The organism is Nocardia veterana NBRC 100344 (assembly GCF_000308855.1).
In the GTDB taxonomy this organism is placed as follows: Bacteria; Actinomycetota; Actinomycetes; order Mycobacteriales; family Mycobacteriaceae; genus Nocardia; species Nocardia veterana.
The window spans coordinates 1-43147 of sequence record NZ_BAGM01000023.1; the positions used below are offsets into that span (position 1 = coordinate 1).

Genomic DNA, 43147 nt, shown 5'->3' on the forward strand with positions numbered 1-43147 from the left:
AACGGCGGCACCGGCACCTGAATGCGGGCAAGCTTCTTTTTGTTGAGTGTCTTACCCATGACGGCATCGTCGGTCTCTCGTTGAAGATCGACCGTCCGAAGTGTCCAATACAGATATTCAGGAAGGAGCCGAGTGTGATCCCGTATCGGCAGCGCAGCGATAGCCTCATTGCTATACATGGGGGCCGCGACGATCCCCACTTTTCCAATGCTGAGCTTGAAGCTGAGAACGACAGTTCCGGGGGCGATCGGGTCGCCCATAAGTTTGTGCGCGGCACTGGCCGTTATCTGCTCTTTTGTCCTTGTGAGCAGCTTCCCTTGGTTCATGTCGCTGATTGATAGCCAAGGTGAGCCCGGGCCCCAGTAACCTGGCTCATTCCGGGAAGGAGTGCGACCGATGTTGATCTCACACAGTTCGTCCAACGAACACGTTGGCCACCTCATCCCAACATCCCCTTCAACTCCGACATCCCCTGCTGGATTTCCCCTTCGATCCGCTCCAACTCCTCGATGATCTCCAACGGCGGCCGGTGTTCGACCTCTTCGTGCACGATCTCCTTGTACCGATTGATCGACAGGTCGTAGTCGTGGGCGGCGATATCGGCCTTGGGGACGCAGAAGCTTTGTTCGGTGCGGGCGCGGTCGCGTTCGCTGCCGTGGCGGCGGGACCAGCGGGCGAGGACATCGGGGAGGTTGTTCTTCGCGTGTTCCTCGGAAGTGATTGCGGTGGTGGGGAATACGCCGAGTTTGTCGTCGGGGAGTAGGGGATTGCGTTTGTCGTCGAGGCTGTAGCCGTCGGCGGTGACGTCGTAGAACCAGACCTGGTCGGTTTCATCACCCTTGGTGAAGAACAGGATGGCGGTGGAGACACCGGCGTAGGGCTTGAACACGCCGGAGGGCAGCTTCACGACGGCGTCGAGCTTGTTCTCCTCGACGAGCAGGCGGCGAAGTTCCTTGTGCGCCTTGGTGGAACCGAACAGCACGCCGTCGGGGACGATGACCGCGGCCCGGCCACCGGTCTTGAGCAGGCGCAGGAACAGGGCCAGGAACAGCAGTTCGGTCTTCTTGGTCTTCACCACTTGGAGCAGGTCTTTGGCGGTGGTCTCGTAATCGAGGCTGCCCGCGAACGGAGGGTTGGCGAGGATCATCGAGAACTTCGATTCCTCGGTAGCGACATTCTGGGCGAGCGAATCGCGGTAGCGAATATCCGGCGCTTCGATGCCGTGCATCAGTATATTCATGCTGGCGATGCGCAGCATGGTGGAGTCGAAGTCGAAACCGTGAAACATGCTGTGGTGGAAGTGTTTCGACTGCTCGAGGTTGGTGAGCATCTGCGGATGGGTCTGCTTGATGTACTCGGCGGCGCCGACCAGGAAGCCGGCGGTGCCGCAGGCCGGATCGCAGATGTCGTCGTGCGGGCCGGGAGCCATCATGTGGACCATCAGGCCGATGATGTGGCGCGGGGTGCGGAACTGCCCGTTCTGTCCGGCCGTGGCGATCTTGGCGAGCATGTACTCGTACAGATCGCCCTTGGTGTCGCCGTCGCCGAGGTCGATATCGGTCAGCATGTCCACGGCTTTGGTGAGCAGATTCGGCGTGGGGATGGTGAACCGGGCGTCCTTCATGTGCTCGGCATAGGTCGAGCCCTCGCCGCCCGCAGCGCGCAGCCAGGGGAAGACCTCGTCGCGGACCGTGGCGAACATCGCGTCGGGCCCGAGCTGCGCGAACTCCTTCCACCGCAGCCCCTGCGTCTCCTCGGTGTAGATGGGGTTGGCGATCGGCTCCCCGGTGAAGTGCGCCTCCCCGCTCATCGGCGGTCTGCAGATCGTCGAGCCGACGCAGGAACATCAGGTAGGTGATCTGCTCGATCACCTCCAGCGGATTGGAGATACCGCCCGACCAGAAGGCGTCCCACAATCGATCGATTCTGCTGCGCAGCTCACCGGTGATCATGCGGGAAGGTTATCCGACCGCACCGACGTCATCGGCAGGGTTCGCCACCTCGCGTGGGCTGGAGCAGTCTGCCTACGACGTTCACCCTGACCATCGTCTGATGGAGGGGTCGCCGTCAGGGAAGACCGCCGTCAGAGTGTGTCCGTGCTTTCCGCCGTCTCGAGCGCATGCAGGGAGACATATCGCTGTCGTTGGGTAAATGCAGTTCCGCGTCCGGTTGCATTGTGTGGGAGGGGTTTGGCCAGCGATCTGTGCGAAGGGTGGCCCGGTCCGGTAAGCAGGAATACCTGGTAAGCGCCCTCAGCCCAACCCATTTGACGCGCGGCGTCGATTACGGCGCCGATTTTGCGGTCCGTTCTGTCTTCGGAAGCTCGCAGTCTGGCGGCAGATTCGGCGGTCCACTCGACGTTGTCACGCCGATGTAAGACGAGCGGCACTTCGGGTTGAATCGCCGATTCCGTGTAGAAAGCGATGCGCTCGACTGGACGAAAGAAGCGTCCGGCCTGGCAGACGTAGGCCTGACACGACTGGTAGAGAGGCCATGCGACCCGCGCTGCGACCACAGCTGTGTCGACGGCGGCAACCGGTCGTTCGGAGTAAACCGCCATCCCTCGGCTCAGGTCGCGGATCCAGGATGCGGCATCTGGATCGATGTACGCGGCGACTTCGATAACCCGTCGCAGCTCGAACGGAATGTCGATGTTCAAGATCGAGTCGTGATGAGCGAGCCGATTCCGGAACTTGCGCACACCGTCGAGTGCGGCCGACACCTCTTTGCGCCGGCCTGATGAGTGTGGGAACGCGCGATGCAGGCAGTCACGCCAAAGCTGCTCGTACTTGGTGCCCAGCAGACCCGACCAGAAGCCGAAGCTCAAACCCGCGACGATCTGGTCGCGGTGTTCCCGGTCTTGTTGTCTCAGGCGCTCACGCACGGCATGCACCGCCGTTGACACGTTGTCGTTCAACGGAATCAGGAACCATGGAATGCCTCTGACAGATTCCTGGAAGTGTTCCCGCAGCGCGGAGTCCAGCGAGTTACGCAGCAGCACTTCCGTGTGTGCGAGTACCTCGAACGAGGCCGCGACTGTTCGAGCGCTCCATTCATACAGCGACAGGGCCAGCGCTCGGTCACCGCCGGCCGCCGTCAGGTACGGCGCCATCCGTGGGGCTGAAAGGAGGTCCCACACCTGAGTTTGGCTGTAGTCGACATCCCCCGTCATGGCCGGTATGCTAGCCGACGAACGCCCCAGTGTCGCCTCTGAGTTTTCTCACGCGCCTGGGGCTCCTTATTGCGCTATCGGCCTCTCTCGGCGGGCGTGTCACAACGCGTCAGCCTGCGTCGATTCTCCGATCGACGCATGGGTACGACAGCTTGATTGTCTCCTTCCGGCTACCAACGCCCGCGACCCCCGCGCTCGCGTTCCCGCAACCGTTCGCGTTCCGATCTGCCGCCGCGAGTCGACCCTGGGGAGGGGTGTTCCCGATGAAGGCGTTCCAGGCCGGGGGTCGGGCGGCTCTTGAACAGAAGATCCGTCACGTCCGGAGGCGGCCTCGTCCGCAGGAATTCATCGGCCAACTCTCGTTGCTTCCGCTCCCGCTCGATCGCCTCTCGCTCCAGCCGCGCACGCTCTTCAGCCTTAGCGGCTTCCTGGAGCCGAGCCTGGTCAGCCGCAACGGCGGACGCACGGGTCTGTCGCACCTGTTCGGCGTACGCGTTGAGCCCGCTCAACTCCGCGAGGGCGCGGGTTTCCCGTGCTTCGCGAGCCTCCTTGGCTTCGCGATCTTGGCGCTTGATGTTCTGCATGATGCCGCCGAACTCGCGCGCGACCCGCTCCGCCGCTTCGCGCGCGATGCGTTCTCGCTCCTCTCGCATGCGTTTCTGCTCGGCCGCAAGGAGCCGGGCAGCAACCTCACGTACCTTCGGCAGTCGCTCGGCAGCCCGGTGTTGCCGGTCTTCGCGCTCGCGTTGCTTCCGTTCGCGCTCGCGTCGCTCAGCGGCGTCGCGCATCCTCTGTAGCCGTTCGGCTGCGCGCTGTCGACGATGCAGGGCCTGCTCACTCATGAGCGCCAGCTGCCGGGCATCCTTCTCACGTTGCAATCCGAGTGCCCAGATCTCGCGGGCCTGCTCACGGGTGATGACCTGGTGAGTGAAGCGGTCCGGAAAATCCCGCTTCATACCGTCGATCAATTCGCGGACCTCTTTGGACATCTTCTCGCCCTGCACAGTCCGAATGGTGTGATGGCCGACGATGTTGCGCTCCATCAGCTCGCGGTCTTTCGCCAATTCCCTGGCATCATGCTTACTGTCGACTCTGCCGGATTTATCTTCGACGCTGAGGAGACGGCCGTCTTTCCCGGGTTTGGATTTGTCGATTCGGCGAGGACCCAGTGAGGTCATAATCTCTCGGCCGCGCTCGTATCCGTTGCGCTCACTCTGTGGGAAATAGCGGTCGGTTCCGTTCTCGAAAACTCTTCCCCGCGTATTACTGTCAAAACCGTGACGGTCATCGTCGTATCCGTCGCGAGGCATGGCTGTACCCACCCCCGAAACCCGACAAAGTCAGGTGGAGTTGTCGAGATACGCGTGATTACGTATCGAAATTTGTTTTACGGCGCACGCAGTCGTCCAACGTTCCCCAGACGAACCCGAATCGTTCACCGGCTTCACCGCTCGCGGCGGACTGCGCCATTCGCACCATCGACACGGCACTGACCGGATCGCCGGCGAAGCGCACACACGGGCCGATATCGGAGTACAGCGGCGCTCCCCACTCGGGAATGTTTGTCCACTCCATTCCGGTGCGGCGGATGAACATGTCGCCGAGGAAACACACGAATTGGTCGGCGATGTCGCGGTTTTCGGGCGCGGTCAGCGCGTCCGGATCAGGGAAGACGGCGCGCGCAGCCTCTTCGATCCGGCTTCGCAGCGGTGCCGCCCACCAATCGAGAGGCTCGGCCGGAAGGTCGGGCAAGGACAGCGTCTCTTCGAGGAATGTCCGGACCTGCGCCTGAATACGGGCCGGCGCGGTCCAGTCCAGCCAGGTCTGCGTCTTCTCGTCGAAGTCGATGTCGAAACCGATCTGCTCGGCGTCGCTCACGTTCCGCTCCCCTCGTCGATTGTTTGTTCGTCAGACTAGCTCGGCTCACTGTCAAAGTTCGTCGTCCTCTTCGTCCTCGATGTGCTGGCTTATTTCCTGTACAGAGCGGCCTTTCGGGGTGCGGCTCGGCCAGCACCACGTCGGCGAAAACGACGAGCAGCACGCCGAGAGCCACCGCGCAGAAGACCCGGACGCCGGTCACGGAAGTGTCCATAGTCGTTCACAGGGCAACCGGCGGTGCTGGCGGCGTGGCAGCTCGAACGAGACAGTCGCCGCCGGGTACTCGGCCGCCCAGTGCACGGCGAACCGCAGCGCGGCCGACATGCACGCCACAAACCTCAGCTCATGCTCGTTCGGGACAGTGATGCGGATGAGGAGAACGATGTCCGGGTCGTGCGGCAGGGGCGATTTCCGTTGAGCTTCAGGCGTATCCGTGAAGCTCATCGCGACCCGCTACTGCTTCCCGATCGGCGAATACTCGGCCAGGCCGGCCAAAACGTCCAGCAGTGTCTCCAGGTTCACGCCCTCGGGGAGAGGCCCGTCGTGGTCGTGCCGCGGCTGGAACGCGATACCGCGTGCTGCTGCTCGCTCGCGCGGGGTATCGACTGGCGGCACGATCTTGCCCGCCCGGACGAGGAAGCTGTAAGCGCTGGACTTGCGCGGGCACTCCAGCGCTCGACAACCCAAGTGCTGCTGCATGATTCGCTGCGCCGAGCCGACTGTAAGCGGCTGCTCCGGGTGCGCGTGGGCCACGTCGGAGGCTCCTGGCGCAGCGGCGGCCCACGTTGCTGGAGGGCAGACCGTCTCCAGGTCGAACATTTCGCAGACCCGGCTCGGGGTGTTGCCGACGGTCTCCAGGTCGTAGACGATCACCGCGTCGACGCTCAGGCCGGCGGCCAGACCGAGCGCGTAGCCAACGGGGTCGGGATCATCGAACGGTGGCCGCACGGTGTAGAGGTGGAGATACCCGAGCCGCGCGGCATGGCGCTGCACCTCGATCGCGTGCCGCGACGCTTCGCGGCCTGAGACTTCGGCACGTACCAGACATATCGCGGTGAGCTTGTGGTTCGGTTCGCCGGAATCCATTGCCTTTCCTCTCGTCTCGTTTCTGGACCGGCACCCACCGTCGGAAAGCAGTTGCCGCTGATCAGGCGTCGCTGTGGGTTGATCGACAGCAGGGGGACTGCGCAGACGGCGGGGCCGGTTCACGCCACCAGCTCGACGAAAATCGTGATCTGGGGCGCACATTCGAGCGTGATCGGCGAGAGTGGATACAGGTAGGGCAACTTCGCCCCGCAAGTTCATGCACCAAGTTGCGGGGTGCCGTTGAGCGCTACTGTCTGGATAGATGTGGGGAAGGGCATCGGATGACATCGGCAGGGCGGAGGAACCACCAGCTCGAAGAGCTGATCGCGCGTCGAGACTGGAAGCGGCGCGAAGTTGCCGAACGGATCAATGCCGCTTACGAGCAGATCACTGGCAAACCGGGCGCATACGACGAAGAGGCGGTTCGGCGGCTGGTGCGAGGCGTGACTCGCTGGCCCACGGAGGGATACCGGCGGGCCTTGGCGGAGACGTTCGGCGTCACCGCGGCGGAGCTGGGTCTTTACAACCTCGCGCGGTGCGAGCGAAACGCGCGCAAACTGGTACGGGGGTTGATGCTGCCCTACGCTGGAATGAGGGCGGCCAGGAGGTTGACGAAGTGCAGCGTCGAGAGCTTATGAGAGCCATCGCCGTCATCACGGCAGCAGCGCCCGCGATCACTGCGGCGCTGAACGCGGACGAGGTCGAACGTACGATTCGCGCTGTCTCGACTCCGCGCCGTGTCGACGCCGCGGTCCTGGACAATATCGAGGCGATGCTGAATCAGGCGCGCTTGCAGGACGATTTGCTCGGGCCGCAGGCAGCGATCCGGACGACTCTCACCCAAGTCGATATCGCAGAGGCCCTGTTGGCGGGTCCACGCGATCCGTTGGAACGGCGCCTGAAGTCGCTGCGGAGCAAGATTTCGACATCCGCAGGGTGGCAGTTGTTCGATCTGGGACGCGCCAACTTGGCTGAGGAACATTTCGAGACAGCCAGGGATGTGGCCGACGAGATCGGTGACGATGCCGCGGGAGCGATGGCCATGGCGGAGTGGTCGGGTATGACCGAGGAGATCGGGAAGCCTGCGGTGGCGACCGATCAGGCAGCCGCGGCGGAAAGGCGCGCAGCCCGTTCCGGAGATCCATTGCTACAAGCACATACCGCGGGTATCACTGCGCTCGCTCAGGCGAAGGCCGGTCACGGCGCCGACGCACGGCAGGCTCTCGCGCGGGCGGAGCGGTTCGACGTCACGACACCGCGTACGCCGGAGGAGTCACTGGCGTACTTCTGCACTGCGGGCCATCTTGCACGGATGCGGGCGAAGGCGCTGCACCAGATCGGGGACCTCGGCGCGGCGATCGACGCCGCGCAGGAGTCGTTGAGGTTGCAGGCGGTGCGTGACCGGGCAGCGTCACACATCCTCCTCGGGACCATCAACGTCGATGCCGGGGATATGGATGCCGGGCTCAGCGCCATCCTCGACGGCGCCGAAGCTGAGGCGGCGAACGGCTCGGCTCGGCTATCGGGCCAGTTGCAGAGTGCCCGCACGTTGGTTCATGTTCGTGCTCCGGGGTCCGAAGCGGCGCGGAAGCTGGATGCAAGGATGGCCGAGCTTCAACTGCTCTGATTCTGTGGTGGTCGAGGCTTATTGGTCATGGGCCTGATTGCACCGGCCCGCCTTCACCAACTTTCATGCACGGCCGAAGGGGAGGCCGCGAGTGTCCTGGTCGGAAGCGCGTTGAACGACGATGACGTCGAGTTCGTCGAGCACTGGTGCGTGCAGGTGGGGGACAAGGGCTGTGCCGGGTAGTCCGTTGCTCGGACTGGCTGGCCTGTGTCTGGGATACACCGCTCGGTGGTTCGGGCGTCTCGCGATGAAGCCCTCGCACTGGCGAAGTCGTTGGCCGCGCGTGCCGAGGCCGACCCGTCGGACGTCGACGTTCGGGCCGTCGACGGATATGACGACATCCGAAGCTTCCGGCACCTGTGGTGAGGCGCTTGGTCGATCAGTGGCTGGGGATCCGAATCGGCTGTTCGGAAATCCTCGCGAAATGCGGCCAGGTTTGCATGGCTGGTTCCGGTGGGCCGGGCGGGCTCGCGCGGCGACCGAGTGCCTCGATCGCCGCGCGCGGTCGCCGTGTTCAGCCGACCTGGTACATCGCTCGCGAATTGCGGATGTCCGGGTCGTAGGAGGCGCCGATGTCCGCAGGCGCGGGTTCGCTCGAGGGTGTCTGGAAGGGGCGTCGGCGGTCGTAGGCGAGGCCGGCGGCGGCGATGGCTACGCAGATCGCGGCGGGCAACAGCAATGCGGCCTTGTCGAATCGGCTGCTGACGATGGTGCCGAAGGCTCCGCCGGCGATGAATGCGACAACCGTGGCCGAGAGTACGGCGGCCCGCCACCGGTCGATTCCGTGCCGGCGGGAACGTCCGATGATCAGCCCGAGATCGGTGATGGTGCCGGTGAAATGGGTGGTGCGGATCTGCATCGTCCGCAGGCTGGAGGTGGTCCCGTTCTGTAGGCCGCAGGCGACGGCCGCGACGAAAACCGACAGGGTGTCGCTGGACCAGGCGACGGCCAGCAGAAGCAGGATCGCTTCGCCGATCATGATGGCGCTGTGCCGGGCGCCCGCATGGGTTTTCGCGGGTGCCAGAGTGGCGCCGGCGGACGCGGCTCCGGTCAGGAATCCGATCAGAATGAGTGCCAGCAGGCCGCCTTCGAACAGCCACGGGCTGGCGGTGTCCATCCCGAGCTGGGTGGTGGTTGCGGTCACATTTCCGACCGGGATGGCGAGGGTCAGGATGGCCACGGCGTTGACGTAGCCCGCGACGGTCGCGAGCAGTGATCCGTAACCGAGAACAAGTGCGTGGTGGGTGTTGTTGAGGCTCATGGCAGGCATACAGCTCCCCGAGTTGTTGTCTGTCGTGGGCGAACGGGACAAATCGTAACGGGCGCGCCTCAGAAAAAGCTGTGAAAATTTCCCGCGGTGGAAGATGGAACACGTTGCATGTCAACGCAATTCGGCACGACCCTGGTCTCGTGCCACCACTCGGAAGTGTGTGACGATGCCGATCTGCGTCGGTGACGACACGAGCGGAGTGTTCCGCGCGTTCACAATTCACCAATTCCCTTGTGCGGCACGTGATTTGCGAGCGCGGGTGCCTCGGCGCGGCACGACGGGCCGCCTCGATGGCCGACTGCGTCGACCGCATGTCGCTGGGCATGGTGGAAGTCCGAAACCTCTGGACCAACCTCTGGACCCGCGGAGTGTGGAGCACCGGCGGTGCTGAGGTGGTGCGGACCGAACTTCGCGTCATCGAACAACTCGGCCTCGATGAGGACATCGAGACCATCCTGAGCTCGCTGCCCGGCCAGTGCCGCATCATCCGGACAATGACCGGCCGCTCGGCCCAAGGGGCCGTTCCGCTGTCCACCCCGACCGCGGCCGCACCGACCTCGCTCGTCACCGGCTGGAGGGCGCCGAAGAAGAGTTGGAGGTGTAGCCGCGGCCGGTACGTGGCGAATACCCTCTTCCCGGCGGCCCGCTCGCCGAGAAGCCGAGAATCGGCACCACCGACCCGCTCGAACCCCGATTTTGCCCGCTCAACCCGCTCGCCTACACTAGACCGGTTGCTCGGGCACCCTCGTGCCCATTTGCGTGTGCGACGCTCCGGGCGACAGCAATCCACTCCGGTCGGCAATGGTGTCGGCCGGACCAGCCGAAATTGTCGTAGGCCCACGACCGCCCCGCGTGACGGTGCTGTATGGGAACCGCGGCGAGAAAGGTAACGGTCAACACATGACCATGACTGATCCGATCGCAGACTTTCTGACCCGTCTGCGCAACGCCAACTCGGCGTACCACGATCAGGTGAAGGCGCCGCACTCGAAGCTCAAGGCGAACATCGCCGAGATCCTCAAGCGCGAGGGCTACATCGCCGACTACCGCACCGAAGAGGCGACCGTCGGCCAGACCCTGATCGTCGACCTGAAGTACGGCCCGAGCCGGGAACGCAGCCTGCAGGGTGTGCGCCGCGTCTCGAAGCCGGGTCTGCGGGTGTACGCGAAATCCACCAACCTGCCCAAGGTGCTGGGCGGTCTGGGCGTGGCAATTATCTCCACGTCGAAGGGCCTGCTCACCGACCGTCAGGCCAAGCAGCAGGGTGTGGGCGGGGAAGTCCTCGCCTACGTCTGGTAAGGGAGGTAGGAACAATGTCGCGTATCGGTAAGAAGCCGATCCCGGTTCCCGCCGGCGTCGAGGTGACCATCGACGGCCAGCACGTGTCGGTGAAGGGTCCCAAGGGCACCCTGTCGCACACCGTCGCCGAGCCGATCACCGTCACCAAGGCCGAGAACGGTGAGCTGGAGGTGGCCCGTCCCGACGACGAGCGCCGCAACCGCTCGCTGCACGGCCTGAGCCGCACACTGATCAACAACATGATCGTCGGCGTGACGCAGGGCTACGAGAAGAAGATGGAAATCTTCGGCGTCGGTTACCGCGTGCAGCAGAAGGGTTCGAACCTCGAGTTCGCCCTCGGCTACAGCCACCCGGTTCCGGTCGAGGCCCCCGAGGGCATCACCTTCCAGGTCGAGGCCCCCACCAAGTTCTCGGTGTCCGGCATCGACAAGCAGAAGGTCGGCCAGATCGCCGCGGTGATCCACGGCCTGCGCAAGCCCGACCCGTACAAGGGCAAGGGCATCCGCTACGCCGGTGAGGTCGTTCGCCGCAAGGTCGGAAAGACGGGTAAGTAAGCCATGGCACAAACTGAAGCTCAGAAGGCCGCCCGCAAGCCGGTCGGCAAGGATGCGTCGACTCGTCGCCGGGTGTCCAAGGCCCGCCGGCACTTCCGTCTGCGCAAGAAGGTCCTCGGCACCGCCGAGCGTCCGCGTCTGGTCGTGTTCCGCTCCTCGCGGCATCTGCACGCCCAGGTGATCGACGACTCCGTCGGCAAGACCGTCGCCGCCGCCTCCTCGGTGGAGCCGGATGTGCGCGCGCTCGACGGCGACAAGTCCGCCAAGGGCAAGAAGGTCGGCGAGCTGATCGCCGCCCGCGCGAAGGCCGCCGGTGTGGAGGCCGTGGTGTTCGACCGCGGTGGCCACGACTACCACGGCCGCATCGCCGCTCTGGCGGATGCTGCTCGCGAAGGTGGGTTGAAGTTCTGATGCAGAAGCGACTCACGGACCGAATGAACATGAACGGAAGGAACGTCTGATGCCGGGACGTCAGCGGCGTGACGGCGGCAACGGACCCGCCGGACAGGGTGGCAACGAGCGCGAGCAGCGCGGTGGCGGTCGCGACCGTCGCGGCGGTGACCGCCGGGACAATGCCGCCGAGAAGAACCAGCTCGAGCGTGTTGTCGCGATCAACCGTGTGTCCAAGGTCGTGAAGGGTGGTCGTCGCTTCAGCTTCACCGCCCTGGTGATCGTGGGCGACGGCAACGGCCTGGTCGGTGTCGGATACGGCAAGGCCAAGGAAGTTCCCGCGGCCATCCAGAAGGGTGTCGAGGAGGCTCGCAAGGGCTTCTTCCGCGTCCCGATGATCGGCAGCACCATCACGCACCCGGTGCAGGGTGAGGCTGCCGCCGGTGTCGTCATGCTGCGTCCGGCCTCGCCCGGTACCGGTGTGATCGCCGGCGGTGCGGCGCGTGCCGTGCTGGAATGCGCCGGTATCCACGACATCCTGGCCAAGTCGCTCGGTAGTGACAACGCCATCAACGTCGTGCACGCCACCGTGGCCGCCCTCAAGCAGCTGCAGCGTCCGGAAGAGGTGGCCGCTCGCCGCGGTCTGCCGCTCGAGGACGTCGCTCCTGCGGGCATGCTGCGTGCGCGCGCGGGACAGGGAGTCTGATATGGCACAGCTCAAGGTGACCCAGATCAAGTCCACGATCGGCGCCAAGAAGAATCAGCGGGAGTCGCTTCGCACCCTCGGCCTGCGCGGTATCCGCCAGACCGTGGTCCGCGAGGACAACGCCCAGAACCGCGGGCTGATCAACGTCGTGCGCCACCTCGTTTCCGTTGAGGAGGAAACCGCATGACCCCCATCAAGCTCCACCACCTGCGGCCCGCCCCGGGCGCCAAGACCGAGAAGATCCGTGTGGGTCGCGGTGAAGGCTCCAAGGGTAAGACCGCCGGTCGCGGTACCAAGGGTACGAAGGCTCGCAAGAACGTGCCGGCCCGCTTCGAGGGCGGCCAGATGCCGATCCACATGCGCCTGCCGAAGCTGAAGGGGTTCACCAACCCGTTCCGCGTCGAGTACCAGGTCGTGAACGTCGGCGATATCGCGCGGCTGTTCCCGCAGGGCGGCACGATCGGCAAGGACGAGCTCGTCGCTGCCGGTGCCGTGCGCAAGAACCAGTTGGTGAAGGTGCTCGGCGAGGGCGAGATCAGCGTGGCCGTTCAGGTCAGCGCCGACAAGTTCTCCGGCTCCGCCAAGGAGAAGATCACCGCCGCCGGTGGTACCGCCACCGAACTGGGCTGACAGTTACTGGTAATCCAGTCGGGGCGCCGGACGGGTGAGAGCCCGTCCGGCGTCGCTGTTAGAGTTCAAGTGTTGTCTGCCAACCAGTCTGCCCCGTCGTCGTGGCACAGGACCGGATCTCATTCGTGAGGGCACCGGTATGTGCCGAGGTGACGGAAGTGGGCGTGACCCCCGTGTCGTCAGCCAGGAGGATCTGTGCTTTCCGCCTTCGTGTCGGCTTTCCGGACCCCGGACTTACGGCGGAAGATTCTCTTCACGCTGGGCCTGATCGCGTTGTACCGCGTCGGTGCCTCGCTGCCGTCGCCCGGTGTCGACTACAAGGCGATCCGCCATTGCATCGACGTCGTCTCCGGTGGTGACAACGCCGGTATCTACCAGCTGATCAACCTGTTCTCCGGTGGTGCGCTGTTGCAGCTGTCGGTGTTCGCGATCGGGATCATGCCCTACATCACCGCGAGCATCATCATCCAGCTGCTGACGGTGGTCATCCCGCGGTTCGAGGAGCTGCGAAAAGAAGGCCAGTCCGGTCAGAACAAGATGACGCAGTACACGCGTTATCTGTCGATCGCGCTGGCGATTCTGCAGGCCACGGGTCTGGTCGCCCTGGCCGCGCGCGGTCAGCTGCTGCGCGGCTGCCCGGAGGACATTCTGGCCGACACCAGCATCTTCGGCATGATCATCATCGTGCTGGTGATGACGGCCGGCGCCGCCCTGGTGATGTGGTTCGGCGAGCAGATCACCGAGCGCGGTATCGGCAACGGCATGTCGCTGCTGATCTTCGCCGGTATCGCGGCCCGCATCCCGAGCGAGGGCAAGCAGATCCTCGACAGCAAGGGCGGCCTGATCTTCGGGCTGGTGTGTGCCGCCGCCTTCGTGGTGATCGTCGGCGTGATCTTCGTCGAACAGGGCCAGCGCCGAATCCCGGTGCAGTACGCCAAACGCGTGGTCGGCCGGAAGATGTACGGCGGCTCGTCGACCTATCTCCCGCTGAAGGTCAACCAGGCCGGTGTGATCCCGGTGATCTTCGCCTCCTCGCTGCTGTATCTGCCGAACCTGGTGGCGCAGCTGACCCAGTCGTCGAACTCCGACAGCTGGTGGCAGAAGATCATCCAGAAGTATCTGGTGAACCCGGGCAACCCGGTGTACGTCGTGATCTACTTCGCGTTGATCGTGTTCTTCACCTACTTCTACGTCGCGATCACCTTCAACCCGGAGGAACGCGCGGACGAGATGAAGAAGTTCGGTGGCTTCATTCCCGGTTACCGTCCGGGTAAGCCGACCGCCGACTATCTGAACTATGTACTGAGCCGAATCACCCTCCCCGGTTCGATCTACCTCGGTGCTGTTGCCGTACTGCCCAACCTGCTGTTGCACATCGGTGCCGGCGGTGGCGGTTCGAACTTCCTGCCGTTCGGCGGCACGTCGGTGCTGATCGTCGTGAGCGTCGGCCTCGATACGGTCAAACAGATCGAGAGCCAACTGATGAACAGAAATTACGAAGGGTTCCTCAAGTGAGACTCGTACTGCTCGGACCGCCGGGTGCCGGTAAAGGGACACAGGCCGAACTGCTGTCGGACAAGCTGGGTGTTCCGCACATCTCCACGGGGAATTTGTTCCGTGCGAACATCTCCCAGCAGACCCCGCTGGGCCGCGAGGCGCAGAAGTACCTCGACGCCGGCAATCTGGTGCCCAGCGATGTGACCAACCGGATGGTGGAGTCCCGCATCGCCGAGCCCGACGCCGTGAACGGATTCGTGCTCGACGGCTACCCGCGCACCGTGGACCAGGCCGAGGCGCTGGAGAAGATGCTCAAGGAGTCCGGCCATTCGCTGGACGCCGTGCTGAGCTTCGAAGTTCCCGAGGAGACGCTCGTCGAGCGCCTGGTCGAGCGCGGCCGCACCAGCGGTCGCACCGACGACAACGAGACGGTCATCCGCAACCGGATGAACGTCTACCGCGAGGAGACCGAGCCCCTGCTCGAGCACTACGACGGTCTCGTCGTGGCCGTCGACGGGGTCGGCGAGATCGCCGAGGTCAACAGCCGCGCGCTCCGGGCCCTGGGTCGCTGACGCGGATGGTTTTCGGCCTCAAGCAGAAGAAGGTGGTGCCGTTCCGCACCGCCGGTGAGCTCGACGCCATGGCCGCGGCCGGCGCGATCGTCGGCCGCGCGCTGGTCGCCGTGCGCGCGGCCGCCAAGCCCGGCGTGTCGACCTGGGAACTGGACGAGGTCGCCGAGCAGACCATTCGCGACGCGGGCGCCGTCCCGTCCTTCAAGGGCTATCACGGCTTCCCGGGCTCGATCTGTTCGTCGGTGAACGACCGGGTGGTGCACGGCATTCCGTCGAAGGACGAGATCCTCGCCGAGGGCGATCTGGTCTCCATCGACTGCGGGGCGATCCTCGACGGCTGGCACGGTGATTCGGCCTGGACCTTCGGTATCGGCGAGATCATCGAGGCCGACCGCCTGTTGAGCGAGGCCACCCGGCTGTCGATGGACGCCGGGATCGCGGCGATGCTGCCGGGCAACCGGCTCACCGACGTCTCGCATGCGATCGAGCTGGGCACCCGGGCCGCCGAGAAGGAGCACGGGCGGGCCTACGGCATCGTCGACGGCTACGGCGGGCACGGCATCGGCCGTCAGATGCATATGGATCCGTTCCTCGCCAACGAGGGCGCACCCGGGCGTGGCCCCAAGCTGGTGGTCGGTTCGGTGCTGGCCATCGAGCCGATGCTGACCCTGGGCACCACGGAAACCACTGTGCTGGACGATGATTGGACCGTCGTCACCGCCGACGGCAGCCGGGCCGCGCATTGGGAGCACACGGTCGCGGTCACCGAGGACGGCCCGCGGATTCTGACCGTTCGGCCCGAATAGTTCGTCCGCCCGACGCACCCGTCGCCATCGCGGCACGGGTGCGTCGTGCTGTTCATCTCATCCGTGCGGTCATGGTGGTCAGTGGCACCACCCCGGTCCAGCCACACGGCCGGTCGCAGCTGGCGACGACCGTCGTGGCTTCCGCGAAATCCGCGGAAGCGCGTGCGGGATAACCACATTCGGGGCATTTGCCGAAATAGTCGAGAACCTCGTGCATGCCGAGATTCGCGGCCGTGCTGCGGTCGGGCACGGGTCCTCCTCAGATCCGGCGTACCGCCGTGTGGGTGGTGCGCGGTGATGAAAAATCTGCTGGTCGAGAACCTAACTCGCGCAGGTGAGCCGCCGATCGGTTCCGGTCACGGCATTGGACATTTCACAACCGGGCAGGTGCGGTGCTGCGGGTGTGCCACAGCCGCGCCGACGGTGGGTCGCGCAACGTTCACTGCTCCAGCAGGATCGTCACCGGCCCATCGTTGATCAGCGAAACCTCCATATGGGCGCCGAAGCGGCCGGTCGCGACGGTGGCGCCCAGGTCGCGCAGGGCGGTCGCGAAGGCCTCGACCAGCGGCTCGGCGATCGGCCCCGGGGCGGCGGCGGACCACGACGGGCGGCGACCCTTGGCGGTATCGGCATACAGCGTGAACTGACTGACCACCAGAACCGGAGCGTTCAGGTCGGCGGCGGACCGTTGACCGTCGAGGATGCGGAGTCGAAACAGCTTGTCGGCCAAGGACTTCGCGGTGGCCGGCGTGTCGTCGTGGGTGACGCCGACGAGGGCCAGGAGACCGTGCGGGGCACCGGATGCGGCCGGATCTATCCGCCCGACCACCTCGTCGTCCACGACGACCTGGGCCGATTTCACTCGCTGAACCAGTACGCGCACGTCGACATCATCGCAGGGATGGTTCGTCCGAGCGGCGGCGCCTCGGCTCGTCCTCGACCGACGGGGTGACACCGCTCCGGTTAGGATCGCGGCAACGGCGAGCGAGGAGGTGGGCGATGCAGGTGACCTACTGCCGGCGGTGGAGCTTCCGCACACAGCGGGTGACCGATCCGCTCACGGTGGAGCAGGCCGCGAAGCTCGACGCGGCCGGTGAGTGGTACACGGTCGTCCTCGGTGCACCGACCGCGCCGACCGCGATTCTGGACGTGGTGCGCGGTAACCGGCACATCGACGTGACGTTCCCGGACGATCGGGGCCGCCAGGTACTGACCTACGACTTCCGGCAGGTCGGCGACGACACCATGTTTCTGACCACGATGACCCGGTGGGAGTACGGCGACGAGCAGGCCCGCACCATCTCGCAGGCGGACGTCGTCGACAAGTTCTCCTACCGCGACGACGGCAAGGTACATCGCGAGGTCCGCGATGTCCGTGCCCGGGAGCGCCGGACCACGGATTTCTCCGGTGTCGATGTCTCGATCAACTGGGAGCCGGTGCCCGCCTTCGGTGACTGGGCATCGATCGCACGCCGCGAACGCTGAGCCCGCCGGAGCGAAATACCGCCGCGCAGAGGCTGTTTGCGCGCGAAATGTGCGCCGGACGGGTGCGCGCAAACGGGTCGGTAGCTGCCGTTCACGTTGCTGTCACCGATGGTTGGTTCGCGGCTGCCATTGTCGAGGCAGTCGCGGGCTCCGCCCGCGTGAGCACTGGAGGGAGGGAGCGCGATGGCCGACAGGTTGGAAGCGGAAGCCGAACTGTTCCGCAAGGCCGCTTATCGGACCGGTGATGTCCGCGACCGGATCAACAACGTGCTGAACACCTTGCGGGCGAATCTCGCCGCCCGCGGAAACCCCTGGGGCACGGACTCGATCGGCCATCAGTTCGCGCACGGCGCCGGTGGCGAGGGCGGCTACCTCGACTCCAAGAAGAATATGATTCAGGGCGCGGAGAACGTCGCGGGGACGATGGACAGCTTCCATCAGGGGCAGATCAAGAGCGCCGAATACCTGGAGAGCATGGAACGCCGCAACCGCGACGGCTTCCGGTGACGCGAGGCATCTCGACCCCATGACGAACGAGCGTGCCAAGAACGATCTGGCCGGCATCATCGACAGCGCGGAGGAACAGCTGCGCACCATCGCCCGGCTGCAACACGAGCGGGCCCGATTGACCGCCAGCGCAACGGTTTCCGGTAAACGCGTCACCGTCACCGTGAACGCCGACAACACGGTGGTGGAGACCAGATTCGGCCCGAATATCGAGGATCTGAGCTACAGCGAGATCGCCAAGGCCGTGACCGAGGCGGCCCAGCAGGCGGCCGCCGAGCTGGCGCGCCGGACGCAGGAACTGTTCGCGCCCTTGCAGGCGCAGCGGGCCCGGATGCCGAAGCTCACCGATCTGGTCGAGGGCATGCCGGATCTGCGTCTGCCGGAGGCGCCACCGGTGTCCAACGCAGGGCCCAATGCACCGGAGCGGCAGCGGGATTCGGGCGCCGGCGGCTTCGCCGATGCCGAGACCTTCGAGCACCGGAACACCCGTGGCGGTGGGATCACCGACTCCAGTTGGTGAGTACCGGGTAACCCGGCATGGCAGTCGAATTACCCGGTCCCCTCCAGCATCTGGGCTGGCTGGTCGGGATGGAGTGGCCGAACGGCAACGAAGACCAGATGTGGCTGCTGGCCCAGGACTGGAAGGCGGCCGCCGCGGAACTCCGCGACATCATCCCCGATATCGAGGACGCAAAAAGCGCCACCCACAAGGCGTATCCGACCGGTGACGGTGCCGACGAGCAGATGCGGGCCTTCGACAGCCTGCTGAAGGGCGACGGCGGGGAGAGCGACCAGTCGCTCGGACATCTGGCGAAGCTCTTCGACGATGTCGGCGAATCCGCCGACGGGGTCGGCACCGAGATCGAGTACGGCAAGTTGATGTACAAGTCGTCACTCGTGCTCCTGGCGGCGGAAATCGCTGCGGCGTGGATCTTTCCGCCCACGGCACCGGCGGCGGAGGCGGCCGCGATCGCGATCACGCGGGTCGCTGTCCGGCTCATCGGCGAGCGGCTCGCCTCCGCGATCCTGCAGCGTATGGCGCGCCTCGCCGGATCGAAGGTGATGCAGTTCCTGCTGCGCCACGTCGTGCTGAACACGGTGCTGATGACCGGCCAGGACTACGCGATCCAGCAGTGGCAGCTCGACCACGGGCATCGCAAGGAGATCGACTGGAACCGGATCCGGACGACGGCCGTCGCCGCGGCGGCCGGCGGCGTGGCGGGTGGGCCGGTCAGCCATGTCCTGGGCAAGGCGCTCGGCGCGCAGGAACGGACGTGGGCGCGCTACCTCACCCATATGGTGGCCGGTGAGGTCAACGCCTTCACCGGCATCGTCGTCGCCAACGGCGGCATACCCAGCCATCTCGACTGGCGGATGTTCACCGGGGCCGCGGCTGCGCCGCTGCTGTCCGGGCGCAACCGCGAGTCGGCGCATTCCTTCTACAACAACCGGAAATCGTCGTATTTCAACCGGGACCCGTTCGGCAGTCGGATGAACGACGTGCTCGGCCGGGACGTTTTCAAAGTCGGGGAGCCGCAGGCCGCGCCGGCCGCCGGGCCGGGGCGTGCGGGCGACGGTACGGCACCGCACAGCGGCGTGGATGCCGGAGCGAACGGGCGGCGGGCCGATCCGTCCATGACGGTCGGCGCGCGACCGGCCGATATCGGGGCACGGGCGGACGGCGGCAGCGGGCGGGTGGTCTCCGAATCGCCCGGCGGGAGTGAGCATTCGGGTGCGGCGGTACGTGATCCCGGTGCACGGCAGGAGACGGTACCCCCCGGCGAAGGCCGGCGTGGCCCGGAAACCGTTGGCGCGGGCGACGATCCGAGAGCACGAACGAGCGAGCAGGCGCCCGGAAGTGCGGAGCAGTCCCGGGCGCCGCTCGCGGCACATCCGGAATCGCAGGCCCGATCGGTGGAGGAGATCCCGGCAACCGACCATCCCGTATCGGACGGGCCGCGTGCCGGCGAATCGCCCGTGCGGTCCGCGGAGCCGGAACACTCCGTCCCCGAGAGTCGTTCCGAAATGCCTGCCGGACACCAGGATTCCACCGCGGTGGGCGAGCGAGCCCACGTCGAGCCGGCGGGCCACCACGAGACACAGACGTCCACCCGTACGGACCCGGCTGCACATACGGACACAGCCGTGGTGCGCGCCGGCGAATCGGAGGCGGGAGTTGCTCGCCCCGAGGACGGTTCGCCGCAGCGCGAGGCGGCGCAACGACCGGCCGAATCCGCTCCGACCACCGCACCGCACGCGCCGGCCGAGACCCGCACAACTCAACCGCCGTCCGAAGCGCGCGGTGGGAGGACGGAGCCCGCGCGTCTCGCCGGCGACCCGAGGGGCAGATCGACACCACTCGCCGCATCGCCACGCGGCGAGATCCGGATGGGGCCGGAGAGCAGGGACCCGGGCCTGCGTGCCGGCGACGGCAGCGCCGAGGTGCCGTGGGCCCGGGAGGGCGAGCAGCCGGACGGGGCGCGCGGGGGCGGCGAGAGGCGGGAAGAATCTCGACCGCTGCCCGAAAAGCCCAGCAGCACAACGGATAACGTCCCCCGCGCCGCGGCCGCCGGACGGTCCGAACCGATCCGCCTCGAGGCGGGGGTGCAGGCGCGCGCGGGTGCACCGGAGCGGAACGCCGAGCCGAACGAACACCACCGGCCGGAGGATGCGGTGGTTCCGGCACTGCCGGTCGAGGTCCATCCGGTGGGTGAGGCACGGCCGATGGACCGCATCGGTGCGCGTCCCGAACCCGAACCCGGCCGGGAGGGTCCGTCGCCGGGGGAGGACCGGGTGCCGACGTCGCGTGCCGATGCGATGCGCGCCAACCGACCCGACGACATACCGGCGTCGATGTGGGATCGGATCGCCGACGGGGTCGCGTTCAACGAGACCCGGGAGCCGTACTACGCCGAGCGTGACGGCGGCAACGAGATCATCCTGACCAACGGGAAAATTCTCGACTCGTATGTCCCGGACACGGAGATCGTCTCCCGCAAACACACTCAACTGCTGGAGGTGCAGCCCGAGACCGCGCGTGCCTACCTGCGCGAGATCGACAACAAATACGCGCCGGGGACACGGATCGAGGACACCCCGCACAATCGGGCCGAACTTCCGGGGGTGGACTTCGCCGATCCGCTGCGCGGCGACAAGATTCTGGAGGTACCGCCGCAGCGGAATCCGCCCCCCAGACAGATCCTGGAACTGGCGGACCGGCTCGACATCACCATCCGCGACAGCGAGGGCCGGATCTACACCGTCGATGATGCCCTGCCCGATACCGCCCGGCGCGGCCCGAACGCCGAGATGCCACCCGAAAATCGCGGCCGCTGCGCGGATCTGGCCCTTCGCCTGATCAAGCGGCTCACCAGCAGCGAGTGGATCCACCCGATCGACCGTGAGGTCGGCCTGGACGGGATGACCGTCCGGGAGGTCGAGACGGCCGCCGGTGGGCAGCTGCGCGAATATCCGCGCGGGCACGACGAGATCGCGCGCCTGGTGTTGAAGATGAAGCACGGGTCCTCGGCGCTGATCGTCGACGAATACCACGCCTACGCCGACGAACACGGCGTGGGCGCGCACGCGTATGCGCTGGTCAACGAGCACGGAGTACTGCGGGTCCGCGATCCCGGAGCCGGTCTCGAGCACGGATACCCGCCGTCGGTGCCGCGCGAACTGGCGGCCACCCACGCCATCCTCTTCGACGAGAACGGCAAGCCGGTGCATCCGCTCGGCAGTGGCGCCCGCACCGAGTCCGGGCCGCACCCGAACGGCCGGGGGCCGCGGACCCGGGTCGGTTTGTCGCTCGACGAACATTCCGGGCAGATCCGGGACCTGTTGGGCCGCACCGAAACCGGCCGCCGGGTGCTGTCCGTCTTCGACGGCGGGCCCGTGCGCGAAGTGTACGAGGCGCGCAGTGACGCGGGCGATCGGCACGGCGAACTCCGTCGCGAGGACCTCACCGCGGTGGCCTTCACCGAGGGACGCGGCCACATCGATCAGTCGTTGAGCCTGGCGCACGAGTCGGCGCATGCCGAATATCTGGCCGACGGACGCACTGCCAACGGGCATGCCCGGTCGATGCCGCGCGACGAATTCATCCGCCTGATGACCCATGAGGAGGCGGTGGGGACCGGCCGCCGGCTGCGCCTGGCGATGGAGTTCCGCGACCTCGGCCTCGAGGTCACCGAACATCCACTCGAGGCGCTGTACCGGGAGACGTTCGAGCGTGCACTGGGCGAGGCGCCGGCGCACCTGAGCGCCGAGCGGGCACGCGAGGCGGCGCACGACGCGGCCGTACAGGCGCTGCACGAGCGGCTCGTCACGCACGAGTGGGCCGATGGCGAAACCTACGGCGAGTTCTACGGCCGAGTGTGGGACGAGGCCCGTACCGGGGGCGATGTGCCGGGCGTCCGGCACGATCCGAGCAGCCCCGAGGTGGCCGGGCGTCTGCGCGCCCGGGCCCTCGATCGGCAAGCGGCCCAACTGCATCTGCGGGAGACCGATACTCGGCTGCAGCGGTCCGCCCGCGAAGCGGGGTTCGATCCGACCGCAAGCCGGGAGGTACTGCAGCATCGGGTCGACGAGCGGCTGGCGCGGATCGCTGCGGAACTGGCGTGGGCGCCGGGCGGGGACCGGGAGGCGCACCTGCTCCGGGAGCGGCACGCGTTGCGTGCACTCTCCGATCTCGCGGACCACCGGCAGCTCGCCGAGGTCGAATTCGATCGGGCGGATGCGGCGACGGCGCGTACCGCGGCCCGGGACGTCCTGGAGACCCGGGTGCGCGACCATCCCGGGGCGATACTTCTCGACGATCATGTGGCGCTGCTCCCCGGCGAACCGGACCGCATCGTGGTCGCCGCCGCCCCCGGCGACCACCGCCGTGTCCTGGATCTGGCGCGCACCGATCCCGAGGTCGCCGAGCAGTTGGACCGGCCCGGTGTGGTGCGCGAATATCTCGATGTCGCAACCGATCACGGCGGCCGGGTGCGGGTGGCCGCGATCGCCGAACCCGAGCATGCCGGAACCGAACGCGCGCAGCCGATCGCACCGCGCGAGCTGGTGGCGCGCGCCACCACCGAGCGCCTCGCGCGCATCCGGGAACGACTCCGCCGGGTCGAGACCGGGGACTGGGCCGACCGCGTTCTGACCGACCGTCGCGTGGAGATCGTGCACAGCGTGTCGGAGCGGCCCGGATATCGCCCCGCGGAGAACCGGCTGGTCCTCGACCCGGGCGCCTCCGACGCCGACCATCTGCGCGAACTGGTGCACGCCGCCGTCCACGCCGAGGCCGCGCATCAGGGCGAGAGCCCAGGGGCCGTCGCCCGGGCACAGCTGCCCCCGCAGGACTACGCGAAGCGGATGCTCGACGAGGAGACCGTCGCGCACGTGATGGAAGCGAAGGCGATGCGGCAGCTGCGCGAGGCCGGCGTCGTCGTCCCCGACACGCGTCTGCAGCGGGTGTTCGACAGGGCGTTCGATCGGTGGACCGAGCACTGGGCGAACAGCGACCTGTCGCCGGAGGAGATCCGGCAGCGGGTCGACGACAAGCTCGTCGCCGCGCTGGAGCCCGAGGTGGCCAGGCATATCACCGCGTCCGGTGAAACCTACGGCGAGATCTACCGCAAGGCTGCCGAACAGGCGCAGGGCACGGAACACGGCGCATCGCAAGGGGATACGCGCCGCAGTGGCTGGACCGAACCCGAAATGCCCGGCGCCGGACTGCATCCCGGCCGTCCGCCCCGGCCGGCCGACCGGTCCGCGGGCCAGGTGTGGGCCCTGCTGCGGCACACCGAAGCCGGGCGGGAGGCGCAGGATGCGCTGCGCGCGGCCGGCGCCGAGGTGCGATTCGGTGAGTTCGGGGAACGACCACTCGAACCGGACACTTTCAACGGCCGGACGATGGACGTCTTCGTCGATACCGCGAACCGCTCCCGGACCGAGCAGGGCGCCGCCGTGGTGCGGATGGCCGCCCTGGCCGACGCCGTGCGCGACGGCCGGCTGGAAGTGCTGCCCGGTCGCATCCGCGAGCTGGGGCGCGACGCGTATGTCGAGGCCCACCTACGGGCGACGGCCGAGGGGATCGGCCGGCAAGCCGAATTCCACCGCGAGCTGGAGCGTCAGGGCGTCGACACCGAGGGCGGACCGCTGCACGACCTCGTGGACGCGGAGGTCCGCAAGGCCCTCGAATCGGCCTACCTCGAGGCCTACGACCGCGCGACCGACGCCGCGCGGCAGCACGACTCGCAGATCGATCCGCGGCGGTTGCGGGCGATCGGGCGCACCGCGGGGGTCGACGCGCTGCTGTCGAGCCATCTGTTCGACGCACCGGACGGCAGCTCGGCACACCGCCTGGAGGCGGGCCGGATCTGGGATGCACACCAGCGGCCCACGGCCCCCGACGGAATGCGCGAATACGCACCCTCCTCGGAGGAGGCGGCTCGGCGCCTGCAACATCTGGTTCGGGAACAGGCCGCCGTCGGCCGCGAGTTGCGGTATGTGGAAACCGATTTCGATCGGGTCACGCAGCGGCTGGAGGAACGAAACAGCCTGGTGGTACAGCCCGAACACACTCGGCGCGGGATCGCGGAGCAGCTGTACCGGCGGGTGCCGGACCGATCCGGGGCGAACGGCCACGACCTGCGCGTACTGTCCGATCTGGGTGAGCGGCACGCCCGGCTCCAGGCCGAGAACGGACGGATCGTCGCGGCGATCGAGCGGGCCGTCGGTCGCGATCTCGCGGCGGGCGTCTTGCCCGGTGGGGCCGACCCGCGGGTGCGGGTGCACGGTGACGAGTCGGGCATCGTCTACTACGCCCACGACGAGTCGGGGCCGCTCTGGCGGGACGCGCCCGAAACACCGCGGCCCGATCCGGAACGGTCGGCGCTGTGGGCCGACGACGGCACCGCGGGCGGGTTCGACCACACGCGGGAACAGCTGCACCGCGACGAAATCGGGCTCTGGGCACTGGATGTGCTGGAGCGCAACGGTATCGAGATCCGATACACCACCGATCCGGAGGCCTCGTATCGCGGGCCGGCGGCGGGCGGCGACGGCCCGTCCCGGGTGGAGCAGGGCGACTGGGGCCGCTACGACCACGCGACCCGGACGGTCGTGCTGGATCCCGCAATGCCGCCGCGGCATCAGGCCGCGGCGCTCGTGCGCGCGGCTCGGCTGTCGGAACTTCATCAGGACGTGATCCGGGAGCGGGCCACGCTGCCACGCGAGGAGTACATCGAACTGATGTGCCGGCGCCAGGCCGATGCCGAGGCTCTCGCCTTCGCCTTCGATGACCGGCTCTCGTCTCGCAGTGAACAGGACGCGGTCGAGGGCCTGCGGGATCCGCTGGCCGACACCTACGCGGAGGCGCGTTCGGAGGGATTGCGGCTGGCGGAGAAGGCCTTCCGCAAGGGCCCGGACCTCGAGTGGGGCGCCACGCACGGCGCCGCGCACCGGGCCGGCGTCGAGGCCGTGTACCGGCATCTCGCCGATCGCGGACCGGTGATCGACGGTCGCGGCTATCCGGATGTGTTCGGTGCGGAATGGGATCTCGCCCGGGGAATCCGGCCCGGAGATGCCGAGCTGCCCCCGATGCTTCCCGACCACCGCCCGGCGGCGGCCGAGCAGCGCAGCCATCAGTACGCGGAAGAGATCCGGGCCTTCCGGGAGCTGCGCGAATCGAATCGGTACCACCCGGTCGGCCCGGCGGAGCGGGCCTACACCGAGGCCTACGACAAGGCGTTGCGCAAGGCGGCCGGAGCCGTTGCGCGCGCTGCCGATCCGGCCGCGGTCGGCTCGTCCGAGGAACTCGCGCACGAAGCCGGCCGGCGGGCGGTGCGTCGCTATCTCGACAAGGTCGGCCTGCGGGAGGCGGAAATCGCCTTCGACGTCGTGCGCGCGCACGGCGACCACGGGCCGCACTGGGGCTATGCGGAGCCTCCGCGCGAGGCGTCCGCCCGGGTCCGGCCATCGGAGGCCGTCGGACCCGAGCTGTCGCGGCGGGCCCTCGATGCCGAATTGCAGCGCAGGCCGGGCGGCGTGGCGCTGACCGATCGGGTCGCTCGCTATCCGGCCGACCCGGCCAACGGGCACCGGACCCCGAGTCTGGTCGTGATGGCACCCAGGGGAGGCCATATCGATGCGTTGCACGAGCTGGCCCGCACCCATCCGGAACACGAGAATGTGCTCTGGGACGGCTCGCATCGACTGCTGTACCGCAGCGTCGACGCCGGGCCCGAGGGTGAACCCGTCGTGCGCGATATCTCGGCGGAGGTGGCCGAGGGCGCCTACCGCGCGCCGAGCCGGGAGGATGCGGTCGGGCAGCTGCTGTCCCACTATCTGGAGTATCGCCGGGACGGCCGGACCCGGCTCGGCTTCGGCGACTGGTTGCGCGGCCTCGGTGACGAGGTGTTCTACAGTCGGGCCGACGCCAAACGCGTCTGGGGAAACGAGGCGCTCGACGGGCAGGTCGAGCAGGGCGCTCTGCGACACGACTTCCTCGCCGTGGCGTTGCGCACCGCGGATCCGGCGGCCGTCGCCCCGCATCCGCGGGAGGTGATGAACCGGCTGCGGACGCGACGTCTGCCCGTACCGGTGGATCGGTACGGCGGCCCGCTGATCGACGGCCCGAAACGCCTGCGGACCGTCGAGGTCGGCGGTGCGCGACTGGAACTGTGGCTGGCGCCCGACGGTACGGGCCGATGGCGCGTGCCGGCGCCCAGCGGCGCGGGAACCGTGCCCGATATCCTCGCGCGCCAGTTCGAAGGGATGTCGGACAGCAATCCCGATCGGCTGGCCGAGCGGGTGGGCAAGATCCTGGACAACCCCAGAGCGGAACTGGATCCGGCCCGGGCGTCGAGAGGGTGGCGAGCCCGCATCTCGGAGCGTTTCGGGCCGGAGCGGGGCGGCGACCTCAGCCAGCGCGGCGAGCGGCCGATCGACTTGCCGGAGTTCGCGCCTGCGGAGCGCGAACACGGTGCGGGAGAGGGGAATTCGGCCGATCGGCGGGTGGGTTCCCGTCCGCCCGAGGGTGCGGACCGGCCCGAGGTGCGCCGGTACACCGTCGAGGTCGATGGGCAGCGGCTCGAGATCGAGGTGGTCCGTCGCGACGGCGGAGGTTGGGTGGCCCGTCCGGACCGAGCGCCGGAGCGGACCCCCGCGAAGGCCGAAGCGTCGGCACCGGTGGATCGCGGCGACATGCACTGGGTGCGGCGGCGCCTGAGCACCGGTTACCCCGGTCACAACCCGAAGTATCCGTCCGGGTCCGGTCAGGACGGTGACTATCAGAAGGCGATGGCCAAGGATCTCGGCCATGTGCTCGACTACAACCCGCTCGAGCACCTGCCGTCCGAGGCGAAGGTCAATCCGATTCGCATCCTCAAGGAGGGTGCGACGATGTGGAAGAGCCGCGAGCATATTCCGGGCCTCAAACATCTGACCGCGCGCGTGGAACCGCTTGCGGGCGAGCATGTTCCGATGCGCACGCGCGACGGCGGCGAATACGAGCCCTGGTACAGCGATGTGGACGCCGAGGCGCTGCGGGCCCAGCAGCGGGAGGTGGCGGGCGGCCCGCTGAAGGCCTTCCTCAACTGGCTGCGCGGTACTTCGCCGCGTGGGGTGCATCCGCTCGAAGTCGAGGAGCTGCTCGGGTACGTCGAGGCGGCCCAGCACAACGAAACCCTCGCGGTGACATCGGAACATCGGCCGGTGGTCGACCCCGGACCGTTCATCGGCCCGGAACATCCGGCGCCGCCGCCGGAATGGGCGCGCGATCTCGCGGATACCGTTCGGGACAACGAGATTCGTGCCGAGGAGATCCGCTCGCTGGCACACGAGCTGGGTTTCGACATGCCGGATTCGACGCACGAATCCATGCGCCGCGCCGCGGATGTGCTGGAGTACCTGAACATTCGGCGCGCCGGTGTCATCGAGGGGTTGGCCGATGTCGCCCGCCGCTACCACGCGGAGAACGCGGCGATCCCGTACAGCCCGGAGGTCAGCTTCCTGGACCGGGACCCGCTCGGCCGGTTCCTCAAAGAGTTGATGCGGGCCGATCCGGACAACGGCAGGCCGGGACTACAGGAATGGGAGGGTGTCAACAACGGCGCCGAGAGCGGCCGGGACTGGCTGGACCTGCACGATGTCGATCCGGCGCTGCGCCGGGAGGCCGACGCGGAACAGGGGCCGGTGCTCGACCCGGAACGGCAGAAGCTCTTCGAGCACGCGCTACTGCGTGATCAGATCCGCGACGAACGGTCCACCTGGGCGCATCTGGCCGAGGCGGCGCTGTCCGAGCTGGGCGACAAACCACGGGTGGACGGTCTGCTCGACGGGATGCGCGAGCAGGTGCGGGAACAGGCGGACCAGGTCGCCCGATTCCGCGCGCGGGTCGCCGAATTCCTCGGGGCGGATTCGGGGGAGCGGGTCGTCTTCGTCGACGGCGAGTCGCCGCGGTTGAAGGTGGTGGACGGACAGGGCAATCACGACCAAGTGCTGGCGCGCGAGCTGGCCCGTGACCCGGATCTGGCCGCACGGGTGAACCGTGGCGCGGTGCGCGTCGATTACGTCGACGCGAGGGTGGATCGCGCGGGGAACCTGCGCCTCGTCGAACTCGGTGAAACACAGACGCGGCACATCAGCACCGAGATCGCCGGCGACGAGGTGCACATGACGATGGTGCGGGATGCGGACGGGACGTGGCGGCTGGTCGCCGACCACGCCCCGGAGCAGCCGCGGCCTCGCACACCCGAGCCGGGCGGCGCACCGCGGCCGACCCACGAGGTCGAGGCCCAGTTGTCCGAGCTCGCCCGCAAGGTCGGCGTCGAGGATCCGGATCAACTCACCCCGCAATGGCTCGACGAGTTGCGGCGCGAGAATGCGGTGCGCGCCATCCAGATCGAAGCGCTGATGGACTATGCGCGCAGCAGCGATGCCATGGATTCGTTCCACGCCCTCCTGCATGCGCGCGACGGTCTGGCCCATGTGCTCGGCATCGATGCCCACGAACTGACCGCGCGGGGATTGGCCGAGAGGATCGCCGACCGGTCGATCCGTAACGCGTTGCGCCGTCAGCAACTGGAATACCTCGCCGATTATGCGAAGCAATGCCGCAAGATCGAATCCGGCGCCGCCGATGCCGCACATCGGCGCCTGGCCGAGGCGCTGGGCACCACGCGCGACGGCATCTCGCCGAACCGGCCCCGCAAGCATCCGGTGACCGGCGAGCCGATGCTGCGCATGCAGCGCGACCACGAGCAGCTCGGCCCGAGGAAGCTGCACCGTGCGCTGGCTCGGATGCTGCGACGCGATCCGGCCCGGGCGGTCGCCGCCCTCACTGAATACGCCGAGGCACTGGGCCGGATCGACCCGTTCACCGACGGCCTGCGGGTGGATCCGCGCACCGATCCGCGCGCGGCCGACGGGGTGGCGCCCATGCATCACCCCGACGCGTTGGCGCATCTGCACGAGGTGATCGGGGACCTGGGGGATCGGGTGGGTCGCCTCGAGGGCCCCTCGGCCCGGCCCTCCACGGCACATTTCCCGACCACGGACGAGCCGAAGGGTAAGCCGCACGCCAACCGCGACTGGGCCCGGATCCTCGGTGTCGACATCACCGAAGCCGACAGCGCCAAGATCGCCAAGGTCTACGAGGACTACCGCGACGGCAAGATCGACAAACACGAGCGGCTCAGCCCCGAGAAGCTGGCCGAGGTACACCGGGAATTGCGCGCCGAAGTGCGCGAGCGGGCCGCCGACCTCGACACGCTGGAACACCTGACCCGGGAACTGCAGCGGGCACAGGACCGGGATCTCGCCGTGGCGCGGCAGGAACATATCCACGGACCTGCCGATGCCCTGGCCGCCGATCACGCGGCGGCGGTGCGCCGGCGTGATGGTGCGCGGGACGCGTTGGCCCGGGCGCTGGCCGAGGTGAATGCCGAGGGGCTGGGCCGGGATCGGGATTCCGGTGGTATGCGGGTGGGGATTTCGGAGGCGGAGCTGCGGCCGCGGCGCGAACCGGGCGAGCCGGTCGATCCGCGGGACCCGGGGCATGTTCGGACCTTGGACGAGACGATCGATTTCCTGCGGAGTCGGACGAAGCTTCTGGATCAGCAGGCGCAGTTCCAGCAGAAGGTGACGAACCTGGAAGACGCGGCTCGGGCTTTCCACGAGGCGCAGGCCCAGGTCACCCGACTGGAACAGGCCCTGGACCGGGTGCGCGACCCAGCCGAAACCCCGGCGCCGCGCGACACCGCGAACGATCCGGCCGCCACGGCGCGGCGCTCCGAAATCGACGCGCTGATCACGAAGCGGGACAAGGCATTCCACGATCGCGCCGTGGCCGAGGGTGAGCTGAACCGGGCCCGTCGCGGGCTCCCCATCGCCAACGACGAACTACGGCCGCGCCGCCGGCCGGGTGAGCCGGACGATCCGGCGGACCCGGACTACCGCCGCACCCTGGACGAGACGATCGACTATCTGCGCACCCGCGCGCGGCCGATCGACGAGCAGCGGCACTGGCAGGAACAGGTGAGCGCACTGGAGTCGGCGGCGCGCACCTTCCATCGGCTCGACGCGGAGGCACAGCGGCTCCAGGACGCGGTGCGCAACGCCGTCGTCCACCATCGCCGGGTCGTGGATTTCGCGGCGGAACGGCGGCACGCGGAGATCGACCGGATGCGCGCCGAGCGCGACGCCGCGTTCCGCGCGCGGCGGCAGGCCTTCGACGAGCTGCAGGACGCACGCCGCAGCGCCGATGTGCACCCGGCCGAGCTGGGACTCCCGCATCGCCCGGACGATCCACCACCGCAACGGCTTCGGCCACTCGACGAGGTGATCGAGGATCTGCGGGCGCGGACCGTGCGGGTCGACCGGCAGGCGCAGTGGCAGCGCCGGGTCGATGTGCTGGAGTCGGCGGCACGCCGATTCACCGAGACCGACGCCGCGGCCGCGCGCCTCGACGATGCCGTCGAGACGGCCGTCCGCCGCGATCTGGACCTGCGTCATCAGGAGGCCGAGGCACGCCGCGCCGTGGCCGCCGCCGAGGCGGCGCGGTGGGCGGAATTCGAACGGCTGCAAGGACTTCGCGAACAAGCCTTCCGGGCCCGCCGCGCAGCTCTCGCCGGCCTGGACGAGGCGTGCGCCGAACTGGGCACGCGGCCCGAGGAATTGGGGCTGCCCGTCGGACAGTACGAGCCGGCCAGGGGCGACACCCGGCAGCTGGAACACGCCCTCGACGAGCTGCGCGCCGTCGGCGGGACGCTCGAACAGCAGGCGGTACGCGGAGCCCGCGTCGACGCGGTCGCCTCGGCGGCCCGGGAGTTCCTGCGCGCGCACAACGACGCCCGGCGGGTGGACGAGGCGGCGGATACGGCACTGCGGCACTACCGGGATCTGCAGGCCGCCGACCGCGAGATCGCGGACGCCACGCGCCGGACCGAAAACGGTGGGACGGAAGTTAATCCGCGGCCCGGCACCGGCGACGACCCCGATCCGGGTGCCGCCGGAGCGGTGCCGAAGGGCTCGCCGTCCGAACCGCCCGCCGGCGGTGCCGGACGCGCGGAGCATTCCGACCACCACTCCGAAGACGCGCCGCCCCGAGCGGACAGCGCTCCCGACCCGAACGGCGCGGGTGGGCGTCCCGAACACACGGCCGAACAGCGCGGCGAACGCGAACGGCTGGCTGTCGAACGCGCCCAACAGGTCTCGGAGCTGGTCGAACTGCGTGATCAGCGGGATATCCTGGCGCGCCGGCTGCGCATCGACGACGCGGACGGCTGGGCCGCGCTGGAACCCGATCGGCGGCAGGCGACCTTCGACGACGTGCTCGGGCGGACCCGAGAGGCACGCACCGAAATGCCGCGCGTGCAGGCCGAGGTTGCCGCGCTGGAGCGGCTGTGCCGCGAACACGACGCGGCACAACAGCACATCGCGGAGTTGGACGCGCGGCTGCACGAGCTCGACCGTCCGGCCGAGGAATGGCGGGACCAGCACGATGCCCTCATGCGCGAGCGCGCGGCGAAGGCGTCCGAATACGAGTTCTGGCGGGCCAAACGCAACGACCGCGCCGCGCGCTTCGACGATCTGCGCGACAGCAACGGCCGGCTCATCCACGACGCCGCCGATCTGGACCGGGCGCTGGACGCGGACCACCTGGACCACACCATCTTCGCGTTGCGGGATCGGCCGGGCAGTCTTCGTGAGGTCACCGCCATCGGCGAGGAAACCCCGGGCCAGATTCACGACCCGCTCCCCGGCGGCGCCGAACAACAGGGACGCCGGGACCCGATCGCCAAACTGCAGGACGCGGCCGAGAAATGTATCCGGCTGGAAGGCGAACTCGCCGAACTGGATCACCGCATCAACGAACTCGAGGCCGGCGCGCCGCCCGAGAACCGGCCGGTGTCGGCGCAGGTGCGTGCCGAACTCGACCGGCTCGGCGCCGAGCGGGCCGCCGCGGTCCTGCGGATCAAACCGAAGGAGGCGATGCGCGCGGATCTGGCACGAGAGCTGGGCGCCGATCGGAACCGGCTGACGCCGGAGCACCTCGACGCGGAACTCGCACGTCTCGGCCGGGAGGCCGTCCTCGGCGACCACATCCGCAGACTCGGCTGGTTCGAGGACGTGTGCCGGGAGATCAACGCGGCGCACAACGAGATCGGGCGGATCCAGGATCGGATGGCGGAGCTGGCCGGTGCGGGCCGCGAGGTCCTCGATCGGGCGGGCGCCCGCCCCATCACCGACCGGGTCGGCCTGGTCGACGGCGAGCGGCCGCGGATCGTGGTCGTCGCGCCGCGTGAACCGCTCGACCGCCCGCGCGGCGACCACGACGCCGCCCTCGCCGAGGCCATCGGCCGCGATGCCGCGGTGGCACAGGCGATGATGCGGCCGGAGACGGTGATCGAATACCACCGGATCATCGCCGAGCGCAACGGTGATCGGACGACGGAGCGACTGCCCGGCCCGCGCCGGGAGATCGTCGAGACCGGCTGGTCCCGGCACGGGGAGGGCCTGCGCCTGGTGCGCTGGTTCGACGGCGACGGCAGGTCGCACGACGTGGACCCGACCCGTCCGGATCGGGTCGAGGGCCGGTACAAGCAGACGGTGCCCAAACAGTTCCAGCCGCGCGACCTGCCCGAGGGCGTCAGCGGGTGGGCCGTCGATCCGTTCCAGGCCTCGCTGGAGGGGCCGTTCAAGCACCTGCCCCCCGGCGATGTCGTGGACAAGGAACTGCTGCCCCGGATTCCGGGACTGGACCCGGTCGTTCCCGAGGGCGTGCACGTGTACGAGGCGCCCGAGGCCGGGGTGCTGTACAACTTCATGCGCGTGGTGCTGGAGCCGGCCAAGCTGTTCAAGTTCACCTGGTTCGGCGACCCCGACCATCCGGGGCGGATCCGGCCCAGATTCAAAGGGCATCCGTGGTTCCGCGCGCCCGCACCGGACCGCCAGCCCATGTTCCGCGAATACGATGCGCGCGAACACGTTCCCGATACGACCGGGAATCTCACCCCGCAATGGCACGAACGTGAGGCCCGGCTGCGGGCGGACTGGCAACGCGTACAGGATTGGGCCGCCGGCGAATACGGGCGGTTCCGGGCCGACGACAGCGATATCGGCACGATCTCGCGCCACCTCGCGGGCCTGCGCGACACCCTGCTGGCCGACTACACCGCCGCCCAGCAGCGGGCCCGCGCCCGGCAACTGATCGAGGACGTCGCGGGCGCGAAGCTGGTCGACCTCGAGGATATCGGTGCGGATCTGCGGGGGCGGTTGCGTGATCCGGATACGGCCGCGGAGGTGGTCGATCTGGTTCGCGCCCAACTGAATCGGGAGCCGTTCACCAACTTCGACGAGTTCGCCGCCACCCTGGCCGACCGGTTCGCCGACGAGGTGCCCGAATTCACGCCCGAGCAGATCGGGCGCATCAAACATCATTTGATGACCTTCGAGCATCGGGTGCACGAACCGGTCGCCGGCGATGTCGTGCGCCGCCGCCTCGATCCGGTCGCGGATGTGGCCGAGGCATGGAATCGCCTGATCGCGGGTGAGCCGTTGCCGCAGGACATCCTCATGCTGCAGGACGCCCTGAGCGAGTCGCGATTCATCGACGAGAACGAGGCCGCGAGCTGGCGTGAGGCCAATGCGCACGCGATCATGCTCGGCTACGACTGGGACGGCAACCGTCCGCCGCTCACCGATTGGCGGGCGAAGATCCGGTACCGGCCCGCGCTGATCGAGGCCGAGAATCCGCTGCCGCCGCACCCGGGCTCCGACCACGGCCCCCAGCCGCTGCCGCCGGGGCCCGACGGTTCCGCCGGGCCCACCCCGGACGGTCCCGCGCGCCCCACCCCGGACGGTTCCCGCGGGCCCGAACCGAAGCCGGCCCCGGATACCGGGAACCTCGTCCTGCGGCCCCCCGAGGAAGCGCCGGAGGTGGCCGCGCCCGGCCCCCAGCTCGCGGCCGCCCCCGCGCACGACGAATGGTCCGATCGCGGCCCCGCCGAGATCGCCCGGGTGCTGGCGGAACGCTACGCGGACATCGGGCTGACGGTGGTCCGCTTCGACCTCGCCGGCCTCGATCACGACGTGCTGCGCGAGTACGCGCGGGCGGTCGACGATCTGCTGCGGAAATATCCGGACACCCCGCTGCGGATCATCGACATCCTGCCGCTGGAATTCCATCAGCGGGAATTCGCGCTCGCCCAGTGGGAGCACGAGAACAACGGCGCCCGAATCGTTCTCGACTACCGATACGCGACCGACGGGCTCGTGGCCTGGGCAGCCGTCGGGGAGAGCGTGGCCGGCGGGCACTTCCATCCGAGCATGGAGCTGCGGCCGATCTACAGCATCATCGTGCACGAGTTCGGGCACGTGCTGGACCAGGCGACGGATCAGCAGACGACTCGCACTATCGAGGACGTGCTGCGCCGGCGCTACGAACAGGAATTCGCGGCGGCGCATGTGGCGAACGGTGGCCAGGGATTCCACACCTGGCTCGATCAGCTCAGCGGCTACAGCTTCGACCGCGAGGGCCGATTCAACCCGGGAGAGGCAGTGGCGGAAGCCTTCGCCGAGGTGGAACTGGTTGGCCGCGAGCACGCCTCCGAGCCGGCCCGAGCGATCTACGACGAACTGATCCGAGCCCGGGAGAGCGACACGGGGGCGTCCCGGCACGCCGCGCACGCCGAGCATGATCCCGGTTCCGTTGCGGAAGAACAGCATTCGCGGACCCGGAACGGCAGCGACTCGGGTGATCGGCACGGCACGCGGTTCCGCGACGGTGCGGGTAGCGGTAGTGAGCAGGGGACTGGGACTCGCAATGGGGTCGGCTCCGACGATGGGACGGATGCGGGGGCTCGCGACCGTGCGGGCGCCGGTAGCGAGCAGGGTGCCCGATCCCGCGACGGTGCGGCTTCCGGCGATGAGCACGCTGCTCGGTCTCGGGATGGTGTGGAGTCCGATGGTGAGCCGCGTCCGGTTATCCGGAACGTCGTGGATGTTGCCGGTGGGGAGCAGAATTCGCATCGTGACGGTGGCGATCCGGGCAATGGGCGGGAAACGCTGTCCCGCAACGGTTCCGGCTCCGGTGATGGTCACGCTTCGGAGGGAGAGCACGATCCGCGGTCTCGTCGGGGAGCCCGGCCTGGAGCGGAAACCGGGGACGGCGCGGCACCGCGTCGCGGTGAACGGGACGCCGGTGACGGTGGTGAGCCGCCGGATACCGCGGGGCCGCGCCGAGGCGGGGACGGACGCGGAGGGTCGGTCCCGCCGCGGCGGTTCAACCCGTTCCCGGGATCGTGGGTGCTACCGCGGCCGCACGAGCAGTACGACGTCGAGTGGCCGGACTACCGACCGGAGGAGCCGGTCCGTCCGGGCTGGGTGCAGCCGCCGGTTCCCCCGGAACCTCCACAGCCGCCGCCCCATCCGCCGCGGCAGCCGCATCCGCCCGCGCCGCCGGCCTGCCCTCCGGCGCCGCGGCATCCGCAGCCCCCGCAGTCCCCGGTGCCGCGGCATCCGCAGCCTCCGGTGATGCCGCATCCGCAACCTCCGGTGCCGCCGACACCACCGACAATTCCGGTGCCGCCGATTCCGCCGGTGCCGCCGACTTCGCCGCAGCCGCCGGTGCCGCCGCCCTTGCCGGAGCCGCCACAGTTGCCGGAGCCGCCACAGTTGCCGGAGCCGCCGACGATTCCTACGCCGCCGGGTCCTCCCGCGTCTCCGGAGCCGGTGCCGCCGGGGCTTCCGGAGCCACCGCAGTTGCCGGAGCCACCGCAGTTCCCGGGACCGCCGCCGCTACCACCCGGCCCGCCGGGCACACCGACGCCGCCGACCGGTCCCCCGCCGCCGGAGACACTGCCCCCGCATCACCCGTACCCGCCCGGAGCACCGTCGCCGGACGCCGATCCGCGAGGACCCGGAGATCATTGGGGCACAACATCTTCCGGTCCCGGCGCGGCGAACGGTCCGAATCCGCCGCTCGGCCCGATACCGCCGATGGTTCCGCCCGCACCCGGTGCTGGTCGCGGCGGCTCGTCGCGGACCGGGAACAAAACCGCTCTCGTACCGCGTGTTTCGGGACCGTCCGGTGGCGCGATCGTCGTCCGCTCGCATACCGGCTGGGGTGAATACGCGACCTTCGATCCGGCCACCGGCAGCCTGCATTCCGTGCCGCTCGCGGCCGGCGGAATCGGTGGGGTGTACGGGGATCTGGCGGGCGTGCCGGTGGTGTTCTACCGCGGCATGTCCGGGCTGGTGCTGCGCGTCGGTGACCGGTCGATCGGCCTCGACAATTCGTGGGCCGATGTGTCCTGGCGGCGGATCGACGGCGCGTCCGTCGGGTTCACGGTGACGGTCGCGGGGCAGACCGCGTGTGACCTGCGCTATCGGGCCGGACCGCCCGATCTCGATCTGGGTCTGCTGATCAGTGAGGTCTGCGCCGACCCGGATCGCCGAGCGCAGATCTTCGCGCGATGAGGCGACCGGTGCCGGCGAACGGTGCGGCGGCCGGCAGTACGGCACCGTGCCAGGATGGGAACAACGTTCGGATGAGGAGATTGGTGCGACGTGACCACGGATGATCCCGCGCGAGAACCCGGGCCCGAGGCCGGTGACACCGGGACCGCCGAGCCATCGCAGGCGCCGCCGGAGGCCGCGCATCCGACCGGCGGTGCGGGCGACCCGGATGTCGGCTTCGCCCTCGACGTCACCACCGACGCACCCGCCGCAGATCCCGCAGCCGATCCCGTGTCGGCCGATCCCGCCACGCGCGCAAAGGATCTCAGCCACGAGCTGGCCCGCCGGCTGGGAGCGGTGGCGCCGCGTGGCTGGCGACGCCTCGAGTCGATGTTCGCGCTGACCACGGTGACGGAGGCAGCGCAGGTCCTGTTCTCCGACGATCAGGGCCGGGGGATGCGAATGCAGCCGCCGGAGGACGTCCTCGAACTCGTGCGTGAGCACCGCCGGATATCGGCTCAGCTCAGCGATGGACCCTGGTGGCGACTGCTGCTGACGCTGTCGAACACGGGCGAACTCGAGGTGGATCACGACTACGGTGACGACCCGTTCCCGGACGACCAGTTGTTCCCGCCCGAGGCGTATCGCGCGGATCTCGAGGCGTACCCGCGGGATCGGGTGCCGGTGTGGTTGGCCGCCTATGTCGGGCACGGTGATCGGCAGGCGCGCACGCCACCGGAGGCTGCGCGGGCGGCGCGCGCGGACCGCGCGGCCGGGACACACGCGCGGGTGCTGGCCGAGCATCAGCTTCCGTCGTTCACCGTGCTGTGGTCGCGCTGGGCGGTGATCGCCGCGGCCTTCGTCGCCGCCGGGTCCCAGTGGGGTCCGCGGATCCTGCCGGCGCTGGGGTGGTTCGAGGGCGCCAAACGCAGTGGCTCCACGCTGTATTCGCTGCCGGGCGGTCGCGCGGTGCTGTCCGGGGGCGTGTGGAACGCACCGGAACTCGACGCCGCCTACAACGCCGGTGAGCCGCTGCCCGCGCTGTATTCGGGTGCCCCGGAATGGGTGGCCGATCCGGTGTTGAATCCGCGTGCGGCCAACGGGCTGTTGTCGTTCTGCTACTGGTGGGAGAACGGCCGCTGGCAGTGCGGGCAGTCACCGGCGGTGGATCGGATCAGTGCCGCGGTGCCCGGAATCTGGACCGCGGACACGGTCGCGGACGTGGTGACCGGCCTGGTCGCCGCGGAGCCGTCCGCCGAGCAGCGCGCTGCGGTGGTGGATCTGGTGGCAGCGGCCGAGATCGGGTTCGTCACCCGCGAGGCTCTGGTTGCGGTATTCGGCGACACCGATGATGTCGACATCGATGGTGCGTTCTATCAACTGATCATGGCCGGTGTCGCGCTCGCACTGCCGGAGCCGATGGCGCAGCAGGAGGCGATCGCGCGAGTCCGGCAGTTCATCGAGGAGCGCGGGATGGACACCGGGGGATATCCGCTCGACGAATTGCGTGCCGACCGGATCGATGTCGGATGGATGGTGTACGTACCGGCCGCGCCCGGTGAGCTCTCGATCGGTCGCGCGATCTTCTACCTCGCCGATGACGGTGTGCTGGAGCAGTCTTCGTCCTCGGTGGCGCCGTCGCGCTATCTCGAGGAATTCACCCGGCGTTTCCACGAGCGGCACGGTTCCACACCGGTGTGAGTCCCGTCCCGGCGTCCTGACCTCCCGCGGGTGGCGTCGCGATGCCTTGGCGTGCAACGAGTTCGGTCGAAGCACAAAAGTCACGACATGTCCATTCGCCGTTCATCCCATCCTCAGGAAGATCGAGTGTCATGGCATGGACCCGGAAATTCGGGGTGGGGCGGCGGCGGAACCGCACGGCAGGGCGGAGCTGAGTAGGGAGTGACTGGTGTCGGGAGATTCGGGAGATAAGGGCAAGCCGGAAAACCCGTGGCAGCTCTCCGGCGACGACATCGGCAAGCCGCCGAAGGTGGTGACGAACGGGGGAAGGACCTCACTCGACACCGGCGGCCTGACGGTCAAGCAGAAGGCGCTGCAGGAGCTGGCGGACGCGGCCACCGATCTCTGGAACACCTTCGACATGCTGGAGAAACTGAAGTCCTGGGTCGAGAAGATCGACGGCTTCGGCAACCTGCCCGATCTGCCGTCGGGTCCTGCCCTGGCGAACAAGTACGGCAACGCCGGCCGGCAATTCGGCGAGAAGGTCAAGGAACACAAGGACATTCTCGAGAAGCTGGCCGATACCTTCCTCGCGGCCGGCAAGCTGTACGTCGACAGCGACGAGACGTCCAAGCAGTCCTTCCAGCGGCTGCGGGCCGCTGCCGATTCGCGCGCCAACTCCGTCGTGGCGCCCCCCTCGGCCGGGGCGACGAAGGTGCCGGAATGGGCCACCAAGCACGAGTTCCACGACAAGCTCGAGGATTACAAGCTTCCCTCGGAACGCGATGAGCTGAAGCGGCTGTCGCAGACCCAGGACGGGCGGGACCTTTCGCCGGTTTCCCCGGAACCCAAGGAATGGATGACGTTGGAGCGCATGAACGCGCTGCACAACGCGCTGAATCCCACACCGATCGCGGATGCCTCGGGCATGTGGGAATGGATGCAGCAGCAGCTGATCATGCCGACCTCCAATCTGACCAACAAGATGAGCGGCGTCCTGAATTCGGGTGGTTGGTCCAGCGACGCCGCGCGGAAGGCGGGCACGGCGGTCACGACATACACCCGCGGCATCGACGCGATGCGCGACTCGATGCATCTGCTGTCGCTGAGCCTGCTCGACGCGTCGGGCTGGGTGGAACAGACCCGGTGGTGCATGCCGGACGACCAGCGGCTGAAGGAGCTGAACGCCGGATCGGACGAGGACCGGACGTTCGCCCTCAATTACGACCGCACCCTGTACGACAGCTACTACCGGCAGGGCGTGATCCAGTCGAGCGATGCCATTCCGCTCGTCCCGGCGGCGGTGAGCCCGCTGGCCGCGGTCATACCCACGCCGCCGCAGGATCCCCAGGACCCGCAGGACCCGCGGAATCCGCGGAATCCGGGCGCCGCGGATCCGACCGGTGGGCGGACACCCACCGGCAGCTCACCGAACGTCGGTGGGGGTCCGAGCGCGAACGTGCAACAGCAGCAGCGTCAACTGGCGGCGGAGGCTCAGCGGCGCGAAGCGGAGGCCGAGAAGCAGCGCAAGGCACTCGAGGAACAAGCCAGGAAGCAGAACGCCGATCTGGAAGCGCGTACGCGGCAAGCCGATTCGGCCCTCGAGAAGCAGCAAGCCGAAATGGCGAAACAGGCGCAGCAGCAGGCACAGCAACAGGCGCAGCAGCAAGCGCTGCAGCAAGGGATGGCTGCCGCGCAGCAGGCCGCCGAACAGGGTTTGCAGGCAGCGCAACAGGGCATGCAGGCCGCGCAGCAGGCGGCCTCGGCCGGTTTGGCCGGGCTGCCGGGCGCGATCCCGGGGCTCGAGTCCGCCATGTCCAAGGTCAAAGGGGCCGGTGCCGGCGCCGGTGGTGGTGCGGGCGGAAAAGCGGGCGGCGGTGCCGGACTCGGCGCCGGCGCCTCGGCCCTGCAGAAGGATGCCGCCGCGGCCGCCAAGCTGTTTCCGCGGGCGTCGGCGAACATGGAGAGCGCGGCGAGTGCGGCCCGCGCCGGGCTGGCTCCCGGGCAGGGACAGCCGGGATCGCCCGGCGCCGCTGGCTCGCCCGGGCACGGGGCCGGCGGTGCCGGTCAGCAGAAGGAACACAAGCGGTCGGTGAACCTCGAGTCCGTGGACAACCTCGACGAAGCCCTGGGCGAAGCGCCCGTCGTCGTCAAACCCGTGATCGAGCAGCCATGAACCGGACGTGGAAACTCACCGATACCGAGTTCGTCGTGCTGTGGGAGGCGACGAAACGGGACGACTTCGTGCCGCACCCGTTCGTCTTCACCTGCCGTACACCCGACGAACACGAGTATCGCCGGCAGAAGCAGCAGGCATGGGACGAGTTACGCCGGCGCGAGGACCGATGGTTCGAGCCCGTCATGGCCGTCCTCGCCGAACCGGATATCCGCATCGTGGCCCTCGGACACGACGGGGCCGATCCATGGCAGTCGTTCGTCCCGGCCCGTGTGCTGGGGGTGCGCCGCGGCGACGTCGGCTATGTCGTCTCCGAGCTGTCCGGCGAAACCTGGTCGCACTCCGGCGGTTTCACGGTCACCGAATGTGACGCCATCAACCTGGCGGATGCCGTCGTGCGTGCCCTGCCGGAGGCGGGACCGGGCGCGCATTCGTCGATCGTCCTGCCGAGCTACGACGCCGGGGAGGCGCTCGACTACTCCTACGGACGTTCGTCGGTGCGCGACACCTATGACGAACCGATCGCTGGGCGTGCGCAATCCTTTCTCGCTCAGCCCGCCTCCTGCGTCGGGACTATCAGGGTCCAGCAGGGACACTCCCGTTTCGGCCCGCGCGGGATCGCCGAGTACCGGATGCGGTGGCGGGACGTGATCGACGACGGCCGCTACCTCATCGTCGACGGGCAACCACCGGCCGCGAAGGGCGTCGATGCCAAGGGCATGGTTACGGCCGTCAACGTCGGAGTGGCGGAGGTCGTTCGTGCGATCAAGGACGAAAGACGATGAGCGACAACGATTTCGGAGGTGTTCTGTGAGCGAGGTGGAGGCCCGCCCGCCCGAGTGGAGTGCATCGTCGCGTACCGGGGCGATCACCGTGCGCACCACCGAACAGGGTCTGCCGCTGGGTATTTCCATCACAGCGGAGGAGCTGCGCAAGGATCCGCAGGCCCTGGCGGCCGAGGTGCTGCGGTTGTGCAAACGGGCTGCGAACCGGGCCGGATTGCAGCGCCGGGCACAGCTGGAGGATGCGGGCATGGCGCCCGAGATGATCGACCTGCTGGGCCTGCCGACTCCGGACACGGTGGCTCGTAGAGAAGCCGAGGACGAAGACGACTACGAGATGGAACCGGCTACCTGGCTCCGCTCGGTGTAGTGGTTCGCGACGAGGGGAGGGCAATCGTGGTGGTGTACGAAAGTTTCGACGAGTTGGAGACCAGCGTCCGGAAGCGGCTCTATCGGCTCCATGACCTGGCCGACGGGATGCGATCGGTCCGGGCGGTCGAGACCTCGCCGGACGGCGCCGTCACGGTGGCGGTCGACGGAGACGGCGCGCTGGTGAATCTGGAGTTCGCGCAGTCGGTTTCGAGCCTCACGCCGGAGGAGTTCGAGCGCCGGCTGGTCGACACCGCCGCCGCCGCGGTTCGCCGCGCGTTCACCGACCGCGCCGCGCTGATCACGGCGTTCAACGAGGAGGCCGGGGGTTAGGCGAGTCCGTTGTTCACGAAGACTCCGCACAGTCTTCACGAACAGCCTTCCGGCCCTTTCGTCTCGATCGGTACTTTCACGTTTTGTTCGATCAATTGTCTTGTGGGATTGAGGGATACGATGGGTGACTTCGTAGCAACGCCCGATGCGATCCGGGCGTACGGCAACGTGGCGGCCGACATGGCGACGGGTGTGGCCACCGCGGGCGCCTTCGATCAGACCGCGACCATCGCCGCGGTCGTCCCGGTCTTCGGCTTGCTGGGCCAGGAGTTCCTGCTCTCGTTCGCCCGCGCGCAGGCCAATCACGCCTCCTCGGTGGCGGAATTGGCGGGCGTGCACGCCGCCACCGCGCTGACCGCGCACGACGCGGCGGCCGCGTACGAGTCCACCGAACACACCTCGGTGTCCACGTTCCGCGCCGCCGAACACTCGGTATGAACGCGCCGCTGGATCCCTCGATCCTGGACATGCTGCGGGGCAGCGCCATCGCGCCGATGATCGATCGGCCGGTGAACGAGGTTCTGCGCGATATGGGCCTGCCGCCGTTGCCCGATCCGAACCGGCTGCCGCAGCTCCCGCCGCTGCCCGACCTGCCGCCGCTGCCCGTGCTCGACCTGCACGCGATCGCCAAGCCGCTGACCGATCTCGCCGGCGGCTTCGGTAACGGTCAGCTCGGCACCGGACCGGGACCGGATCCGACGCAGGTGCTGCAGGCGGTCGGCACCGCGTTGACGACGGTGATGTCACTGGGGAGCTCGGCGCTGCAAATGGCGATGACGTTGTGGCAGGGCCAGGGCGCGGAATCGGCGGCCACCAAGGCCGGTCAGGCGAGTGCCGACGGGGCCGCTCTCACGGCACAGAGCGGCGAACAGAAGAGGGTGCTCGGCGGCGCTGCCACCTCGATGGGGATCGGGCAGGCGAATATGGCCGCGATCATCGCCGAGTACACCGCCACCATGACCGCCGCCGCGCCGCTACTGGCCACGCCCGGCGGCCAGGTCTTCCTGGTGGCCGCGACGATCCGGAGCCTCACCGAGGCGCTCGCGCAGGTGACCGAGACCAAGGTCGAGATGCTCGGGCACTCGGCGCGGATGACCCAGGCGGGAAAGAAGCACAAGGTGACCGCGGCGCCCAAGCCGACCGGTGCCGGTGCGAGCAGGATCGATCCGCAGCAGTTGCAGCAGATGATGCAGCTGCTGCCGCCCCTGATGTCGATGGCGCAGACCGGCGTTCAGGCCGCCACCCAGGCCGGAACACAGCTGACGCAGGCCAATGCGCAGATGTCGGCGGCGAAATCGGCGGCCGCGATCGCCGCGGAACGCGAGCGGGAGTCGGGCGACGGTGCGGCGACCGGCGGTTCGGGCGGTGCGGCGG

At 68.3% G+C, this 43147-nt stretch carries 31 protein-coding genes and 1 pseudogene; 21 read left to right on the top strand and 11 right to left on the bottom strand.

Annotated features, from left to right (window positions below; genetic code table 11):
• The 8 genes and pseudogenes from ON37_RS04030 to ON37_RS33610 all read right to left on the bottom strand — a co-directional run.
• A partial coding sequence (locus ON37_RS04030) for a restriction endonuclease subunit S (RefSeq protein WP_040716875.1) occupies positions 1 to 443 on the bottom strand: 443 nt, incomplete at its 3' end.
• Entirely contained in the window at positions 440 to 1810 is a 1371-nt protein-coding gene (locus ON37_RS04035) for a class I SAM-dependent DNA methyltransferase (protein WP_245553010.1), read from the bottom strand. The genes ON37_RS04030 and ON37_RS04035, both read right to left, overlap by 4 nt.
• A 49-nt stretch (positions 1811 to 1859) precedes the next feature.
• A pseudogene (locus ON37_RS33970) lies at positions 1860 to 1952 on the bottom strand (hypothetical protein); the annotation flags it as partial.
• 131 nt (positions 1953 to 2083) lie between these two features.
• Positions 2084 to 3172, bottom strand: coding sequence for a hypothetical protein (locus ON37_RS04040; protein ID WP_210742367.1), 1089 nt, complete (start codon positions 3170 to 3172; stop codon positions 2084 to 2086).
• 170 nt (positions 3173 to 3342) lie between these two features.
• On the bottom strand, positions 3343 to 4494 hold the full coding sequence (locus tag ON37_RS32695) for a hypothetical protein (RefSeq protein ID WP_157171345.1): 1152 nt from the start codon (positions 4492 to 4494) through the stop codon (positions 3343 to 3345).
• A gap of 46 nt (positions 4495 to 4540) precedes the next feature.
• On the bottom strand, positions 4541 to 5050 hold the full coding sequence (locus tag ON37_RS04055) for a hypothetical protein (protein WP_040716829.1): 510 nt from the start codon (positions 5048 to 5050) through the stop codon (positions 4541 to 4543).
• Positions 5051 to 5248: 198 nt separating this feature from the next.
• Positions 5249 to 5494, bottom strand: coding sequence for a hypothetical protein (locus tag ON37_RS04060; protein WP_040716832.1), 246 nt, complete (start codon positions 5492 to 5494; stop codon positions 5249 to 5251).
• 9 nt (positions 5495 to 5503) lie between these two features.
• Positions 5504 to 6136, bottom strand: coding sequence for a hypothetical protein (locus ON37_RS33610; RefSeq protein ID WP_040716833.1), 633 nt, complete (start codon positions 6134 to 6136; stop codon positions 5504 to 5506).
• A gap of 262 nt (positions 6137 to 6398) precedes the next feature.
• Here ON37_RS33610 and ON37_RS04075 point away from each other — a divergent pair, with 262 nt between their 5' ends.
• Entirely contained in the window at positions 6399 to 7763 is a 1365-nt protein-coding gene (locus ON37_RS04075) for an NsdA family TPR-like regulatory protein (RefSeq protein WP_505785370.1), read from the top strand.
• Positions 7764 to 8277: 514 nt separating this feature from the next.
• Here ON37_RS04075 and ON37_RS04085 read toward each other — a convergent pair.
• Positions 8278 to 9033 (bottom strand): YoaK family protein, encoded by a 756-nt coding sequence (locus ON37_RS04085; RefSeq protein WP_085997220.1) that lies wholly within the window; start codon positions 9031 to 9033, stop codon positions 8278 to 8280.
• Positions 9034 to 9933: 900 nt separating this feature from the next.
• Between ON37_RS04085 and rpsH the strand changes: the two genes are divergently transcribed.
• The 9 genes from rpsH (at position 9934) to map (ending at position 15487) form a co-directional block, all read left to right on the top strand.
• Complete coding sequence (rpsH, locus tag ON37_RS04090) at positions 9934 to 10332, top strand: 30S ribosomal protein S8 (protein ID WP_040716883.1); 399 nt, start codon at positions 9934 to 9936, stop codon at positions 10330 to 10332.
• A 14-nt stretch (positions 10333 to 10346) separates the two neighbouring features.
• Entirely contained in the window at positions 10347 to 10886 is a 540-nt protein-coding gene (rplF, locus tag ON37_RS04095) for a 50S ribosomal protein L6 (RefSeq protein WP_040716840.1), read from the top strand.
• Positions 10887 to 10889: 3 nt separating this feature from the next.
• Complete coding sequence (gene rplR / locus ON37_RS04100; protein ID WP_040716842.1) at positions 10890 to 11297, top strand: 50S ribosomal protein L18; 408 nt, start codon at positions 10890 to 10892, stop codon at positions 11295 to 11297.
• A gap of 49 nt (positions 11298 to 11346) precedes the next feature.
• Positions 11347 to 11982 (top strand): 30S ribosomal protein S5, encoded by a 636-nt coding sequence (gene rpsE / locus ON37_RS04105; protein ID WP_040716844.1) that lies wholly within the window; start codon positions 11347 to 11349, stop codon positions 11980 to 11982.
• A gap of 1 nt (position 11983) precedes the next feature.
• Positions 11984 to 12169 (top strand): 50S ribosomal protein L30, encoded by a 186-nt coding sequence (gene rpmD, locus ON37_RS04110; RefSeq protein ID WP_030513404.1) that lies wholly within the window; start codon positions 11984 to 11986, stop codon positions 12167 to 12169.
• Positions 12166 to 12612, top strand: coding sequence for a 50S ribosomal protein L15 (rplO, locus tag ON37_RS04115; protein ID WP_040716845.1), 447 nt, complete (start codon positions 12166 to 12168; stop codon positions 12610 to 12612). Before rpmD ends, rplO begins: the two co-directional genes overlap by 4 nt.
• A gap of 195 nt (positions 12613 to 12807) precedes the next feature.
• Positions 12808 to 14127, top strand: coding sequence for a preprotein translocase subunit SecY (gene secY / locus ON37_RS04120; protein WP_040716847.1), 1320 nt, complete (start codon positions 12808 to 12810; stop codon positions 14125 to 14127).
• Positions 14124 to 14681 (top strand): adenylate kinase, encoded by a 558-nt coding sequence (locus ON37_RS04125; RefSeq protein WP_040716849.1) that lies wholly within the window; start codon positions 14124 to 14126, stop codon positions 14679 to 14681. Before secY ends, ON37_RS04125 begins: the two co-directional genes overlap by 4 nt.
• Before the next feature lie 5 nt (positions 14682 to 14686).
• Positions 14687 to 15487 (top strand): type I methionyl aminopeptidase, encoded by an 801-nt coding sequence (gene map / locus ON37_RS04130; RefSeq protein WP_040716850.1) that lies wholly within the window; start codon positions 14687 to 14689, stop codon positions 15485 to 15487.
• 52 nt (positions 15488 to 15539) lie between these two features.
• On the opposite strand, the gene ON37_RS04135 is transcribed toward map, so the two are convergent.
• Both ON37_RS04135 and dtd read right to left on the bottom strand, forming a co-directional pair.
• Positions 15540 to 15737 carry a hypothetical protein gene (locus ON37_RS04135; protein WP_040716852.1) on the bottom strand — a complete coding sequence of 66 codons (198 nt, stop codon included), beginning with the start codon at positions 15735 to 15737 and terminating at the stop codon, positions 15540 to 15542.
• Positions 15738 to 15926: 189 nt separating this feature from the next.
• Positions 15927 to 16370, bottom strand: a complete 444-nt coding sequence (gene dtd, locus ON37_RS04140; protein ID WP_040716854.1) for a D-aminoacyl-tRNA deacylase — start codon at positions 16368 to 16370, stop codon at positions 15927 to 15929.
• A gap of 116 nt (positions 16371 to 16486) precedes the next feature.
• Here dtd and ON37_RS04145 point away from each other — a divergent pair, with 116 nt between their 5' ends.
• The 11 genes from ON37_RS04145 to ON37_RS04195 all read left to right on the top strand — a co-directional run.
• Complete coding sequence (locus tag ON37_RS04145) at positions 16487 to 16972, top strand: hypothetical protein (protein WP_040716856.1); 486 nt, start codon at positions 16487 to 16489, stop codon at positions 16970 to 16972.
• A gap of 183 nt (positions 16973 to 17155) precedes the next feature.
• Positions 17156 to 17479 (top strand): hypothetical protein, encoded by a 324-nt coding sequence (locus tag ON37_RS04150; protein WP_040716858.1) that lies wholly within the window; start codon positions 17156 to 17158, stop codon positions 17477 to 17479.
• Between the two features lie 19 nt (positions 17480 to 17498).
• Positions 17499 to 17999, top strand: coding sequence for a YbaB/EbfC family nucleoid-associated protein (locus ON37_RS04155; RefSeq protein ID WP_040716861.1), 501 nt, complete (start codon positions 17499 to 17501; stop codon positions 17997 to 17999).
• A gap of 17 nt (positions 18000 to 18016) precedes the next feature.
• The gene (locus tag ON37_RS04160; RefSeq protein ID WP_040716865.1) at positions 18017 to 36454 is read left to right on the top strand and encodes a WXG100-like domain-containing protein; all 18438 of its coding nucleotides are present in this window, start codon (positions 18017 to 18019) and stop codon (positions 36452 to 36454) included.
• Positions 36455 to 36544: 90 nt separating this feature from the next.
• Entirely contained in the window at positions 36545 to 38134 is a 1590-nt protein-coding gene (locus ON37_RS04165) for a hypothetical protein (RefSeq protein WP_245553012.1), read from the top strand.
• 208 nt (positions 38135 to 38342) lie between these two features.
• Positions 38343 to 40289, top strand: coding sequence for a hypothetical protein (locus tag ON37_RS04170; RefSeq protein WP_040716867.1), 1947 nt, complete (start codon positions 38343 to 38345; stop codon positions 40287 to 40289).
• A complete protein-coding gene (locus ON37_RS04175; protein WP_040716869.1) occupies positions 40286 to 41074 on the top strand; it encodes an ESX secretion-associated protein EspG in 789 nt (262 codons plus the stop codon). The genes ON37_RS04170 and ON37_RS04175 overlap by 4 nt, the downstream gene beginning before the upstream one ends.
• 25 nt (positions 41075 to 41099) lie before the next feature.
• Positions 41100 to 41441 carry a hypothetical protein gene (locus ON37_RS04180; protein ID WP_040716871.1) on the top strand — a complete coding sequence of 114 codons (342 nt, stop codon included), beginning with the start codon at positions 41100 to 41102 and terminating at the stop codon, positions 41439 to 41441.
• Positions 41442 to 41467: 26 nt separating this feature from the next.
• Positions 41468 to 41773, top strand: coding sequence for a YbaB/EbfC family nucleoid-associated protein (locus ON37_RS04185; RefSeq protein ID WP_306306453.1), 306 nt, complete (start codon positions 41468 to 41470; stop codon positions 41771 to 41773).
• Between the two features lie 120 nt (positions 41774 to 41893).
• Entirely contained in the window at positions 41894 to 42211 is a 318-nt protein-coding gene (locus ON37_RS04190) for a type VII secretion target (RefSeq protein WP_040716873.1), read from the top strand.
• The coding region (locus tag ON37_RS04195; RefSeq protein WP_051031186.1) for a hypothetical protein at positions 42208 to 43147 on the top strand (940 nt) is incomplete at its 3' end. The genes ON37_RS04190 and ON37_RS04195, both read left to right, overlap by 4 nt.

Coding starts and splice junctions, on each gene's coding strand:
- ON37_RS04060 (WP_040716832.1), bottom strand. CDS start 5,494: ATGAGCTTCACGGATACGCCTGAAGCTCAACGGAAATCGCCCCTGCCG.
- ON37_RS04145 (WP_040716856.1), top strand. CDS start 16,487: ATGCAGGTGACCTACTGCCGGCGGTGGAGCTTCCGCACACAGCGGGTG.
- rplO (WP_040716845.1), top strand. CDS start 12,166: ATGACCCCCATCAAGCTCCACCACCTGCGGCCCGCCCCGGGCGCCAAG.
- ON37_RS04155 (WP_040716861.1), top strand. CDS start 17,499: ATGACGAACGAGCGTGCCAAGAACGATCTGGCCGGCATCATCGACAGC.
- rplF (WP_040716840.1), top strand. CDS start 10,347: ATGTCGCGTATCGGTAAGAAGCCGATCCCGGTTCCCGCCGGCGTCGAG.
- rpsH (WP_040716883.1), top strand. CDS start 9,934: ATGACCATGACTGATCCGATCGCAGACTTTCTGACCCGTCTGCGCAAC.
- ON37_RS33610 (WP_040716833.1), bottom strand. CDS start 6,136: ATGGATTCCGGCGAACCGAACCACAAGCTCACCGCGATATGTCTGGTA.
- ON37_RS04040 (WP_210742367.1), bottom strand. CDS start 3,172: ATGACGGGGGATGTCGACTACAGCCAAACTCAGGTGTGGGACCTCCTT.
- rpmD (WP_030513404.1), top strand. CDS start 11,984: ATGGCACAGCTCAAGGTGACCCAGATCAAGTCCACGATCGGCGCCAAG.
- ON37_RS04175 (WP_040716869.1), top strand. CDS start 40,286: ATGAACCGGACGTGGAAACTCACCGATACCGAGTTCGTCGTGCTGTGG.
- ON37_RS04150 (WP_040716858.1), top strand. CDS start 17,156: ATGGCCGACAGGTTGGAAGCGGAAGCCGAACTGTTCCGCAAGGCCGCT.
- ON37_RS04075 (WP_505785370.1), top strand. CDS start 6,399: ATGTGGGGAAGGGCATCGGATGACATCGGCAGGGCGGAGGAACCACCA.
- map (WP_040716850.1), top strand. CDS start 14,687: ATGGTTTTCGGCCTCAAGCAGAAGAAGGTGGTGCCGTTCCGCACCGCC.
- ON37_RS04160 (WP_040716865.1), top strand. CDS start 18,017: ATGGCAGTCGAATTACCCGGTCCCCTCCAGCATCTGGGCTGGCTGGTC.
- ON37_RS04035 (WP_245553010.1), bottom strand. CDS start 1,810: ATGAGCGGGGAGGCGCACTTCACCGGGGAGCCGATCGCCAACCCCATC.
- rpsE (WP_040716844.1), top strand. CDS start 11,347: ATGCCGGGACGTCAGCGGCGTGACGGCGGCAACGGACCCGCCGGACAG.
- rplR (WP_040716842.1), top strand. CDS start 10,890: ATGGCACAAACTGAAGCTCAGAAGGCCGCCCGCAAGCCGGTCGGCAAG.
- ON37_RS04190 (WP_040716873.1), top strand. CDS start 41,894: ATGGGTGACTTCGTAGCAACGCCCGATGCGATCCGGGCGTACGGCAAC.
- ON37_RS04085 (WP_085997220.1), bottom strand. CDS start 9,033: ATGCCTGCCATGAGCCTCAACAACACCCACCACGCACTTGTTCTCGGT.